Below are 57,397 nucleotides of genomic sequence, written 5' to 3'. Positions count from 1 at the left end.
CAACGGCTTACCCTCTCTTAACAACGCCACCAGCGGCTGCCAGGCATCGTTAACGGCCAGTTGCTGGCGATACAGCGCCACAAACTCATCCCACTGGTCGGTATGCTGATGAAACCACTGGCGTAGCGCCGTATCCGGTGCCACCTGCTTGAGCCAGACGACGCCCTGCAACCTTTCCTTACTGATACCACGCGGCCAAAGCCTATCGGTCAGGTAGCAGTGCTCCGGTGCCGGGGCGCTGAAATCGTAGACACGCTGTAAGATAATTTCTGCCATTTTCGCCTCTTCATGCCAACAGATGACTCCAGAGTAACGCGTTTTACCTGGCGCTGAAAAGCAAAACGCCAGCACTAGGCTGGCGTTTTAACTTGGTGTACTAAAGCCGATTAAGCTTCAGCAACCACAACTACATTCAGCTGTGCGAACACGTCGCTGTGTACCTGGAAGTGCACTTCGTGCTCACCAGTGGTACGCAGAACGCCGTTCGGCAGACGAACTTCGCTCTTGGCAACTTCAACGCCTGCCGCAGTAACTGCGTCAGCGATGTCGCGGGTGCCGATAGAGCCGAACAGTTTACCTTCGTCGCCTGATTTAGACGCGATGGTGACTGAACCCAGTTCGTTGATCTGAGTTGCGCGAGCTTCAGCAGCTGCCAGAACGTCAGCCAGTTTGGCTTCCAGTTCTGCACGGCGTGCTTCGAAGAACTCGACGTTTTTCTTGGTAGCAGGAACAGCTTTGCCCTGTGGTACCAGGAAGTTACGGGCATAACCCGCTTTAACGTTAACTTGATCACCCAGGCTGCCCAGGTTTGCTACTTTATCAAGCAGAATAACTTGCATTACCTTATCCTCTCAAAGTCGTTAATGGACAGTGGCCGATTACTGATGACGATCAGTGTACGGCAACAAAGACAGGTAGCGCGCGCGCTTGATAGCACGGGCCAGCTGGCGCTGATATTTTGCACGAGTACCGGTGATACGGCTCGGGACAATTTTACCACTTTCAGTGATGTAGTTTTTCAGCGTAGCGATGTCTTTATAGTCAATCTCTTGAACGCCTTCCGCTGTGAAACGGCAGAACTTGCGACGACGGAAATAACGTGCCATTTGGCTAGTCTCCAGAATCTATCAATTCAATCTGCTCGGCATGCAGGACCAATTTGTTCAGCCCGTTGCGCCCTTGATGGCAGCTAACGAAGCCTTGAACGGTTACCTGACTGCCGACCGTTAATCTTTGAGTTAAAGCTTGTGACTGTTGTCCGCTGACAACCACGGGCATTCGGCACCATGCTTGCCTGCTGAATCCGGCCTCCATCTGCGTCGATCTGTGCTCTAGCACAAACTGGCAGTGGGGTATGCCGGAAGGACTCACTTTTCGCACCGGCGTCTTGCACACTGTGCCAGACAACACCAGACGATTAGCCGTCACAGCAGCAATTACTCTTCAGAATCCCCAGCATCTGCATCATCTGCGGTTTCGTTAGCGAAGTCTTCGCGGCGATCGCCACGACGTTCGTCTTTCGCTTTAACCATCGGAGATGCTTCAGTTACCGCGTGCTTAACGCGCATAACCATGCTACGGATAACGGCGTCGTTGAAGCGGAAGTTAGTTTCCAGCTCATCGATCGCTTCCTGCGGAGCTTCAACGTTCAGCAGAACGTAGTGGGCTTTGTGCAGTTTGTTGATCGGGTAAGCCAGTTGACGGCGGCCCCAGTCTTCCAGACGGTGAATCTGACCTTGCGCGTTAGTGATGGTAGCACTGTAACGCTCGATCATGCCCGGAACCTGTTCGCTTTGGTCAGGATGGACCATAAAAACGATTTCGTAATGACGCATCGAATTGCTCCTTACGGATTATTCAGCCTCCTGTCAGGGTCAACCGCGGCCCATGGAAGCAAGGAACGTGTGTATGTGTGCGGCTGAAAAATGACGCGTAATCATACCGGCGTAGGGTGGGGAACTCAAGGACTGAGTAGGATTTATTGAGGTTTATGCGCCAAGCCACGAGAAATAGCACGATTTGCTGGCAGAGAAAGCGATGTATGTCGATCCATGGGTTTTAAAAATCCCTCAACAAAATCATCAGCCCACTTGAATCATTATCATTATTATTGAACAAGGCCATCAAAAACTGCCCCTTTTTAATCCTGACCATCGGACTAAAGTTAAGCTATCCGCCGCAGAAAGCGCAGCGATAAAGGGTTTAAGTTGTTCAATACTGATAAATGACTTTTTGCTTAATTGGCAATTTAACGAACGGACCAAGTGGTACGTCGCTGGAGCAAAGAGTTAAGAGAGGCACCTATGAAACGTATTACCATCGCTACCGCTATCGCGTTGCTGCTATCAGCCAACGCCATGGCCGCCACAGAGATCACCTCACACCAGGCCACCGAGCGCCAAAGCATTGGTTTCGTCAGCTTGAATCAAGCAGTGGTTTCCCCGGATGACGCGACGTCCCAAATCAACAAGATTGCCGACCAACGCGGCGCCACCGCCTACCGCATAGTTGCCCTGCATGAGCCAGGCAGCACCGCGTCTATCCACGTCAGCGCCGAGCTGTACCGCTAACCGCATAGGCAGCACCAGGGAAACCAGCCGCTCCAAGAGGCGGCACACAGCCAGGTTTGCCCCCTCCCTCGGGGGCTTTTTACAGCGAATCCCGGAAAAAGGCCGCGGTGGCATTCAAAGCACCAGGAGTAATGCGGTGGCGCACTTGCGGTTCAGTAAGATAGGTCAGCCGCCGATCCAGGCCACGCCCACGTAACTCACCAGCCAGACGCTCACTCTCCACTGCAGGCACCACATCATCGGCTTCACCATGCCATAACAGCAGCGGTCGCTCGGCAAAACTCGCCCAATCATGCTCGACCTCGTAGTCGGCCAGCGGCGCAAGGCGTGCCTTGAACGCAGCTTGTTCCAACGGTTGGCCACGCGCATCCAGTGGTGGATACAGCGTCTGCGCCAGTGAGGTGAAGTAACCCGACCCCATCAGGCTGGCGGCCGCTTTTATCCAAGGATAACGGGTAAAGGCCCCCAACGTGGTCATGCCGCCCATCGAAGCCCCCGCCACGCCGATACGATCTCCGGCGATCAACCCATGCTGCACAAAATGCGTTTTGAGCGCGGGTAATTCATCGACGTTAGTTTTGAGGATTTCCCAGAAATGCGCCAACCGCCGCGCTTCATCACCGTCAAATCGCTCGCCGTGCATCGCACAATCGGGTAAGACCACTCGGAAACCGGCTTTGGCTAACGCATAGGCAAAATAGGCGTACACTTCTTTCGACGAGGTATAACCGTGGTAGAAAAAGATCGTGGGTAACGGCTGCTCATACTGCCGGGCTGGCACCGCATGGATCACCGCAATGTCACCCACCCGCTCATCATAGATCTCGATCATGTATTCCCCCTGTGGCTAATCTTCACTATGATGGCAAAAATCGGCCCGAAACTTTAGTTCAACCTATTCTACTCTATGCGAAATAGTGATGAGGCCTGCCATGAATCTTTCCCGTTCCTTGATTACCCTATTACTGTTTGGCCTGTTGTCTGGTTGCAGCGTATTTAAAACCACGCCAAAACCCCCACCGCCGCCCACAGATCAGGCACAGGAGATCACCCGTGCCCAAACTACCGAACTGGAAAAAATGGCGACGATTAGCGCCGTGGTGCGTGGCAGCCCGATGAACGTGGAAGCCGAGATCCAGCGTAAAGCCAATGCCAGCGGGGCACGCTATTACATGATCATCATGAATAGCGAAACCATCGTGCCGGGCCAGTGGTATTCTCAGGCGATACTTTATCGGTAGCCGTGATATCCCCCTCACCCTAACCCTCTCCCAAAGGAAGAGGGGACCAAACGTGCCACATGTTTGATCACCATTCTACCTAAACTAAATGCGGCTTCTGCACCTGACGACAACACCGAAATAGCTCCCTCTCCTTTTTGGGGAGAGGGTTGGGGTGAGGGGCGGAATTAGGCGCCGATAGCGCGGTTAAGCAAAGCGTCGCACACGCTCTCTGGCAACACCATCTCACCGCGATAATCCAGCGTGAGATGGCACCAGGCATCGCCGATAGACGGGCTGCCATGCTGCAACAACTGAGCGGCACAACACAGATCGAACAACTGCTGGGTTAACAGGCGTCCCATTTCTTCACGCGGTTGGCGCATACGCTGTTGCCATTGCCGCCAGGCGCGATCGAACAACCGATTCTGCCCACGTACCGGCAACAGTTCCTGCTGCAACAGCTCCAAAGCACCGGGCAACTTATGCAGGCTGCGCATCACGTCCAGGCACATGATATTGCCAGACCCTTCCCAAATGCTGTTAACCGGCACTTCGCGGTACAGACGAGGCAACTCACTGTCTTCGCAATAACCAATCCCGCCCAGCACTTCCATCGCTTCACCGATAAATGGTGCCCCCTGACGGCAGATGCTGTATTTCGCCGCCGGTGTCAGTAAACGGCTATAAACCACTTCACCTTCATGCCCCCGGTGCTCCCAGGCCCGTGCCAAACGGAACAGCAAAGCAGTATGCCCTTCCAGCCGTAACGCCATACGTGCCAACACCTGCCGCATCAATGGCTGTTCAATCAACCGCTTGCCAAACGCCTGCCGTTGTAGCGCATGGTACAGCGCCACCGACAGGCCACGGCGCATCAGACCATGACTCCCCAGAGCGCAATCGAAGCGGGTCATTCCGCCCATCTTGAGGATTTGCCTGACACCATCGCCTTCATCGCCCAGCAACCAGGCCATGGCATCCTGAAACTCGGCTTCGCTGCTGGCATTGGACCGGTTGCCCAATTTATCTTTCAGCCGCTCCAGGCGAATAGCGTTGCGCGTACCATCGGGCAACAGCCGCGGCAGGAAGAAGCAGGAAAGTCCCCCGTCCGTCTGAGCTAACACCAGATGAGCGTCGCTTTGCGGCACCGAGAAGAACCATTTATGTCCAACCAAGCGGTACGCTTCCCCATTGCCACGGCTGGCTAGCGGTACGGCGGTGGTGGTATTACTCAGTACGTCCGAACCGCCCTGCTTTTCCGTCATCCCCATGCCGATCAACAGCCCGCGCTTTTGAGCTCCCGGCAACATGTGAGGGTCATAGCGATCTGAAAGTAATGGGGAAAGCCAGGATTGATACTCTTTTGGCAGGGAACGCTGCAGCAGCGGGACGGCACCAAAGGTCATGGTGATGGGGCAAAGCGTGCCGGCCTCCACCTGAGCGTGCAATACAAAGCGGGCGGCACGAGCCACAAACGAACCAATGCGGGCATCTTCCTGCCACGGCAGGTTATGTACCCGATTAGCGACCAGCCCCTGCATCAGGATATGCCAGGCCGGGTGAAAGCGTACGTCGTCCAGGCGTTGCCCGGTGGCGTCATAGCGCAGCAACTCCGGTGGATTAGTGTTGGCTAATCGCCCCAGCTCCAGTGACTCCTGCGTACCTAACTGTTGCCCAAGCGAGGCCAGCACGTCGCTATCCCACCCCGCCAGCTCGCGCTGCAACGCTTCACGCAGCGGCGTATCGGACAGGAAAAGGTTGCTGTTCCCCAAGGGCTTGGGTTGGTTAAAGACGGTGTGCGTAGTCCAGACCATGTGCTTGCTCCCTGATTAACGCTTCAGGGGTAATTATGGCCGTCAGGTGGATTTCTGCCGCAGGTGGGATCACAAGATGGGAAATTCGAGTTAGGGGCGAAGGCTCGCCCCTATTTATCATCAGCTGCGCTGGCGCACCGCTTCAAACAGGCAGACACCGGTAGCAACCGAGACGTTCAGCGAGGAAACCGTACCGGCCATCGGAATGCTGATCAGTTCGTCGCAATGTTCACGGGTCAAACGACGCATACCTTCGCCTTCCGCGCCCATCACCAGCGCCATCGGGCCAGTCATTTTGCTTTGATACAGCGTGTGGTCGGCTTCACCTGCCGTGCCCACGATCCAAACGTTCATCTCTTGCAGCAAACGCAAGGTACGAGCCAGGTTGGTGACGGTGATCAACGGGACGTTCTCTGCCGCACCGCAGGCCACTTTCTTCGCCGTCGCGTTCAGTTGGGCAGAGCGATCGCGTGGGACGATCACCGCATGCACACCGGCAGCATCGGCGCTACGCAGGCAAGCCCCCAGGTTATGGGGATCGGTGACGCCGTCCAGTACCAGCAGGAATGGCGTCTCAACGCTTTCCAGCAGCCCTGGCAGATCGTTTTCCTGATACTTACGCCCTTCACGTACCCGCGCAATAATGCCCTGGTGAACGGCCCCTTCGACCTTCTCGTCCAACCATTGGCGGTTAGCCACCTGGATCACAATACCGGTGGCTTCCAGCTCGGCAATCAAAGGTTGCAAGCGACGATCGTCACGCCCCTTGAGAATAAAGACTTCCAGGAAACGCTGTGGATCGTTGTCTAGCAGGGCTTTGACAGCGTGAATACCGTAGATAATTTCGCTCATGATGCTCTTTTAACTGTGCGGCCGGGGGTCACCCGGCCGGGGATAATAACGTGCGGCAGGTTAACCCTGCTCGGCACCTTTCTTCTTGCTGGCACGCTTGGCTTTGGTCGCCGCCGCGATCTTTTTGGTTTTATCAGACGCTTTCTTGGCTTTCGCCTTCGGGTCTGGTTTCACCTTGTCTGCGGCTTTGGCCTTGGCAGCGGGCTTGGCCTTGGCCCCTTCTTTTTTACGGAAGGCACTGTCTGGCTCAAAGTTGGCTGGCGTTTTGCCACCACGGCGTTTGCGTTGCGCCTGGCTACGGCCTGCGCCAGCACCATCGCGCAGCGTACGCTGGCCACCATTTTTGGCACGATCGCGTTCGGTTTTACCTTCACCACGCGGCTTGCGGGTGCTGGAAACCAGCGCGAAGTCGATCTTGCGTTCGTCCATATGCACGGCTTCAACGCGGATCTCCACCGTGTCCCCCAGGCGATAAACCATGCCGGAAGATTCGCCGATCAGACGCTGGCCGATATTATCGTAACGATAGTAATCGTTATCCAGCGTAGACACGTGTACCAGACCATCGATAAACAGATCGCTCAGGCGGACAAAGAAACCAAAGCCGGTGACGCTGGCAATCACGCCGCTAAACACTTCACCGACGTGGTCCTGCATAAAGTCGCACTTCAGCCAGTCCGCCACGTTACGCGTGGCTTCATCGGCACGGCGCTCGGTCATCGAGCAGTGCATACCCAGTTGCAGCATTTCTTCCAGATCGCTGTGCCAGCCACCGGTTGGCGTCCAACGCTCTTTCTGTTCGCCATGCTCTTTCGCCAACACGTACTTGATGGCACGGTGCAGCGCCAGGTCCGGATAGCGACGGATCGGCGAGGTAAAGTGACCATATGAAGCCAGTGCCAGGCCAAAGTGGCCACGGTTTTCCGGATCGTAGATCGCCTGTTTCATCGAACGCAGCAACATGGTTTGCAGCATTTCACGGTCCGGACGTTCTGACACTTCGTCCATCAAGGTGGCGTAATCTTTCGGCTGCGGCTTCAGGCCACCGCCCAGGGTCAGACCCAGTTCGCTCAACACGCTGCGCAGTGCGGAGATATGATCGTCACTTGGGCGATCGTGCACGCGGAACAACGCGGGTTCGTTATGCTTCTCAACAAAGCGTGCCGCTGCCACGTTCGCCATGATCATGCACTCTTCGATCAGTTTGTGCGCGTCATTACGAACCGTTGGCTCTACGCGCTCAATACGGCGTTCGGCGTTAAAGATAAACTTGGCTTCTTCGGTTTCAAAGGCAATACCACCACGTTCGGCACGGGCCTGATCCAGCACCTTATACAGCGCATGCAGCTCCTGAAGGTGTTTGACCAGCGGATGATACTGCTCACGCAGCTCCTGGTCGCCCTGCAGAATATGCCAGACCTTGGTGTAGGTTAAGCGCGCATGAGAGCTCATCACCGCTTCGTAGAATTTAAACGAAGACAGACGGCCCGATGCGGAGATGGTCATTTCACTCACCATGCACAGGCGATCGACCTGCGGGTTCAATGAGCACAGACCGTTGGAGAGCACTTCTGGCAGCATAGGCACCACTTCCGACGGGAAGTAGACCGAGGTGCCACGGCTACGGGCTTCGTCGTCCAGCGCGGTGCGTGGACGTACATAATAGCTGACGTCGGCAATCGCAACCCACAGACGCCAGCCACCACCGCGTTTCTTCTCGCAGTAGACCGCATCATCGAAATCGCGGGCGTCTTCGCCATCAATAGTGACCAGTGGCAAGTGGCGCAGATCTACGCGTCCTTTCTTGGCAGCTTCCGGCACTTGCTCGCTAAGATCGGCAACCTGTTTCTCCACCTGAGGTGGCCAGGTATGCGGGATCTCATGGGTACGCAGCGCGATATCTACCGCCATGCTGGTGCCCATTTTATCGCCCAGGATCTCGACGATCTTGCCCACGGCTTTAGTGCGGCGGGTCGGGCGTTGAGTCAGTTCAACGACCACCATAAAGCCCATCCGCGCCCCGCTGACCGAGTCAGCCGGGATAAGAATATCGAAGCTCAGGCGACCGTCATCCGGCACCACAAAGCCAGTACCGGCATCGGTGAAGTAGCGGCCGACAATCTGGCTGGTTTTAGGCACCAGTACGCGCACAATGCGCGCTTCACGGCGGCCTTTGCGATCTTCGCCCAGCGGTTGCGCCAGTACCACGTCACCGTGGATAGCCATTTTCATTTGTTCAGCGGAGAGGTAAAGGTCGTCTTTACGCCCTTCAACCCGCAGGAAGCCAAAACCGTCGCGGTGGCCGATCACGGTGCCGCGCAGCAGGTCCAGACGCTCCGGCAGCGCATAGCACTGGCGGCGGGTAAAGACCAACTGGCCATCACGCTCCATCGCACGCAGGCGACGGCGCAGGGCTTCCAGCGCTTCTTCGCCGGATAAGTTCAGTTCATTGCCCAACTCTTCGCGGCTGGCAGGCGTTTCACGCTTCGCCAAATGGGCCAGGATAAATTCGCGGCTAGGAATTGGGGATTCATATTTTTCTGCTTCTCGTTCCAGGAATGGATCTTGTGACATTGAGGTTCCTCCGTTGTCATCAGCAGGGTGTTGCTGAGCCTTGTCTTCTCAGCAACGCTTTATTCGACAAGCAAAAGCTTGTAGAGCGGTGGATTGTCTTCGACCATATCGGCCAGAGTGTGACTATCCAACTCCTCAAGGAAATTCTTTACTGCCTGCTGGAGCACTTGCTTCAAACGGCAGGCAGGGGTGATATGGCAAAAATCGCCGCTACAGTTAACCAACGAGAGCGGCTCCAGCGCCCGCACCACGTCGCCAATACGGATGCTCTCAGCCGGTTTGCCCAGCCGTATCCCGCCGTTTTTACCCCGTACGGCGGTCACGAAGCCTTCGCGGCTTAGCTGATTGATAATTTTTACCATATGGTTACGGGAAACGCCGTACACCTCCGTAACCTCAGAGATGCTGGTCATCTTGTCCGCTGGCAATGACGCCATGTAGATCAATGCCCGCAGGCCATAATCAGTAAAACTTGTTAACTGCACGTCAACCTCTGGGTACTTGGTTACCCGTCTGATATGCCGATTTTCGGCGATTTTTATTACTATCTTATTGGATGATAAACCAGCCGGAGAGTTCGCAGCTAATTATTTAGCGCATAGCCGACTCTCAACCGGAGCAACGAAAGGATTTTGTGAGGTGAAAACGCAATCGAGGAGGATACATGAGACAAACAAACCGGGACTTGGCCCGGTTTGTTTGGTGACGGTAGAGCAGACTGATTATGCGTCGAACGGATCGCGCAGGATCATGGTCTCACTACGATCTGGGCCAGTAGAGATGATATCTACCGGTACTTCAGTCAGCTCTTCGATGCGTTTGATGTAGTCCAGCGCTGCCTGTGGCAGTTTGCTGTAGTCTTTCACACCAAAAGTCGTTTCGCTCCAGCCCGGCATGCTTTCGTAGATTGGCTCGATACCTTCCCAACCTTCTGCTGCCAGCGGCGTGGTGGTCATTTCGCGGCCATCTGGCATGCGATAGCCCACACAGATTTTCACTTCTTTCAGGCCGTCCAGCACGTCCAGCTTGGTCAGGCAGAAGCCAGACAGGGAGTTGATCTGCACGGCGCGACGAACGGCAACCGCATCCAGCCAACCGGTACGGCGGCGGCGGCCAGTGGTGGCACCAAATTCGTTACCCTGTTTGCACAGGTATTCGCCGGTTTCGTCGAACAGTTCGGTAGGGAACGGACCTGCACCGACACGGGTAGAGTAGGCTTTCACGATGCCCAGCACGTAGTCCACGTAACGTGGGCCAATGCCAGAACCGGTTGCCACGCCACCCGCGGTGGTGTTGGAAGAGGTCACGTACGGATAGGTACCGTGATCGATATCCAACAGCGTGCCCTGTGCGCCTTCAAACATGATCAGATCGCCACGCTTGCGCGCACCGTCCAGCAGTTCGGACACGTCTACGACCATCCCGGTCAGGATGTCGGCGATCGACAGTACATAGTCGAGAGTCGTCTGATAATCGACGGCTTCAACTTTGTAGTAGTTAACCAGTTGGAAGTTGTGGTAATCGATGATGTCTTTCAGCTTAACGGCGAAAGTGGCTTTATCGAACAGATCGCCAACGCGCAGGCCGCGACGGGCGACTTTGTCTTCGTAAGCCGGGCCGATACCGCGGCCGGTGGTGCCGATCGCTTTGGCGCCACGCGCTTTCTCACGCGCATTATCCAACGCGACGTGATAAGGCAGGATCAGCGGGCAGGCTTCAGACAGCAACAGACGTTCGCGTACCGGGATGCCGCGCGCTTCGAGTTCACCCATTTCCTTCATCAACGCGTCTGGAGCCAGAACCACACCGTTGCCGATGACGCTGGTCACGTTTTCACGCAGGATACCTGAAGGAATTAAATGAAGAACGGTTTTTTCACCGTTGATAACCAGAGTGTGGCCAGCGTTATGGCCACCTTGGTAGCGCACAACATATTGAGCCCGTTCAGTCAGCAGGTCTACGACCTTACCCTTACCTTCGTCACCCCATTGGGTGCCCAGTACGACGACGTTCTTACCCATTTTAAAATCACCAGGTTGCTTAAAAATGGATTCTACCACCGTAATTCTTCAGTTTCAGCACTTTTAGCATACGATTGCGTACTTTTTCGGCTAAACTTTAAACCCCCGTGCGGGCACGCAACATGTAGTAGATCACACAGCCTGCAACCACTAATCCCCCGCCAAAACGCCGCAGTGTGGAATCGGGTAATTGCGACATCGCCTGGATCATTTTACGCCAGGCCTGTGGGAACAACATCGGCCCCAGTCCTTCCAGCACCAAAACCAACCCGAGCGCCAGCCAGATTGTTGAATTCATCCTTCCCCCCAAAAAAGAAAGGCCCGCGGTTAAACGGGCCTTGATTGCCCAATCGCTTACCAGCCACAGCCGGCAAGCTATTGGGATCGCCATCATGCTGGCATTATCTGTTGCGTGTAGCGACCGGCGACTTCATGTAGCGGAAGAAATCGCTGTCCGGGCTCAGGACCAACACGTCCTGGTTGCCCGGGCCGAAGCTGGTTTCATAAGCTCGCAGGCTACGGATGAAGGCATAGAAATCCGGATCCTGGCTGAAAGCATCGGCAAACAGTTTGGCCGCTTCCGCATCGCCCGCACCGCGGGTGATACGTGCCTGACGCTCGGCTTCCGCGATGGTACGGGTCACTTCGTAGTCGGCGGTGGCTTTGAGCTTCTCGGCCTCTTCTTTACCTTGTGAACGGTGACGACGGGCTACCGCTTCACGCTCTGCACGCATACGCTGGAAGATCGCGTCTGAGACTTCCGCAGGCAGGTTGATCTGCTTGATTCGCACGTCTACCACTTCAATACCCAGGGCCGCCATGCTGTTCGGGTTAACCGCTGGCTGTTTGCCAGTGGTTTCACGCTCAACACGGGCTGCGGCAGAAGCGATAGCATCATCGGCTTCGGTGGTAGCGACTTCTTCTTCGTCACCCACGGTACCGGTGTTCAGCGCATCACGCACGTCTGCCATCAGGCGACCACGGGAGTCGGTAACGATATCACGCACGTCCAAACGGCCAATCTCGGAACGCAGACGGTCATTGAACTTACGTTTCAGCAGCAGTTCTGCCTGAGAAACGTCACCACCACCGGTGGCCAGGTAGTAGCGGCTGAAATCACTGATACGCCATTTCAGGTAAGAGTCGACGATCAGGTCTTTCTTCTCGCTGGTGACGAAGCGATCGGCCTGGTTGTCCATGGTCTGGATACGGGCATCCAGCATTTTCACTGTTTCAATGAACGGGATCTTGAAGTGCAGACCCGGTGCATAGACCAGCGGCTTGTTTTCGCTGTCGCGCAGTACTTTACTGAAGCGCAGCACGATGCCGCGCTCGCCTTCCTGAACCACAAACATGGAGGCGTAAAGGGCTACCAACACCACTGCGAGGATAACTATGAAAGACTTACGCATTGATTATTCTCTCCCTACGCGTGTGTTGTCGCTACGCTGCGCATTAGCCCGGCGTTGGTCCATGATGGAACCACTGCTGGAACTGCTGGTGCTCGCATCCGTTGAAGTCGTGGAGGCTGGCGCAGGGGCGAGAAGGTTCTGACCGGCATCTCTGCTACCTTCGGCTGCTGACTTACCAGCACCGCGCAGCATCTGATCCAGTGGCAGCACCATCAGATTGTTATTGCCTTTGTTGTCTGCCACCAACACCTTACGGGTGTGGCTCAACACTCTTTCCATGGTTTCGATGTACAGACGCTCACGGGTGATTTCCGGGGCAGATTTGTACTCTGGCAACAGCTTGGCGAAACGAGCGACCTCACCCTGGGCTTCCAGAACGGTCTGGGCCTGGTAGGCGCGCGCATTTTCCAGCAGGCGCTGTGCAGCACCGTTGGCACGCGGCTGAACTTCGTTGGCGTAGGCTTCTGCTTCACGAATGGATTGCTGCTCGTTCTCACGTGCGGCGATCGCATCATCAAACGCGGCTTTCACCTCTTCCGGCGGACGTGCAGCCTGGAAGTTGACGTCCAGCAAAGTGATACCCATCTTGTATGGACGAATGGTTTCTTCCAGTACACGCTGAGTGTCGCTACGTACGATAGTACGGCCTTCGGTCAGGATCTTGTCCATGGTGTATTTACCGATAACGCCACGCAATGCGCTGTCTGTCGCCTGTCTCAGGCTGTCGTTGGCATCGGTTACGCTGAACAGGTAGGCTGCCGGGTCGGAAACGCGGTACTGCACGTTCATCTCAACGCGCACCACGTTCTCATCGGAAGTCAGCATCACACCGGACGCAGACAGGTCACGGACCGACTCCACGTTAACCGGGCGAACCTGATCGATAAACGTCGGTTTCCAGTTCAGGCCTGGCTGCACCAGATGGCTGAACTTACCAAAGCGAGTGACGACACCGCGCTCGGCTTCTTTGATGGTGTAGAAGCCGCTGGCGGCCCAGATCACCACCACGGCTACCGCAGCGATACCGACAATTTTGCCACTGAAGCCCGGCCCGATTGAGCCCGTGCCACCGCTGTTATTGCCGTTGGAGCCTTTGCCACCGCCGCCCAGGCTGCTCAATTTCTTGCTCAGCTTGCGGAAGATATCGTCTAAATCCGGAGGCCCTTGATCGCGACCGCCTTTATTGTTACCGCCAGAGTTGCCGCCATTATTATTGCTGCTCCCCCACGGGTCGCGGTCCTGTCCGTTATTACCGGGCTGATTCCACGCCATGTTTTAGCTCCATTATTCTGTGATTGGGTACTTCAGGCTAATGCTTAGCCCACTCTCGTTGAGCGAGCACACAAATGTAACAGGATATGATCATACGATAAAGTTAATCAGTTCCTGTTCCTGCTTGCAGAGGCGACGCCACTCCACGATCGGCATACGCACCACCACGCCGATACTGCCGTCCTCTTCATTCCATTCTTTCTCAATTGCCTGAAGCTGGTAGAAACGGCTACGAAGACGGCCTGCCTGTGGCGGTAAGCGCAGCTCAAAATGCGCGATTTCCCCCGATAAGCGCTCCGTCAACGCCTGAAATAGCAACGGGATACCTTCGCCGCTGGCGGCGGACAGCCACACTCGGATCGGTAGATTTTCCTCGTTGCGATCGATACGCGGGACAAAATCATCCAGCATATCTATTTTGTTCATCACTAACAGTGTAGGGATCTCATCCGACTCAATCTCTGCCAACACGGCGTTCACCGCTTCGATGTTCTCTTCCACCTGGGTATCCGCGGCGTCGATCACATGTAACAACAGGGAGGCCTGGCGCGTCTCTTGCAGCGTCGCTTTAAACGCAGCAACCAGATCGTGCGGCAAGTGCCGGATAAAGCCTACGGTATCCGCCAACACGGTATCACCTACGTCCGCCACTTCAATGCGGCGCAGGGTAGGATCCAGGGTGGCAAATAGCTGGTCCGCCACATACACTCCGGCAGACGTAATTCGGTTAAACAGGGTTGATTTGCCGGCGTTGGTGTAACCCACCAGCGATACGGTTGGCACATCGGCACGGGTACGCGCTCGTCGCCCTTGATCGCGCTGCTTCTCTACGCGTTCAAGACGGCGCAGGATCAGGCTGATACGATCGCGTAGCAGACGGCGGTCGGTTTCTAACTGAGTCTCCCCTGGCCCGCGCAGGCCAATCCCCCCTTTCTGACGCTCAAGGTGAGTCCAACCACGAACCAGACGGGTGGCAATATGACGCAGCTGCGCCAGCTCTACCTGCAGCTTACCTTCATGGGTACGGGCACGCTGGGCAAAGATGTCTAGAATCAACCCGGTGCGATCGATCACCCGGCATTCACACAGGCGCTCAAGATTTCTCTCCTGCGCTGCGGAAAGGGAGTGATCAAACAGGACAACAGACGCGCCGCTGGCTTTCACCGCATCTGCAATTTCTTCGGCCTTTCCTTCACCGACAAAGTATTTAGGGTGAGGTGCTTTGCGGCTACCAGTAACCACTTGCAAAGCCTCGACGCCCGCAGAGGACACCAGTGATTCAAACTCACTGAGATCTTCCGTATTTTTGTCTTGTGAGAAATAGATATGAACCAGTACGGCCTGCTCACCGGCTTCATAACGGTCAAACAAGCGTGCAACCTCTCAAACGGAACAAAACCGCGAGTTTGGGGGACATAAACAGCACTTCGCTGCTTATGCTCCCCGTCATGGTTGACTCGCAACGCGCTTTATTCAGCGTCATCGCTTTCCTGCTGCGGCTGTTGCGGCGCAGACGGGTTGTTACCATGGTGATAATTGCTGGTGCCGCCGCTGCTCGGGGTGTTGCTGTGGTGCGATACCGGGCGCGATGGAACAACGGTAGAGATAGCGTGCTTATAAACCATCTGGCTCACCGTGTTCTTCAACAGGATGACAAACTGGTCAAAAGACTCAATCTGGCCTTGCAGCTTAATACCATTCACCAAATAAATAGAAACCGGAACACGTTCACGACGCAATGCGTTCAGGAACGGATCTTGCAAAGATTGCCCCTTAGCCATTCTATCTTTTCCTTATTTGTTTGTTGTTTTTAACTAAGAACCTATCGGCTCAAAATAAACGACCTAAAAAATTTGCGCGCTGAATACTCATCAATTGTACACAATCACTCAACCTATGCACTAACAACCTGTGTTACCGAGTCCAAAGCCTCTCCCGGCTTTTCACTGTCCAACCACCGAACCGACTCCCAACCCCGTAACCAGGTCATCTGGCGTTTGGCCAACTGACGTGTTGCGCAAATACCTCGAAAAACCATCTCATCGTAACTAATCTCGCCAGAAAAATATGACCACATCTGGCGATAACCGACACAGCGAATGGAAGGCAAATCCGTATGCAAATCACCCCGTGCAAAAAGTGCACGCGCTTCCGCCTCAAAACCCGCCGCCAACATCTGATTGAACCGCAGCTCGATACGTTGATGCAACAACTCCCGGCTAACTGGCGCTATCGCAAATTGGTGAACATGATACGGCAACGATTCACCTGAAATTTTAGTCAGCTCAGTTAAAGTTTTACCCGAAATGAAAAAAACTTCCAGTGCTCTGGAGAGTCTCTGTGGATCATTCGGATGAATACGTAAGGCTGCAACTGGGTCAATCGCCTGCAATTGGCGGTGCAAAGCCTCCCAACCGTGCTCCGCCGCCTGCTGCTCGATCTGCTCACGCACTGCCGGATCGGCAGAAGGTAACGGCGATAAACCTTCCAGCAACGCCTTAAAATAAAGCATTGTGCCCCCTACCAACAGCGGAATACGCCCGGCGGCGGTAATATCGGCCATTTCCTGCAATGCATCGGCACGGAAATCTGCCGCCGAGTACGCTTGCGCAGGATCGCGGATATCAATCAACCGGTGCGGTGCCTGAGCCAACTCTTCCGCCGAGGGTTTGGCAGTGCCGATATCCATACCGCGATAAATCAGGGCGGAGTCGACACTGATCAGTTCGACGGGCAGCCGCTCACGCAGCGCCATCGCCAGGGCAGTTTTGCCAGAGGCCGTTGGCCCCATGATGAAAATAGCTGGGGGACGAGGGTTCATTTCAGTTTCAGTCATGCTTAAGCGCTGCCAATGCAGCCTGCAAATCAACGGGTTGTAAAAGAGCGGCCGGAGGGGATTTGACCAACTGCGGGCAAAGTCGTTCAACTTCTGTCAACAATTGTATCGCTTGCGGGCTGTTCCACACGTCATGTTCGCTGCCTAATTGGCTGGCGATCCAGATGGACAGCACCGTCGGCGACATCTCCTGATGTTCGGCCAGATAGCCTAACAGCTCGGGTATCAACTTTTGTAAATTTTGTTGGCGTAATGGTAAAGGCACTGCGCGCAAGGTCACACGCCCATGGTCGGATTGCAGTTCCAGCCCCATTTTGACCAGCAGCGCCTGGTGTTGCACGCAGGCGGCTGCTTCATGTTTGTTCAGCGTCAGCTTAATCGGGATCAGCAGCGGCTGCGGCCGTAGGCCTTCTACCGGCGGGCAGAGCTGTGCCTGACGCAGCCAGCGTTCGGCCATGGTCAGATTCAGTAATGCCAGTTGCTGACGCTGTTCAACCAGCGCATAGCTTGGCGGGCAAATCATCAGGACGCGGCCAAAACTGTGCTGGCTCCCGGCGAGCGGAGTCTCCTGCACGGTATTAACCGGTGGGAACAGCGGCTGTTTTACCGTCTCGGTGGGTGGCGTAGCCTGCAACAGCTTGCCATACAGCTCGCCTTCACGCTTTTGATAAGCCGCACCGGCCTGATAGGCGGGCTGCGGTGCACGTTCACGGGCCGCAGTGGGTGCAGCAGGCTGACGTTCACGCTGTGGCGCAGGCTGGGAGAAATGGTTACCACCGGCAGCAACGCGGTTCTCCGGCTGCCAGGCCGGAGTTTCCTGCACACTATTTTCTTCTGCTAACGGCAGCTCGGTATTGCCCACCTGCTGCAATACCGTGGTGACGGCCTGGTAGATAAAGTCATGCACCAGCCGAGCCTGATGGAAACGCACCTCGTGCTTGGCCGGATGGACGTTGACATCCACCTGATGCGGGTCCACTTCCAGATACAACACATAGGCAGGCTGCTGATCGTCTTTCAACTGATCCTGATACGCCTGACGGATGGCATGATTGATCAGCCGATCGCGCATCATCCGGCTGTTGACGTAACAATACTGCATTTCGCCAAGCTGGCGCGCCCCTTGCGGATCGGCGACCCAACCGCGGATGTTCAGATCGCCATGCTGCCAGGAAATCGCCAATGCATGCTGCAAGAAGGCCGGGCCACAGATACTGGCCAGACGCCGCTCATGCTGACTTTCTTCTTTGGCTGCGCGATATTGGCGCATCAGCTTGCCGTTATGGCTGAGATTGATCGCCACATCAAAACGGGCCAGCGCAATGCGCCGCACCACTTCGTCGATATGGCCGAATTCGGTTTTTTCCGTGCGCATGAATTTACGCCGCGCAGGGGTGTTGTAAAACAGATCGAGAACTTCCAGCGTACTGCCTACCGGATGAGCTGCCGGTTTGACGGTGACCGCCTGATCGCGCCCCTCGGCGTAGGCTTGCCAGGCTTCGCTCTGTTCCGCCGTACGTGAGGTCAACGTCAGGCGGGAGACCGAACTGATACTGGCCAACGCTTCACCACGGAAGCCCAGGCTGACTATCGCTTCCAGATCATCAAGCGTGCTGATTTTACTGGTGGCGTGGCGTGCCAGCGCCAAGGCCAGGTCGGCTTTGCCAATGCCGCAACCGTTATCACGGATGCGGATCAGTTTGGCTCCGCCGCGTTCAATATCAATATCAATCCGCGTTGCCCCGGCATCCAGGCTGTTTTCTACCAGCTCCTTCACTACCGACGCAGGCCTTTCGACCACTTCTCCGGCGGCAATCTGGTTGGCTAGCTGTGGCGGTAAAACCTGGATAGGCATGCGGCTCCCTCTGTGTTTGGCATCAAGCCTGCGGAATGATCAGCGTCCGATCCAGCGGCGCAACATCCGACTTCAATTTGTTAACCCGCTTAAGCTCGCTGACGCTGACACCATAACGCGCCGCGATGGATGACAGCGTATCACCACGAGTCACTTTATGTTTGCCCGGTTTGGTACTTTTGGCCTTGGTCTGAACCGATGCCGCCGCCTTTTTCCCGGCAGGGACCTTCAGACGCTGGCCGACCCAAACACCATCCTTTTTCAGCTTGTTCAGCTCACGTAACGCCGCCATGCTGGTGCCATAGCGGGTGGCAATACCGGAAAGCGTTTCCGCCCGCTGCACCACGTGGATCTGCGTTTTTCCCGTGCTGGCGCTGCTTCTGGCCGGGATGGTCACCGGCTCAGGCTGTCTGAGATCTTCTGTCGTGGAGTTAACCGCCGCTGCGACGTCCAGCGGACGGTTTTCCACCTTTGGGTCGGCTTGTAGCGGATGCGCCAGGAAATAACTGCGCAGGCCGTTGTGGATCGCCCGTGCAATTTTATCCTGATATGCGCTACTGCCCAGCAGTCGCTCCTCCGTGCTATTACTGATAAACCCGGTTTCCACCAACAAGGATGGAATATCCGGTGAACGCAGCACTCCCAGGCTCGCGTGTTCCGGACGGCGTTTGTGCAATGACCCTACAACCTGTAACTGCTGCAAGACTTTGACGGCTACGTCATAGCCGACACGCTGCGAATGGCCAAACTGCAAGTCCAGCACCGCCTGGCTCAGATAGGGGTCAGACTGGCTGTTAGCCAGCAAATCGCCCGCACCACCCAGCAGTTCGGACTGTTTCTCATGCTGTTCCAGCCAACCGGCCATTTCGCTGTTGGCCCGGCGATTAGACAACACCCACACCGAAGCCCCTTTGGCGCTGCGGTTAGGTGCGGCATCCGCATGAATGGAAACCAATATGTTGGCCCCCTGCTTACGCGCTACGTCAGAGCGGCCCATCACCGAAATAAAGTAATCTCCGTTGCGGGTCATTACCGCTTTGAACATCGGATCAGCATCCAAAAAGGCACGCAGGCGATGGGCAATGGCGATGGTGACGTTTTTCTCTTTCAGGCCATTTGGCCCGATAGCGCCAGGATCTTGCCCACCGTGGCCGGCGTCAATCGCCACCACCACCCTATCGCCAGAACCGGCAGACACCCGGCTGCTACGCGGGGTAATCCCGGTTGCCGTACCTGATACCGCTTCCGACTTGGTAGGGGTGAACGGATTTGAACTGCTCGAGGTTGCCGGCGCTTTACGCACAGGCTCGCTCACCACCGGTACCGGCGCGGGTACTGGAGCCTTGCGAACGGTGTTGGTTTTCGCGCTGGCCTCAGAGGTGATAGTAAACACCACGATGTGAGTATTACCTTGCTGTCGGGTGCTGGTGCGAGTTTTGGCGCGTTGGGTTAAATCAAACACCAAGCGAACGCTTTGCGCATCTTTCGGCTTACTGGAACGAATGCTTTTTAGCAGATTCTGGCCGCTGAAGTTCAACGGCAGACCGCCCACCTTGCCCGTTTGGTTAACATCCAGCACGACCCTATCCGGCCCATGCAGCGTGGCAAAGGAATAGTCAGGCGGACCGGTAAAGCTCACCGTAACTATCGCCTCCCGCTGGGCGTTGGTCACTTTGACATCGGAGAGAGACGACGCCGCCCAGGCACCAAACGGCCCCAGCAACGCCAGCAAGGCAATAACAGCAACTCTTTTTAACCCATACCTCATTGCTGCGTCATCCTTGTTGCCCCTGGATACGATCTAATAGCTGTTCGCCATAGGTAGAAACCGCCCGAAGCTGTGCCTGCCGCCCTTCGTCATGGTAACTGAGATGCAGTTCCAGATCGGGATCGGGCAGTACGCCGGTACCCTGCTGTGGCCATTCCACCAGGCAAATCGAGTCCTGGGCAAAATAGTCGCGGATGCCCATAAATTCGAGTTCTTCCGGGTCGGCCAGGCGATAAAGATCAAAGTGAAACACTGCCAGCGGGTGCAATGCATAAGGTTCTACCAGCGTATAGGTCGGGCTTTTTACATTGCCCTGATGGCCTAACGCCTGCAAAAAGCCGCGGCTGAAGGTGGTTTTACCGGCACCCAAATCGCCATAAAGATAAATCACGCTGGCACGATCGCACGCCTGGGCCAACACGGCACCCAGTGCGACTGTGGCTGCCTCATCCGGCAGCGGTAAAACGAGTTCTTTCATTCGATAATGTCTATTTTGCCAACTGGGGGTTAACGTAATGAGGGATCACCGGCAGCAGATCGGTGGCCAGTAATCCTCTTGTTCCTTGTTTTGCAGCAACATCGTCTGCCGCCGCGCCGTGCACTACACAGCCCGCGCAGGCAGCATCATACAGCGGCAGCTTTTGCGCCAGCAAACCACCAATGATGCCTGACAGCACATCTCCCATGCCACCGGACGCCATGCCCGCATTGCCAACGTCGGCGATCGCCATCTCTCCATGCTCATCGGCGATCAACGTGCCTGCGCCTTTCAGCACCACAACGCCGCCGTATTGCGCCGCTAGCCTGCGGGCTGCAAGTAAGCGATCACTCTCAATTTCAGCCGTGCGGCAGCTCAATAATCGTGCGGCTTCGCCAGGGTGCGGGGTAATGATACGATTCTGACGCTTCTCGGGGTGTAATGCCAGCAAGTTAAGCGCATCCGCATCCCATAAGGTTGGTTTATCACTAGCTTGCAGCTGTTTCAACGCATTATGGCCCCAATCACCCTGGCCAAGCCCCGGGCCAATCACCACCACATCGGCCCAGCACAACGCCTGTTGCAGGGTATCATCACTCAGGCGCTGTACCATCAATTCAGGCCGGGCGGTCAGCAGCGGTCCAATGTTCTCACTGTGAGTAAGTACTCGCACTAATCCGGCCCCGGCACGCAACGACGCTTCCGCTGCCATACGGATTGCTCCGCCAAAACCATGATCGCCGCCAATCAGTAACAAACGCCCATGCTCCCCTTTATGAGAACAAGGACGGCGAGGCTTCAGCCACCGGCCTAAATCGCCAGCCGTAAGCCGCTCAATCTGCGGGGGCTGCAATGCCAGCCAGTCCGTCAATCCTAGCGTACTGTAATGCAATTGCCCCACCCAATCGCGTGCCTGCCCGGTCAGCAACCCAGGCTTGAGAGCAATAAACGTCAGCGTGTGGGTTGCGCGGATAGTGGCTCCCGGCACGGCTCCGCTTCCAGCCAGCAGGCCAGAAGGGATATCCAGAGCAATCACTGGTGCATCGGATCGATTGGCCGCCTCGATCAGGGCATCATAAGGTGCTCTGGGGGCGGCCCCCAATCCGGTGCCTAACAAACCATCGATGATGAGATCAAAGTCCGCTGGCCAACGACTGTCTGAGGGGAGAACTTCACCGCCGCTTTGCAACCAGGCTTGCCGCGCAGTAGCGGCTTCTGACGGTAATGGACGAACTCCCTCGCAGGCAATCAGCGTTACCTTGATGCCCGCCGCACGGGCCAGATAAGCAACCACATAACCATCACCACCGTTATTGCCATGCCCACACAGTACCAGCCAATGCCGACTGGCCGGATACCGATCACACGCCAGTTCATAGGCCGCCGCACCGGCACGCTGCATTAACGAGTACAAAGAGAGGCCCAACGACGCGGCAGCAGCAGGTTCTGCCTGCCGGATCCAGTCTGCAGACCAAACAGAGTGTGGTAAACTGGAACGGTATTGTTTCTCACTATGGCCCGTCATGACACACCCCCTCGATCTCAATCAACTAGCCCAACATATCAAGCAATGGGGGCAATCGCTAGGATTCCAGCAGGTAGGGATCTGCGATACCGATCTCAGCGCGGAAGAACCCAGATTGCAGGCGTGGCTGGATAAGCAATACCACGGCGAGATGGAGTGGATGGCACGCCACGGCATGATGCGCGCACGGCCCCACGAATTATTGCCCGGTACTTTGCGGGTCATCAGCGTGCGCATGAACTACCTGCCTGCTAAAGCCGCGTTCGCCAGTACGTTACAAAATCCGGAGTTGGGCTACGTTAGCCGCTATGCGCTAGGGCGCGATTACCACAAACTGCTGCGCCAACGGCTAAAAAAACTCGGCGATCAAATCCAGGCTTACTGCGGCGAGCTGAATTTCCGCCCCTTTGTGGATTCGGCTCCCATCATGGAGCGGGCGCTGGCCTCGAAGGCGGGTATCGGTTGGGTTGGTAAACACTCACTGATCCTCAACCGTGAAGCGGGTTCCTGGTTCTTTCTTGGCGAGCTATTGATCGACCTGCCCCTGCCGGTGGATAAACCGCAAGCAGAGCAGTGTGGCCGCTGTGTGGCCTGCATCACCACTTGCCCAACCGGAGCCATCGTTGCCCCTTATACCGTTGATGCCCGCCGCTGCATCTCCTATCTGACCATCGAGCTGGAAGGCGCGATCCCAGAAGAGTTCCGGCCCCTGATGGGCAATCGCATCTATGGCTGCGACGATTGCCAACTGATTTGCCCGTGGAATCGCTTTTCGCAGTTGACGGATGAAGACGATTTCAGCCCACGCGCTGCACTGCATGCCCCGCACCTGATCGAACTGTTTGGCTGGAACGAAGAAAAGTTTCTCCGTATCACCGAAGGATCGGCTATCCGACGTATCGGCCATTTGCGTTGGTTGCGCAATATCGCGGTCGCCCTTGGCAATGCCCCTTATCTCGATCAGATCGTCCTCAGTTTACAGACAAGGCAAGGTCAGGATCCGATGTTGGACGAGCACATCAACTGGGCGCTGGCTCAACAACTGGCGCGTCGTGAAGCCTTGACCGTTGAAGTGCAGACTATGCAGAAAAAACGTTTAATTCGGGCAGTCGAGAAAGGATTACCGAGGGATGCTTAAAAAACCACCACAGCTACCCTGTGGATTTGTGCATAAAAATAAAAATGTGTTGTCTTTCAAGCCTCACAAAAAGAGCAAGTGATCGGGATAACGTTTTATAAGAAATAAATATTGATTTTTATCAACAAGATAAAAATTTTAATTGCGCGATGTTGCTTTTTTAAACTACGGGCATTATGTCCGTAAGCTGTGGATAACTCTGTTCACAACATTCGGTCCGGCCAGGTATAACCGAAAAGAAATCCGCGCCTAAAGCAGCGTAGAACTGACTTTATCCGAGGAAAACGAGTATGGGGATTTAACTATAGATGGTGCTTAAAAGGCCAAGGTTATTCATCGGTCCTCAGTCAGCGGGCTGATTCTAGACACATTCGACGCCGTTTTCAAGCTTGTTTTGCCTTACTTACGGCAATAGCTCGGCAGCCTGGCTATAACCTGATTGTCAACGTTAAGTATTCGACTATTCCCCCAGAAACAACTGTAGAACCCGACCATTTTCATGGTAACGAGGTAGCGATAAAACGTTCGAGATGTTTAGCGGACAGGCGTATTCACGTTGCAGAAAACTGAACGTATGAATGCTAATTTATGGGGTTTTGACGTTTTGATAAGAAGAAATTGGAGCGGGAAACGAGACTCGAACTCGCGACCCCGACCTTGGCAAGGTCGTGCTCTACCAACTGAGCTATTCCCGCATTGAGATGCTTGAGCATCCGGCCAACAATCAACAGCATGGCCTTTGAAATTTTTGGAGCGGGAAACGAGACTCGAACTCGCGACCCCGACCTTGGCAAGGTCGTGCTCTACCAACTGAGCTATTCCCGCGTCGCATGGTTACTACTTTAACTACTTTTTCTTCTTCATGCTACATCAGCAGCATTGTAGAATTTGGAGCGGGAAACGAGACTCGAACTCGCGACCCCGACCTTGGCAAGGTCGTGCTCTACCAACTGAGCTATTCCCGCCCGGCGTAACGATGGTGAATAGAATGAAATTCTTCATCGGTACGGGGTGCGCATTATACGAGAAATCCTTTCTGCTGCAAGCCCCTGAAAGCAAAAAAACGCGTTTTTTGTTTGATTGCTGTTTTAAACACCTAAATGATGGATTAAGCGCCAATTAAGGCGCTCAGGGGCACTACATGCATTACAACTGAATAAAATGTTCGCGGTAGTACGCCAGTTCCGCAACGGATTCGCGGATATCGTCCAACGCCTGGTGAGTCCCCTGCTTTTTGAAACCAGGCAAGATCTCCGGCTTCCAGCGGCGTGCCAGTTCTTTCAAGGTACTGACATCCAGATAACGATAATGGAAGTAGGCTTCCAACAGCGGCATATAGCGGAACAGGAAACGGCGATCCTGGCCCACGCTGTTGCCACAGATAGGGGATTTACCCGCAGGAACCCACGCTTGCAGGAAAGCAATGGTGGCCAACTCGGCGGCACGGTCATCATGCTGGCTGGCTTTGACCCGCTCCACCAGCCCGCTGCCGGTATGAGTCCGCACGTTCCAGTCATCCATCAGCGCCAGTTGCTCATCGGATTGATGCACTGCGATCACCGGTCCTTCGGCAAGGATATTCAAGTTGGCATCGGTCACCAACGTCGCAATCTCGATAATGCGATCGCGTTCAGGGTCCAACCCGGTCATCTCCAGATCGATCCAAATCAGGTTGTTTTCGTTTCCTGTCATGATTTTTCCTGCGTAAAAGCCGAAAGAATAAACGAACCACGGGCTTCCCCGTGGCCAATGCCAACGTGCGTGGCGGCTATATGCCCTATGGATTTCAAGCCGCAGCTAGGCGACAAGCTTAGTCATCCCCAGGAGCTTACTTTGGTAAGTGACTGGGGTGAGTAAGCGCAGGTAACAACGCTGCGGCTTGAAAGACGACGGGTATACAACGGTTATTTCATATAAAATAGTGTGTATCATAGCCTTTTTGCTCGCCCCGAGCGATAAATGCCGATTCAAGTGAGGCTCAGTGAGTAAGAACAAACTGTCCAAAGGTCAAGAACGCCGCGTACACGCCAACCATCAGCGTCGCCTGAAGCGCACTGACAAGAAGCCGGAGTTGGATGATTCCCAATTGGGCGAACCGCAAGACGGGATCGTTATCAGCCGCTTTGGCATGCATGCCGACGTTGAGGCCGCAGATGGCACCCAGCATCGCTGCAACATTCGCCGCACCCTACGCTCGCTGGTTACCGGCGATCGCGTGGTCTGGCGCCCCGGCGTAGGCACCCATGCAGGAGTTAAAGGCATCGTTGAGGCAGTGCACGAACGTACCTCGGTGCTGAACCGCCCGGATATCTACGACGGTGTTAAACCTATTGCCGCCAATATCGATCAGATCGTCATCGTTTCGGCCATTTTACCCGAACTTTCCCTCAATATGATCGATCGCTACCTGGTCGCCTGCGAAACGCTGGAAGTCGAGCCGCTGATCGTCCTCAACAAGGTCGATCTGCTGGATGCCGAAGCGCGCAAAACGGTCGACGGCATGATGGATATCTATCGTCATATCGGCTATCGAGTTCTGGAAGTCTCCAGCCAGACCCGTGAAGGGATGGAAGCCTTTGAGCAGGCGCTGGTCGGGCGTATCAGCATCTTTGCCGGGCAGTCCGGCGTGGGCAAGTCCAGCCTGTTGAATGCCCTGCTGCCACAGACAGAAAAGCAAATTCTGGTAAATCAGGTTTCCGACGTCTCCGGCCTGGGGCAACATACCACCACGGCAGCGCGGTTGTATCACTTCCAGCACGGTGGCGATGTGATCGACTCCCCTGGCGTACGTGAATTCGGCCTTTGGCACCTGGATCCTGAGCAGGTCACCCAGGCCTATGTCGAATTCCGTGACTATTTAGGCGGTTGTAAATTCCGCGACTGCCGTCACGACACCGATCCAGGCTGCGCCATTCGCGCCGCAATGGAAAGTGGCGCGATTGCCAAAGAGCGTTTCGACAACTATCACCGCATCCTGGAAAGTATGGCGCAGGTTAAAACCCGCAAAAACTTCCCGGACGCAACTAACTGATCCACCGTGCGGGTGTGCGCTCATCATCACACCCGCTCTGATATCCCCTTTTAAGAGGTTAATGTGCTGGATAGCATCAAAATTAAATTACAGTATTGGCTGCCAAAGCTGGCGTTAACCCGCCTGGCTGGCTGGGGCGCAGATAAACAAGCCGGTTGGCTGACAACGCTGGTGGTAAAAGCGTTCGCCCGCTATTACCGCGTTCAGATGCAGGAAGCACAGAACCCGGATTTGGCCTCCTATACCACGTTCAATGAGTTCTTCGTTCGCCCATTACGTGACGGCGCACGCCCGATCGTGGCGGAACCTCACGTGCTGGCACTGCCAGCAGATGGCGCTATCAGCCAGCTCGGTGCGATCCGCGACGATCAGATTTTCCAGGCCAAAGGCCATAACTACACGCTGGAAGCCCTGTTGGCAGGCAACTATCTGTTGGCGGAACCTTTCCGTAACGGCCTGTTCGCCACCACCTACCTGGCCCCAAGCGACTACCATCGCGTCCATATGCCTTGCGACGGCGTACTGCGCGAAATGATCTACGTACCGGGCGATCTGTTCTCGGTCAACCCGCTGACCGCCGCCAACGTACCAAACCTGTTTGCGCGCAATGAGCGGGTGATTTGCGTATTTGATACCGCCTTTGGGCCTATGGTGCAGATCCTGGTCGGTGCAACCATTGTCGGCAGCATCGAAACCGTCTGGGCCGGTACCGTCACGCCACCACGCGAAGGCATCATCCGCCGCTGGACCTACCCGGCCGCAGGTATGGAAGGTGCTATCCAACTGGTCAAAGGTGAAGAGATGGGCCGCTTCAAACTCGGTTCCACGGTCATCAACCTGTTCACTCCTGGCAGCGTGCAGTTCGCTCCACACCTGAACAACGGTACCGTGACCCGCATGGGCCAGGCTTTTGCCGAAACCGCGGCCGCGCCAGACGCAACCGTCACACCGCAGACCTAAGGGAATTGAAGCTGTGCGCCTGATTATCTCGTTATTGCTCAGCCTGCTACTGATCCAGCCGGTTCTGGCCGCCACGATCCCCAACGAGTCCCAGCTACGGCAAGAACTGAAGCTGGCCGAGGGCAATAAAAACGCGCCTAATCAGGCGGAAACGGTTGAGGCGCTGCAAAGCGCCCTCAACTGGCTCACCGAACGCAAAGAGTCGCAAAACAATTCCCAGCAGTATCAGCGGGTGATCGACGATTTCCCGAAGATGACGCAGGAACTGCGCCGTCAGCTCACCATCGAAGAAGCCAAAATCCTGCCCAACGGTGATAACCTGCCCGCCAGCGATCTGGAGCAGTTGATCCTGCAAACCAGCAGCCAACTGCTGGAACAGGCCCGCCTGCTGCAACAGGAGCAGGACCGAACGCGTGAGATCAGCGATTCTCTCAGCCAACTGCCACAGCAGCAAACCGAAGCCCGCCGCGCGTTAACGGAAGTGCAGCGCCGTTTGCAGGCACAAGGTAATAATCAGACCACGCCATTAGCGTTGGCGCAGCTTGCCGTGTTACAGGCCGAGGCGGCGGCACGTAAAGCGAAAGTGGATGAGCTGGAATTGGCTCAGCTTTCGGCCAATAACCGTCAGGAACTGGCGCGGATGCGCGCCGAAGTTTACAAGAAGCGCCACGAAAAAATTGATGTCCAGCTACAGGCACTGCGTAATAACCTCAATAGCCAACGCCAGCGTGAAGCAGAACTGGCGCTGGAAAAAACCGAGCAATTGGCCGAACAAAATGGCGATTTGCCCGCCAGCCTGCGCAAACAGTTGCAAATCAACCGTGAACTTTCTGCCGCATTGAACGATCAGGCGCAGCAGATGGAACTGATCTCTTCCCAACAACGCCGTGCTGCCGCACAAACGTTGCAGGTACGTCAGGCGTTGAGCACTATTATCGAGCAGTCCCAATGGCTGAGCGCCTCGACCGCTCTGGGGGAAACCCTGCGTGCCCAGGTTGCCATCCTGCCAGAGATGCCAAAGCCTCAGCAGTTGGACAGCGCCATGGCCGATCTGCGGGTACAGCGTCTGCGGTTTGAAAGCCAACTGGAAAGCCTGCCACAGCGAGCCAAAGAGTTTAAACAGGACGATGGTGCGCCACTGACCAATGCCCAACAGCGTATCGTCGATGCCCAGATTCGTACCCAGCGCGAACTACTGAATTCGTTACTGTCCGGCTGCGATACCCAGATCCTTGAGCTGACTAAACTGAAGGTGGCCAACACCCAGTTGGTCGAGGCGCTAAACGAAATACAGGATGCGGCACACCGTTATCTGTTCTGGGTGCCAGACATCAGCCCTATCACCCTGTCATACCCTCTGAACGTGGCGCAGGACCTTACCCGTGTGCTGTCATTGGATACCCTGACCCAGCTCAGCAGTGCCTTCGTAATGATGGTCACCAGCCGGGAAACCGTGATCCCATTGTTTGGTGCAGTGCTGTTGGTGATCTTCAGCATCAGTTCACGCAAGCATTACCATGCGTTCCTGGCACGGGCCAGCAGTAGAGTCGGCAAGGTTACGCAGGATGAGTTCATGCTGACGCTACGTACCGTATTTTGGTCGATCCTCGTGGCCTTGCCGTTGCCGGTATTGTGGGCGGCGCTGGGCTTTGGTTTGCAGAGTGCCTGGCCATATCCGGTGGCCGTCGCGATCGGTGAAGGTGTTACTGCCACGCTGCCGGTGCTGTGGGTCTGTATGATCAGCGCAGCCTTCGCCCATCCGCAAGGGCTGTTCATCGTCCATTTCCGCTGGCCGGCGAAGCAGGTTTCTCGCGCCATGCGTTATTATAAGATGTCGATCTGGCTGATCGTGCCGTTGATCATGGCACTGATCTCCTTCGACAATTTCAACGATCGCGAATTCTCCAATACCCTGGGCCGCCTATGCTTTATTCTGCTGTGTCTGGCGCTGGCGCTGGTCACCAACAGTTTGAAACGAGCCGGTATTCCGCTATATCTGGATAACAAAGGCTCCGGCGAGAATCTGATCAACACCGCGCTGTGGGGGCTGCTGCTTTCCGCACCGCTGATTGCAGCACTGGCTTCTGCCGTCGGCTATCTGACCACCGCACAAAAGCTGCTGGCGCGGCTGGAAACTTCAGTCGCCATCTGGTTCCTGCTGCTGGTGATTTACCACATTATCCGCCGCTGGATGCTGATCCAGCGCCGCCGCATCGCCTTTGACCGTGCCAAACAGCGCCGGGCCGATATCCTGGCGCAGCGTGCCAAAGGCGAAGACGAGTCTTCACATACGCCGAACAGCATCGAAGGCGCACTCGAAGTAGATGACACAGAAATCGATCTTGACGCCATCAGCGCCCAGTCATTGCGGCTGGTGCGCTCGATCCTGACGATGGTGGCCCTGGTCTCGGTGATCGTCCTGTGGTCCGAGATCCATTCAGCCTTCGGCTTCCTGGAAAATATCAAACTGTGGGATGTGACCTCCACGGTGAATGGTATCGATATCGCCCAGCCGATCACCATGGGAGCGGTGCTGATCGCCATCCTGGTGCTGATCGTCACCATGCAGTTGGTGCGTAACCTGCCTGCTTTGCTGGAGCTGGCGGTGTTGCAGCATCTGGATCTGACGCCGGGCACCGGCTATGCCATTACCACCATCACCAAGTATCTGTTGCTGCTATTCGGCGCGATCCTCAGCTTTGCCTGGATCGGTATTGAATGGTCGAAACTGCAATGGGTGGTTACCGCGCTCAGCGTGGGCTTGGGCTTTGGTATGCAGGAGATCTTCTCCAACTTTATCTCTGGCCTGATCATTCTGTTTGAGAAACCGATCCGCATCGGCGATACGGTCACCATCCGTAACCTGACGGGTACCGTCACCAAGATCAATACCCGCGCCACCACCATTTCAGACTGGGATCGTAAAGAGATCATCGTGCCCAACAAGGCATTTATCACCGAACAGTTTATCAACTGGTCGCTGTCGGATACGCTGACCCGTGTGGTGCTGACCGTACCGGCGCCGGCAGAGGCGAATACGGAAGAAGTGACCAAGATCCTGATCAACTCGGCGGAGCGTTGCTCACTGGTGCTCGATAACCCGGCACCGGAAGCTTATCTGGTCGATCTGCAACAGGGTATCCAGATCTTCGAGCTGCGTATCTACGCCGCCGAAATGGGCCACCGCATGCCGTTGCGCCATGAGATCCACCAGCTCATCCTGGCCGGTTACCGAGAGCACGGCATCACGCTGCCATACCCACCGTTCCAGGTGCGTACCGAGACGCTATCGCGCATGACCAGCAATGGCCGCACGCCAGCATCGACACCACCACGCAACACTCGTCGCGAGTCAGGCGGGTTATAAAAGCAAAAAGGGTTCGGCAAGCCGAACCCTTTTTCATTGATGCAACAAAGTTATGCCCGGCTAACCGGAAACGCGATCACTTCGCTCAGGCTATCAGCTCCTAACGCCAACATCACCAGACGATCGACCCCCAGCGCCACGCCAGCACACTCCGGCATACCATGCTTCAACGCATCCAGCAGGTTGTTATCAATCGGGTGCTCTGGCAGACCACGCGCCACACGTTTACGGTTGTCCTGCGTAAAGCGCTGACGTTGCTCATCGCCATCAGTCAATTCACGAAAACCGTTCGCCAGCTCAAGGCCTTTGAAATAAACCTCAAACCGCTCGGCAACACGGTGATCTTCCGTGCTGATTTCTGCCAGCGAGGCCTGTGAGGCCGGGAAGTGGTAAACAAATGCCGGTTTATCACGGCCGATATGCGGCTCAACGCCGACGGTGAACAGCAGTTGCAGCAAGGTATCGCGATCTTCTTCCGTATCAGCAATGTTGCTCAGATCGAGCTTGGCCGCCGCTTCACGCAGTTGCGCTTTTTCCGCCGACAGCGGATCGAGATCCAGATGACGCAGGAACGCCTGCTGATAGGACAGAGTTTCAGCACTATCGCAATCCAGTACCTGTTGCAGCAGATCGTCCACCTCGTTCATCAGGCGGTACATATCATAATGCGGGCGATACCATTCCAGCATGGTGAACTCAGGGTTGTGATGCCGCCCCGCTTCTTCATTACGGAAGCTGCGCCCCAGCTGATAGATCGGGCCGCTACCGGCCGCCAGCAGGCGCTTCATGTGGTATTCCGGGCTGGTCATCATGTACAGCGTCAGGCCATCTGCCGCGCCCGGGCCGACGAAACGCGTCTGGAACGGCACCAGGTGGATATCGGTGACCGTCGCCTGGCTCATGGCCGGGGTCTCAACCTCCAATACCCCACGATCGGCAAAGAAACGCCGGATCTCAGCCAGTATCGCTGCGCGCTTCAACAAATTGGCGATGGGTGCACTTGGCTGCCAGCTTGCCGTTTCGCTCATGGTAATTACTCCGAAATCAAACAGGGGGTGCAGTCTACTCGCATCCTCTCATGCAAACAAATCCTTGGCTATTGTGTGCGCTGGTCTACATTAAAATAATAAAAAACATATAAGCCATATAAACCACCGACAATCACGTTAATCAAAGTCGAAGGCGAGGCAACGCGTTCTTTTTGCAGGAATGCCTCTTGTGTCGCGGTTAAAAGACAAAACAATCGATCACATCAAATTTCTACTACTTAACTTTAGGTATAGTCATAACCCTATATTGAGTAGCAGTTATCTATCCTTAGTTTTTAGTCTAAAAAGTCGCTGAACAAACTTAGCACCCGAAGCATTTTTATAAATATTAAGCATAGATTATTAATTTGTCGTTTTAACAAGAATACTGGAGGAGTGCAGTGCAAACCTTTAACGCCGACCTAGCCATCATTGGTGCCGGGGGAGCTGGTTTACGGGCAGCCATAGCCGCCGCAGAAGCCAACCCCCAACTGAAAATCGCTCTGATATCAAAAGTTTATCCGATGCGTAGCCACACGGTAGCCGCCGAAGGGGGCTCCGCTGCAGTCACTCAGGATCACGACAGCTACGACTATCACTTCCAGGACACCGTAGCCGGTGGCGACTGGCTGTGTGAGCAGGACGTGGTCGATCACTTTGTTCACAGCTGCCCACGTGAAATGGCTCAGTTGGAGCAATGGGGCTGCCCTTGGAGCCGTAAACCGGACGGTTCAATCAACGTGCGCCGCTTTGGTGGCATGAAGATCGAGCGCACCTGGTTCGCCGCCGACAAGACCGGCTTCCACATGCTGCACACCCTGTTCCAGACCTCGCTGAAATACCCGCAAATCCAACGCTTCGACGAGCACTTCGTACTGGACGTGCTGGTAGATGATGGCCAGGCGCGCGGCGTGGTTGCCATGAACATGATGGAAGGCACTCGCGTGCAGATCCGTGCCAACGCGGTCATTATGGCCACCGGTGGTGCAGGCCGCGTTTATCGCTATAACACCAACGGCGGCATCGTCACCGGCGACGGTATGGGGATGGCGTTCCACCACGGCGTGCCACTGCGCGATATGGAGTTCGTGCAATATCACCCAACCGGCCTGCCTGGTTCTGGCATCCTGATGACCGAAGGCTGCCGCGGTGAAGGCGGTATTCTGGTTAACAAAGACGGCTACCGCTACCTGCAAGACTACGGCATGGGCCCGGAAACCCCGCTGGGCGAGCCAAAGAACAAATATATGGAGCTGGGCCCGCGTGACAAAGTATCGCAGGCTTTCTGGCACGAATGGCGTGCTGGCCGCACCATCGCCACACCGCGCGGCGACGTGGTCTATCTGGATCTGCGCCACCTGGGCGAGAAGAAACTGCTGGAACGTCTGCCGTTCATCTGTGAGCTGTCAAAAGCTTACGTGGGCGTCGATCCGGTCAAGGATCCGATCCCGGTACGCCCAACCGCGCACTACACCATGGGCGGTATCGAAACCGATCAGAACTGTGAAACCCGTATCAAAGGGCTGTTCGCCGTCGGCGAATGTTCCTCGGTTGGCCTGCACGGCGCAAACCGCCTGGGTTCCAACTCACTGGCTGAGCTGGTGGTGTTCGGGCGTGTGGCCGGTGAGCATGCAGCCCGCCGCGCACTGGAAAGCGGCCCAGCCAACGGCAGCGCCCTCGAAGCGCAAGGCCGCGACGTGGAAACCCGTCTCAGCAACCTGATGAAACAGGAAGGCAGCGAGAACTGGTCGAAGATCCGCGACGAAATGGGTCTGTCGATGGAAGAAGGCTGCGGTATCTACCGTACGCCGGAGCTGATGCAAAAAACCATCGACAAGTTGGCGGAGCTGAAAGAACGCTTCAAGCGCGTCAAAATCACCGACAACTCCAGCGTATTCAACACCGATCTGCTGTACACCATCGAGCTGGGTTATGGCCTGGACGTGGCCGAATGTATGGCGCACTCGGCCTTCAACCGTAAAGAATCACGTGGTGCCCACCAGCGTCTCGACGAAGGTTGCACCGAGCGTGACGACGTGAACTTCCTGAAACATACGCTGGCGTTCCATAACCCGAACGGTGCACCACGCCTGGAGTACAGCGACGTGAAAATTACCAAACTGCCACCGGCCAAGCGCGTTTACGGCGCAGCAGCCGAAGCGCAGGACAAAGAGAGAAAGGATAAGGAGCAGGCGAATGGCTGAGCTGAAAACCCTGAAAATCGAGGTCATGCGCTATAACCCGGAACGCGACGCCGAGCCGCATTTCGAGACCTTCAGCGTGCCTTACGATGAGCAGACTTCGCTGCTGGACGCACTGGGCTATATCAAAGATAACCTGGCGCCAGACCTGTCCTACCGCTGGTCGTGCCGTATGGCCATCTGTGGCTCTTGCGGCATGATGGTCAACCGCGTGCCGAAGCTGGCCTGTAAAACCTTCCTGCGTGAGTATACCGACGGCATGAAGGTTGAGGCGCTGGGTAACTTCCCGATCGAGCGCGATCTGGTGGTGGATATGACCCACTTCATCGAGAGCCTGGAAGCGATCAAGCCTTACATCATCGGCAACGATCGCAAGCCGGAAGATGGCCCGAACGTGCAAACCCCGGCGCAAATGGCGAAGTATCACCAGTTCTCCGGCTGCATCAACTGCGGCCTGTGCTACGCCGCTTGCCCACAGTTCGGCCTTAATCAGGAATTTATCGGCCCGGCAGCCATTACGCTGGCACACCGCTATAACCTGGATAACCGTGACCACGGCAAGAAACAGCGTATGCCGCTGCTTAACGGCCAGAACGGTGTCTGGTCCTGTACGTTTGTTGGCTACTGCTCTGAAGTCTGTCCAAAACACGTCGACCCGGCCGCTGCGATCCAGCAGGGCAAGGTTGAGAGTGCCAAAGACTTCATGATCGCAATGCTGAAACCGCAATAAGGGAGGGGAGACAGCAATGACAACACAACGTAAGCCCTATGTGCGTACCATGACGCCAACCTGGTGGCAAAAGCTGGGTTTCTACCGTTTCTATATGCTGCGTGAAGGCACCTCGGTGTTGGCGGTATGGTTCAGCATCGTGCTGATCTATGGCGTCTTTGCCCTGAAGAGTGGCCCTGAAAGCTGGACCGGATTTGTCGGCTTCCTGCAAAATCCGGTGGTGCTGTTGATTAACATCATCGCCCTGCTGGCCGCCGCGCTGCATACCAAAACCTGGTTCGATTTGGCACCGAAAGCCGCCAATATCGTAGTAAACAGCGAGAAAATGGGGCCGGAGCCGATCGTTAAGGCGCTGTGGGCAGTGACGATCGTCGTCACCGTGATCATTCTCGCCGTAGCGTTACTGTAATCCGGAGGAAACATGATAAATCAATCACCTAAGCGCTCAGACGAGCCAGTTTTCTGGGGATTATTTGGCGCGGGCGGTATGTGGGGCGCGATCGTTGCTCCGGCTATCGTGCTGCTGGTCGGCATTCTGCTGCCACTTGGCCTGTTCCCCGGCGAAGCTTTAGGTTATGACCGCGTGCTGGCGTTTTGCCAAAGCTGGATCGGCCGCCTGTTCCTGCTGCTGATGATCATTCTGCCATTGTGGTGCGGGCTACACCGTATCCACCATGCCATGCACGACCTGAAAGTCCATGTGCCTGCGGGCAAATGGGTATTCTACGGCCTGGCAGCCATCCTTAGCGTCGTAACCCTGATTGGGGTTGTGACCTTGTAAGACCCTGGCGGCCAGCTCCCGTTGGCCGCCTCCTTCCTCCCTCTTTCGGCTACACTGTTTATCTGAAACTGATAAACAGGAGTTACCCATGCGTTTCTGGTCAAAACTTTGCGTTATGTTATCCGCCCTGGCTTCCGTAGCCTGTAGCGTGACGCCCCCGAAGGACGTCAAGGTCGTCGACAACTTCGACGCCAAACGCTATCTAGGAACCTGGTATGAAATCGCGCGCCTGGATCACCGCTTTGAACGGGGGTTGGAACAGGTCACGGCCAATTACAGCCCGCGTGAAGATGGTGGTCTGAAAGTGATTAACCGGGGTTTTGATAGTAAAAAACAACAGTGGAAGGAAAGCGTAGGTAAGGCGTACTTTATCGGCTCACCGCAGACGGCCTCGCTGAAAGTCTCGTTCTTTGGCCCGTTCTATGGCGGCTATAACGTCATCGATCTCGATCCGCAGTACCGCTATGCCCTGGTGGCAGGCCCAAACAGAAACTATCTGTGGATACTGTCGCGCACGCCGACGATAGAAGCCGCCACGCGCGACAGGTTAGTGCAAATTGCCAAGGGCTACGGGTTTGATACCGCAGCACTGATTTGGGTAAATCAACAGCCCACTCACTGACTGCTGAATTTCAGCCCCAAAATACCCGCCACGATCAGGCACAAGCTAAGAATACGCATGATGTTGGTCGATTCACCGAGCAGGATCATGCCCATTACCGCTGCGCCCACCGCACCAATTCCGGTCCACACGGCGTAAGCCGTGCCCGCTGGCAGCGTTTTCATGGCGTGTGCCAGCAACACCATACTCACCACCATTGCGGCTACGGTAATCAAACTGGGGGTCAAACGGGTAAATCCGTGGGTATATTTCAGGCCAATAGCCCAGACGACCTCTAACAGGCCCGCAAAAAGCAAAATAATCCATGCCATGAAACTGGCTCCAGAACGGTGGGGTCGTCCCCAGACAACAGAAGCGCAGGCGGGTCGTCCCACTTGGCTGATTGAAGGCGAGGATTATATCAAACCAGACGATTAAATGGGTATTCCACGGAAGGGAAATTAAGCGTTGCCGTGGAATACCGTTGAACCCAAATGAAAATTACTGTGCGCTACGCTGGATTGCCTGACCACCAGCCTCAACATCTTTACCCACGCCTTCGGTAGTATTGCAGCCCACCAGCGATGAGAGGATCAACAAAGAGAAAATGGCGAAAATAGTTTTCTTCAGCATAAGATTACCCTTATTCGTTATTAGTGAAAAAGTGTAGCTCTCTAAGCGTAGTAAAAATCAGGAGGGTTGCCGGAATAAACGGATTTTTCTGCATCATCCGATTAATGGCGCTAATCGATATCAGCTGGCACCGCGGGAAATTGCGCCACCAAGGTGTTGCACGTCTTCGCCAAAACCACGGAAGGTATTGCAGCCGCTGAGGGACATCAGCAACAACAGAGAGATCACGACCAACAGCGTTTTCTTCATCATGCGGATCTGCCAACGTGTGACGGGAAAGGATAAAACAGAGGAACCACGGGGGTTCCTCTGTCTTGAAACTTATTTAACGCGGGAGACGTATTCGCCAGAGCGGGTGTCAACCTTGATCACTTCACCAATCTGCACGAACAATGGCACTTTAACCACTGCGCCAGTGCTCAGGGTAGCAGGTTTACCGCCGGTACCTGCGGTGTCACCTTTCAGGCCTGGATCGGTATCGGTGATTTCTGCTTCGATAAAGTTCGGTGGCAGCACAGCGATAGGACGGCCATCCCACAGGGTGACGATACATTCCGCATTGTCTTGCAGCCATTTAGCGACGTCAGAAACGGTTTTCTCTTCAACCTGATGCTGTTCAAAAGTCTCAGGGTGCATGAAGTGGTAGAACTCACCGTCGTTGTACAGGTAGTTCATGTTGGTATCTACCACGTCCGCGCCTTCGCAAGAGTCGGTAGATTTGAAGGTTTTCTCAACGCGGGTGCCGGTCAGCAGGCGACGCATTTTAACGCGAGCAAAAGCCTGGCCTTTGCCTGGTTTTACGAACTCGCTGGATTCGATAGCGTAAGGTTCGCCTTCGAACATGATTTTAAGACCCGGACGGAAATCGTTGCTAGAATAAGTCGCCATGATGGCCCTCTGAAAATTTAAACTGGTAGCTTAGCCAAAAAAATGGCACACATTATAACCCAAAACACGGCGCATAGAGAAGATTGGTTGCATCAACTCGCCGATGTTATTACCGACCCCGATGAATTACTGCAGCTTCTGTCACTAAACACGCACCCGGAACTGCCGCAGGGGCGCGATGCACGCCGCCTGTTTGCGCTACGCGTGCCGCGAGCCTTTGCCGCGCGTATGCAACCCGGTGATGCCAATGATCCGCTGCTGCGCCAGGTACTCACTGCCAGCGCAGAATTCATCAATGCCCCAGGCTTCACGACCGATCCGCTGGATGAACAGCGCAGCGTGGTGCCGGGGTTGCTGCATAAATATCGCAATCGTGCCCTGCTGCTGGTCAAAGGCGGCTGTGCGGTTAACTGCCGCTACTGTTTCCGCCGTCATTTCCCCTATCAGGAGAACCAGGGCAACAAGGCAAACTGGCTTCAAGCGGTGGAGTATATCCGTCAACACCCGGAACTGGATGAAATTATTTTCTCCGGTGGCGATCCGCTGATGGCCAAAGACCATGAACTGGATTGGCTGATCGGGGAACTGGAAGCTATCCCACATCTTAAACGCCTGCGTATTCATACCCGTTTACCGGTAGTAATACCAGCCCGTATCACCGCCACGCTGTGCCAACGCTTCTCGGCATCGCGCCTGCAGGTGCTGATGGTCACCCATATCAATCATGCCAACGAGATTGACCCGCCGCTGCGCGCCAGTATGGCCCAGCTGCGTAATGCAGGAGTGACGCTGCTGAACCAGAGCGTGCTGCTGCGGGGGATCAATGATGAGGCCGATACGCTGGCGGCGCTGAGCAACGCATTGTTTGATGCAGGGATCCTGCCCTATTACATCCATGTGTTGGATAAAGTGCAGGGGGCGGCGCATTTCATGGTCAGCGACGACGAGGCCCGGACAATCATGAAAAGCTTGCTCAGCAAGGTTTCCGGCTATCTGGTACCGCGCCTGACCCGAGAGGTCGGCGGTGAGCCAGGCAAAACCCCGTTGGATCTGCGCCTGACACAAAGTTGAGTCGCTGGCATAAATGCAAAAAGAGGAATGCCCAGGCATTCCTCTTTTGTCTTATACGGCTGCTTATGCCTGCGTTACGGGCACTTATACACCTGGCCGATCATTTTGCTGTCCAGCGGTGCAAAACTTGAAAGCAAGTTCTGGCTTGGGCTCGTCGCACCGTAAATTACGTTGCCACCCATTGCCGCGGCCTTGTTGCGCAGATCGTTGGCCGCGCCACGCATGGAACTGCCTTCACCACCGCTTCCGGACAACCAGTTGCTCTGAGTGCCGGTCACTTCGCCGACCAATTGGCATTCTGCCGCGGGCTTGGTATCGGTGAATTTGACCTGTTGACCTGCGGAGGTCAGTTCATTGGTGCTGCTGCACCCTGCCAGCAGCACCGCTGCCGAGAGACCCAGTAAGGCTTTAATCCGCATCTTGTTCCCCATATGATGTTGAGAATTACGCAAAAGCTTATCAGAAAGCGTTGCTATCTCTTAAGCATCCGTTGCCACCGGCCACTGGTGCCTGGTCAACGTCTTGAGCGACAGCTGATGAGCTATCAGTTTACACGCTTCACAGAAACGGTCTGCAAAAATATCTTCAAAATCAGCCCCCCTAGGTTCACTACTTGCATAACACGCCAGAAGCCGCCACTTTTCTGATAAAAAACCCGGCCAAAGCCTCAGGATGTCAGAAATCTTCGCTGGTATTAAGGGAGCAGATTCTGAAGGTTATCGCGATCTTTACATTTGGAAACATAAAGCACGCGGTAAATTAAGCAAAACAAAAAACGCTAGTGGGCCTCTCAACCATACTTTAATTTCTCTTTACCCTTTAGGCGTAGGTTGTCATGGTTGATTCAACTGATTTTGGCGAGAATGAGCATCATTTTTCCCGTGAGGGCTTGATAGCTATTTTCAACAAAAATGTGTCTGTTTATCCAGATCACCCAGCAATTATCACGTCGCAAAACGTCATTACTTATCATGAACTCGCTCGACAAGCAGAGGCTTTAGCTGGGTATCTTCAGCAAAAAGGGGTTCGTGAAGAAATGCCTGTGGGCATACTGATGGAACCGGGTATTGAGCAGATAATCTGCCAACTGGCGATAATGGGTGCCGGTGGAAGTTGCGTTCCACTGGACCCGGCGATGCCGGATGACAGAATCAATTTTATGCTCGAAGATGTCCACGCCACCCTGACTATCTCCAACGAAGCATCTCGGCGTCGTGCGCTTTACTCACCCGTGCTTGTTCTTGAACCGGCACTTTTACAGCCTTCTGACATTACAGGCTCAGTCGCCAGCGCTACGGGGAACACCCATCGTAGCCATATACTTTTCACTTCAGGAACAACGGGTCGCCCTAAAGCCGTTGAAATTGAAGCAAAGGGGATTATCCGTTTGACGGCCAATCCGCACTATATTCAGTTACGGCAGACCGACAGAATCAGTAGCAGTTCTAATCCGACATTTGATGCATCCCTGTTTGAAATATGGGCAGCCCTGCTAAATGGAGCCACTCTGGTAATTCTTGCTAAAAAGACGATTGTTGACCCCTATGAGCTGGAAGAGGCGATCGAGCATTTTTCGATTGATGTCATGTTTTTGACTACGGCTCTGTTCCATCTTGTGGCCAGCATCCGTCCTCACGCTTTTCATGCCTTGCGCTATTTAGTGGTCGGCGGCGAAACTCTGAACCCTTTTTTCCTGCGTCAGGTGTTGGACGCAGGAGGACCACAACGTTTTATTAATGCTTATGGTCCGACCGAGGGCACGACATTGACGTTGACACATGTGCTCAGCCATCTGGATGTCATGGGGGACAATATCCCGTTAGGCAAACCTATCGATCAGACACAAGCATTTATTCTCGATGACAAATTTCAACGAGTTCCGGCTGGCAAAATGGGCCGGATTTACATTAGCGGAGAAGGATTGGCGCGGGGCTACTGGCAGCGACCGGAATTAAACCGTGAGCGTTTCATCACGATCGATGTTTTTAATGATAATCAGCCAATACGTTTGTACGATACGGGGGATTCTGGTTGGCAACGGGATGATGGCGCTTTCATGTTTGCTGGCCGAACGGATAATCAGATTAAAATACGTGGTCATCGGATCGAGACCGAAGAGATCGAAGCGCAACTGCTGGAAAGCCAGTTACTGCATGCCGCAGCGGTTTGTGTGATCAGAAAGGATAATACAGAGCCGTACCTGGTCGCTTTTGTGGTGCCGAACCAGCCCGGCGATAGCGTTCTGGCAGAGGTCAAAACCTGGTTGGCAAAAAAATTACCCGAATATATGCGCCCTCGCTTGTCATTGGTCGAAAGTCTGCCGTTCACGTTTAACGGAAAAATTGATCGGGCAAAGCTCCTCGCTGATTTCGCCAGATCCTCCATTCAGCCACTTTCATCTCCACTCATCGTAGGAGATGTTAATCCTGAAATGATGGTTTTAGAGACCTGGCGACGAGTGCTTGACGATCCGACGGTCACCATAGACGATGATTTCTTTCAGTCTGGAGGTAATTCCCTTCAGGCCGCCAGACTGATTGTTGAGATCGGGCGGCAAACAGGTCAGCGTCTCTCGGTCCAGAATTTGTATGATGCGCCGACGCCGCAAAGCCTGATTAAGTTACTTGAACGCAGCGATCAGAAGCAGGAAGATATTACGTCAGTGCTGCTTAATGATGGCAAGCTGCCCGATGATATCTGGCCATTGCCTTCATCATCACCGGCAGAAATCGCTGTTGCCCCACAGGCAGGAAATGTCTTGCTGACCGGTGCGACAGGTTTTCTCGGCGCCTTTTTATTGCGCGATCTGTTAATGAAACCTGATGTTCGCCGTGTCATTTGTTTGGTTCGTGCAAGTGATAATCAACATGCTTTGCTGCGGGTGCAGAGCAACCTGCAGCAGTATGGTTTGTGGCAGGACGATTTTTATCCTCGTCTAGAAGCCTTTGCCAGCGATTTGGCAAAACCCTTGCTGGCACTTGACGGGCCGCTATACGAACAGATGGCGAGAGAATGTGACATCATTTTCCATCTGGCTGCACATGTTAATTACATCCAGCCCTATTGCGCCCACTATTCGGGGAATATTACCGCCACCGAAAATATTTTGCGTTTTGCCGTCAGTGAGAAAGCCAAGCCTCTTCATTATGTTTCCACCATTGCCATCTTTGGCCCAGCAGGATTACTGTCGCATCGTACGCGTATTTATGAAAATGACGATATTTTTCCTTATCTGGCAGGGCTGAAATATGACTCGGGCTACTCACAAAGCCAGTGGGTCGTGGAGCGAATTATATGGCAGGCCAGAGACAGAGGGATCCCACTGGCTGTCTATCGCCCCGGCTTTATTATGGGGGACAGCGCTAGCGGGGCGGGTAATCCTAAAGATTTCGTTGCGCGTTTGATCAAAGGGTGCGTACAAGTTGGAGCTTATCCGCAGTTACCCAATCAGCGTAAAGAATTTATTCCCGTCGATTATGTCAGCCGGGCCTTACTTAATCTCGCTTTGGGTGAGAATAATTTAGGCAAGGCCTTTCACCTGGTGCCACCTGACAGCACCCAGTCCACCGATCTAGATTCATTTTTTGAGCTGATAAACCTCAATGGTTTTAACCTGCAACCGGTCAGTTATCCGGAGTGGATTTCTCGCCTGGAAAATGATGAAAATCTTGCCAGTAATCCGCTAATGCCGCTCGTGCCCATGTTGTCTGAGGCCGTATATGGGGAGCTCACACGCTGGCAAGTGTATGAAAACATGCCAACTTATGACGCGCAAAATGCGCAGAACGGGCAGATGAAGAGCCAGCACCCACTCTCTTTTTCAGTTATGGAGGTTAGCCTGTTGGGTCGCTACCTTGACTACTGGCGACGTACAGGTTACCTGACGTAATGGGGGCGTTCTATGGCTCTGTCGCATTAGAGGCATGCAGTTGTTTAAAGTTGTGTTGCCGGTTATTGAGCCAGCCAGAAAATAAAATTGTTCCGCGGGTGATAACCACTCACTTTGCAGGTGTTAATGGGGGTTTATTCAATGATAAAAAAACCCGGCCGAAGCCGGGTTTGTGGTTAGCTCACAGAGGTGAGGGGAATTACATCATTCCGCCCATACCACCCATGCCGCCCATACCACCAGCGCCACCCATGTCTAACTTGTCTTCTTTCGGCAAGTCAGTGATCATGCACTCGGTGGTGATCATCAGACCAGCAATAGAGGCCGCGAACTGCAGAGCAGAACGGGTCACTTTCGTTGGATCCAGGATACCCATCGCGATCATGTCGCCGTATTCTTCGGTGTAAGCGTTGTAGCCGAAGCTGCCTTCGCCTGCTTTCACTTTGTTGGCAATGACAGAGGCTTCTTCACCGGCGTTGATCACGATCTGACGCAGTGGAGATTCCATGGCACGAATAGCAACCTTGATACCGACGTTCTGGTCTTCGTTGTCGCCTTTCAGGCCAGCAATTTTGCCTGCTACACGGATCAGCGCTACGCCACCGCCAGCAACCACGCCTTCTTCTACTGCAGCACGGGTTGCGTGCAGAGCATCTTCAACGCGGGCTTTCTTCTCTTTCATTTCAACTTCAGTTGCGGCGCCAACTTTGATAACGGCAACGCCGCCAGCCAGTTTAGCAACACGCTCTTGCAGTTTTTCACGATCGTAGTCAGAGGTCGCTTCTTCGATCTGCTGACGGATCTGGGAAACACGGCCCTGAATGGTGGCTTCGTCACCCACGCCATCGATGATGATGGTGGTGTCTTTGTTGATCACCACGCGTTTTGCCTGACCCAGATCTTCCAGGGTAGCTTTTTCCAGCTCCAGACCGATCTCTTCAGAGATTACGGTACCGGCAGTCAGGGTTGCGATGTCTTGCAGCATGGCTTTACGACGATCGCCGAAGCCAGGAGCTTTAACCGCAGCCACTTTCACGATGCCACGCATGGTGTTAACCACCAGGGTCGCCAACGCTTCGCCTTCAACATCTTCGGCAATGATCAGCAGTGGTTTGCCTGCTTTCGCAACGGCTTCCAGCACTGGCAGCATTTCACGGATGTTGGAGATTTTCTTGTCAGCCAGCAGGATGAACGGGCTTTCCAGTTCGATAGAACCGGTTTCTGGCTTGTTGATGAAGTAAGGAGACAGGTAGCCGCGATCGAACTGCATACCTTCAACTACGTCCAGCTCGTCTTGCAGGCCGGTGCCTTCTTCAACGGTGATCACGCCTTCTTTGCCCACTTTCTCCATCGCTTCTGCAATCAGTTTACCCACGGTTTCGTCGGAGTTTGCAGAGATAGTGCCTACCTGAGCGATAGCTTTAGAGTCAGAGCAAGGTACGGACAGTTTTTTAAGCTCTTCAACCGCAGCGATGACCGCTTTGTCGATGCCGCGCTTCAGATCCATCGGGTTCATGCCGGCAGCTACAGCTTTCAGGCCTTCGGTGATGATGGATTGAGCCAGTACGGTTGCAGTGGTGGTACCGTCGCCCGCAGCGTCGTTCGCTTTAGAGGCAACTTCTTTCACCATTTGTGCACCCATGTTCTCGAACTTGTCTTCCAGTTCGATTTCACGAGCAACAGATACGCCATCTTTGGTGATGGTAGGAGCGCCGAAGGATTTATCCAGCACTACGTTACGGCCTTTCGGGCCCAAAGTGACTTTTACTGCATCAGCGAGAACATTCACGCCGCGGAGCATCTTCACGCGTGCGTCATTGCCGAATTTTACGTCTTTAGCTGCCATTGGTATTTCCCTTCAACTCGTTTCAGTTCAGAAGATTTATAAAGCGTTATTACGCTTCAACAATTGCCAGAATGTCGCTTTCGGACATGATCAACACTTCTTCATTGTCGATCTTCTCTGCTTTTACGCCGTAACCGTCGTTGAAAATCACGATGTCGCCTACTTTCACATCCAGCGGCTGAATGTTGCCGCTTTCCAGAACACGTCCTTTACCAACGGCTACCACTTCACCACGAGTAGATTTACCCGCTGCAGAGCCAGTCAGAACGATGCCGCCAGCAGATTTTGATTCAACTTCTTTGCGCTTGACGATAACGCGGTCATGCAATGGACGAATACTCATTGAACGCTCTCCTGTAAGAAGGTTTCTATCAGATTTAGGGTTGTCCGCCGGATTATTGATACCGGCTCCGTGGCATTTGAAATGGGGGCGTTCCATCCCCCTTCAAGGGGCAGGAGCAAAAAAATTTTCGATTCTTACCGACCGCCCCTCACCCCAACCCCCTCCCGAGGTCAAACCCAGTGATCTAATTGGCACCGTGATAGGGAGAGGGAGCGGATCCGGAGTCGCAGGCGAGCACGGATGACAGTTGTGGCACGTTCAGTCCCCTCTCCCTCTGGGAGAGGGTTAGGGTGAGGGGAAAATATCAGCGATCGTCACGCTTGTCGCGATCGTCGGGTTGATGATCCAACGTGTAGCGGTCGTCTTGCTTGCGCTGGAATTCGCCGTCGAAGGTATTACCGTTGGCTGCCCCGCCGTTCTGGCCCCAACCGCCTGGGCGATACACGTTCAGATGCGGCATCAGCTTCAGCGTCAACGATTTCTGCACCGGCGGCAACAGCAGTAACAGGCCAAGGAAGTCGGTGAAAAAGCCTGGTATCACCAGCAGGAACCCCGCCAGCACCAGCGAAACGCTTTTCACCATCTCCGCAGCCGGGCTTTCGCCCGCCGCCAGCTTCTGTTGCATCTGCACAAAGGTCTTCATACCCTGATTGCGTACCAGGGAAACGCCGACGCAAGAGGTAAACACCACCAGCAGCAGCGTCATTGCCACGCCCAACACGGCAGCAACTTTAATAAACAGGGATATTTCTATGTAAGCCAGTAGAAATATCAGCAATAACGGTAACCAGCGCACCTGGTTCTCTCCTCTAGGTAGAGTCGGCGTACCCGCCAGATGGCGCATACGGGATAAATGGGGCCGCCAATCGGCCAACCTTCATACAATGGGGGCTTGCCGCCGCCATTTCAACCAGCCGATCTTTTTTATTCCAGGTTTGGTAAACGTGAAGCCCTTCACAGAAACCAAAAGCTGTCATTTATTGAAGCACCATATAGTGATCTACGTTCATTCATTTATTACTAACCAGCATATGATCTGGGCAGCGACAACTGCTGCGGTCAATACTTCCGCAGTTGACCCGCTCGGCAACATAATTTTGTTATCCTGCATATAATTATATTCGGCAGCAACATATAGAGAAGGTTCTCATGTCAAACAACATTCGTATCGAAGAAGACCTATTAGGAACACGTGAAGTCCCTGCAGAAGCCTACTACGGTGTTCATACTCTGCGTGCGATTGAAAACTTCTATATCAGCAACAGTAAAATCAGTGACGTTCCCGAGTTCGTGCGCGGCATGGTAATGGTGAAAAAAGCCGCCGCCATGGCCAACAAAGAACTGCATACCATTCCACGTAAAATCGCCGATATCATCATCCAGGCCTGTGATGAAGTGCTGGATAAAGGCAAATGCATGGACCAATTCCCGGTGGATGTGTTCCAGGGGGGTGCTGGCACCTCGCTGAACATGAACACCAACGAAGTGCTGGCCAACATCGGCCTGGAGCTGATGGGTCACCAGAAGGGTGAATACCAATACCTGAACCCTAACGATCACCTCAACAAGTGCCAGTCCACCAACGACGCTTACCCAACCGGGTTCCGCATCGCGGTTTACGCCTCCAACCAGAAACTGATCGACGCGATCAACCAGCTGCGTGAAGGGTTCGACCGTAAAGCCAAAGAGTTCGAAACCATCCTGAAAATGGGCCGTACCCAGTTGCAGGATGCGGTACCAATGACGTTGGGCCAAGAGTTCCACGCCTTCAGCGTATTGCTGAAAGAAGAAACCCGTAACCTGCACCGTACCGCAGAACTGCTGCTGGAAGTGAACCTGGGCGCGACGGCGATCGGTACCGCGCTGAACACCCCGGAAGGCTACCCACAGCTGGCAGTACAGAAACTGGCGGAAGTCAGCAACCTGCCGGTAGTACCTGCCGAAGACCTGATCGAAGCCACCTCCGACTGCGGTGCCTACGTGATGATGCACAGTGCGCACAAACGCCTGGCGGTGAAACTGTCCAAAATCTGTAATGACCTGCGTCTGCTGTCTTCCGGCCCACGCGCTGGCCTGAACGAAATCAACCTGCCAGAACTGCAGGCGGGTTCTTCCATCATGCCAGCCAAAGTGAACCCGGTGATCCCGGAAGTGGTTAACCAGGTTTGCTTTAAGGTGATCGGCAACGACACTTGCGTTACCATGGCCGCCGAAGCGGGCCAGCTGCAGTTGAACGTGATGGAACCGGTGATTGGCCAGGCGATGTTTGAATCGATTCACATCCTGACCAATGCCTGCTATAACCTGCTGGAAAAATGCATTAACGGTATTACCGCCAACAAAGAAGTGTGCGAGTACTACGTATTTAACTCTATCGGTATCGTCACCTATCTGAACCCGTTCATTGGTCACCACAACGGTGATATTGTCGGCAAGATCTGTGCTGAAACCGGCAAGAGCGTACGTGAAGTCGTGCTGGAACGCGGTTTACTGACCGAAGCTGAGCTGGATGACATCTTCTCCGTAGAGAACCTGATGCACCCGGCCTATAAGGCGAAACGCTATACAGATGAAAATGAACAATAATAGACTCATCCGGTAGCCCGAAAGGCACGCTAATCCTCTGGATAGCGTGCCTTTTTTCTTTCTGTGAATACAAGCTCGTAACGTTTGGTTTTCATAAAAATCCATTTTAAGGGGTAAACACTATGCTAGTAGTAGAATTGGTGATCGTTCTACTGGCCATCTTTTTGGGGGCCAGGCTGGGCGGTATCGGAATAGGCTTTGCAGGCGGTCTTGGGGTGTTGGTGCTGGCGATGATCGGCGTCAAGCCAGGCAGTATTCCCTTCGACGTTATTTCAATCATCATGGCGGTTATCGCTGCCATTTCCGCTATGCAGGTCGCTGGCGGGATGGACTATCTGGTGCAGCAAACCGAAAAGCTGCTGCGTAAGAATCCAAAATACATCACCATTCTGGCCCCCATCGTTACCTACTTCCTGACCATCTTCGCCGGTACCGGTAATATCTCCCTTTCGGCTCTGCCGGTGATTGCAGAAGTGGCCAAAGAACAAGGCATCAAACCTTGCCGTCCACTGTCTACTGCCGTGGTTTCCGCGCAGATTGCCATTACCGCTTCGCCAATCTCGGCAGCGGTGGTGTACATGTCTTCCGTTATGGAAGGCCACGGCGTCAGTTACCTGCACTTGCTGATGGTGGTAATCCCTTCCACTTTCCTCTCCGTGCTGCTGATGTCAGTGCTGGTCACCTGGCTGTTTGATTCCAAACTGTCTGACGACCCGGTGTATCAAAAACGCTTTGAGGAAGGCCTGGTTGCGCTGCGCGGCGAGAACGTGGTCGTGATTAAGTCCGGTGCCAAAAAGTCCGTGCTGCTGTTCCTGGCTGGCGTGCTGTGCGTGGTAGCCTATGCCATCGTCAACAGCCCAAGTTTGGGCCTGGTGACCACACCGCTGATGAACACTACCAATGCTATCCTGATCATCATGCTGAGCGTGGCGACCCTGACCACCATCATGTGCCGCATAGAAACCGACCTGATTTTGAACTCCAGCACCTTTAAGGCCGGGATGAGCGCCTGTATCTGTATTCTGGGTGTCGCCTGGTTGGGTGATACCTTTGTGCAGGCTAACCTCGAGTGGATCAAAGAGACTGCAGGCACCGTGATCCAATCCCACCCTTGGTTACTGGCGGTGATCTTCTTCTTCTGTTCGGCGCTGCTGTACTCTCAGGCCGCCACTGCCAAGGCTCTTATGCCAATGGCGCTGGCGCTGAACGTGACTCCGCTGACGGCGATCGCTTCCTTTGCCGCCGTTTCTGGCCTGTTCATTCTACCAACCTACCCTACCCTGGTAGCGGCGGTACAGATGGACGATACCGGCACGACGCGCATCGGGCGTTTTGTGTTTAACCACCCGTTCCTGATCCCAGGCACCATGGGCGTGGCGTTTGCGGTCATCTTCGGCTTCCTGATCGGCAGCGTTATTCTGTAATTTTCAAGCGGGGTTTCGGCCCCGCTTTCCCCTTCTCATTCCCCCACTGTTGATAATCTAGCCTTCTAGCCAACTGCGCTTCAGGGTATAGTGCCCTGTTACCAAACCTGGTTGAGAGGGCCGAAGATGTCTGATTGCGAAGCTATCGTCATACTCTGTACCGCACCCGATGAAGCCTCCGCGCAAGAGCTGGCGGCACGCGTTCTGGGGGAAAAGCTCGCGGCCTGCGCCACGCTGCTACCCGGTGCAACATCGCTGTATTACTGGGAAGGAAAACTGCAACAGGAATACGAAGTTCAGATGCTGTTTAAAAGCGATCGCCAGCATCAACAAGCGCTACTCACCTACCTGAAACACCATCACCCATACCAGACACCCGAACTGTTGGTGCTGCCGGTGATGGCCGGAGATAAAGATTACCTGTCATGGATCAACGCCTCATTAAACTGATATTGCTGCTGTGCAGCCTGTTCTTTCTGCCCACTGCGGCCCAGGCTTCACTGTTCGGCCAAAACGCGGGCAACCAGTTCGTGCCCGTCGATCAGGCATTTGCCTTCGATTTTAAGCAGCAACACGACAAGCTGACGCTAAGCTGGCAGATTCGCCCTGGTTACTACCTGTATCGCCAGCAAATCAAACTGGTGCCACAGCAGGCAACGCTGGGCCAATTCGAGCTGCCCGCCGGGCTAACGCATAAAGACGAATTCTTTGGTGAAGTGGCGATCTTCAAGGAGCCATTGGCCTTGACCATTCCGCTGTTAAACGCGGGTGACAATGCCAGCCTGAGCGTCACCTACCAAGGGTGCGCTGAGGCCGGTTTCTGCTACCCACCGGAAACCCGCGTTATTCCGCTGAGCGCAGTAGCCGCCGCCGCAGAGCCTGCATCACCGGCCACGGCGGCTGCAACTGAAACGGCTCCGGCCAATCTGCCCTTCTCGCCACTATGGGCCTTGCTGATTGGCATCGGCATTGCGTTTACCCCTTGTGTGTTGCCGATGTATCCACTGATTTCCGGCATTATCCTGGGCCGAGAGCGCCCACATAGCAGCGGGCGAATTCTGGTGCTGGCCGTGGTGTACGTACAAGGCATGGCGCTGACCTACACCCTGCTCGGCCTGGTGGTTGCCGCCGCCGGGTTGCAGTTCCAGGCAGCGCTGCAACACCCTTACGTGCTGATCGGCCTGTCGGTGCTGTTTGTCGCCCTGGCGCTGTCCATGTTCGGCTGCTACTCCTTACAGCTTCCTTCTTCGCTGCAAACGCGGCTGGCCAACTGGAGCAACACCCAGCAGGGTGGCTCGCTGGTCGGCGTATTTGTGATGGGTGCGCTGGCAGGCCTGATCTGCTCGCCATGTACCACCGCCCCGCTCAGCGCCATCCTGCTGTATATCGCCCAAAGCGGCAATATGTGGGCCGGTGGCGGCACGCTGTATCTGTATGCGCTAGGGATGGGTATTCCACTGGTGATCGTCACGCTGTTTGGCAACCGTCTGCTGCCACGTAGCGGCCCTTGGATGCAGTACGTCAAGGAAGCCTTTGGCTTTGTGATCCTGGCACTGCCGGTGTTCCTGCTTGAGCGCGTGATTGGCGATGTCTGGGGACTGCGCCTGTGGAGCCTGCTCGGCCTGGCGTTCTTCGGCTGGGCTTTCGTGCTGAGCCTGAAGTCTTCCCGTGGCTGGACACGAGCCCTTCAAGTGCTGTTGTTAGCTGCACTAGTGATCTCTGCGCGTCCATTGCAGGACTGGGCATTCGGTAACACCGCCTCTGAGCAGGCAGCCCTACCGCATCTCAATTTCACTCGCATCAATAACGTGGAACAGCTTAACCTAGCGCTACAACAGGCGCAGGGCAAACCGGTGATGCTGGATCTGTATGCGGACTGGTGCGTCGCCTGTAAAGAGTTTGAGAAATACACCTTCAGTGACCCGGCGGTGCAGGCCCAATTGGCCGATACGGTGTTGCTACAGGCCGATGTGACGGCCAACGATGCCGAGCATGCTGCTTTGCTCAAGCACTTGCAGGTGCTTGGACTGCCGACCATTCTGTTCTTTGACCAGGCGGGGCAAGAGTTACCCGCGGCCCGTGTGACGGGCTTTATGAACGCAGAGGCATTCGACGCACATTTGCAGAAAACCACTCGGTAAACGACACTGAGTTTCAGAACATTTTTTGGAGGGAGCACTAGTGCAACGTGAACAGGTTTTAAATACAGCCTTGGCGCTGTTGGAAAAACAGGGCCTGGCGACCACCACCTTGGAAATGCTGGCAGAGAAACTGGGTGTGCCACACAGCGATTTCAAACCGTTCTGGCCAGACCGTGAGGCACTGCTGTATGACTGCCTGCGCTACCATGGCCAGCAGATTGATACCTGGCGCCGCCAGTTGCAGTTGGATGAAACGCTAAGCCCGCAGCAAAAGCTACTGGCCCGTTATGACGTACTGGCAGAGCACGTGCAGAATGAGCGCTACCCTGGCTGCCTGTTTATTGCGGCCTGTAGCTTCTTCCCAGAGAGCGACCACCCGATCCATCAACTGGCCGAGCAGCAGAAGCTCACCTCGTTGGACTTTACCCGCGATTTGTTGCGTGAGATGGACGCCGACGATGCCGACTCGGTTGCCCAGCAAATGGAGCTGGTACAGGAAGGCTGCCTGAGCAAGCTGCTGATAAAACGCCAGTTACAGGACGTCTCCGTCGCCAAGCGGCTAGCCGAGGATATCTTGCAGATTGCCCAGTGCCGTAAGTTCGGTGCGTTAAGCTAAAACCGCCCTTACCGGGCTTAGCATATAGGGGCGCGGCATGCTGCGCCCGCTGATAACCGATGGAACAGAGACCGTATTCTGCGCGCTTTGCCTGAAAAGCCAGCAATCGGCGCTGTTTTCACGTTTTTTGTCACAAATCCGTTGACGCCGCACGGCCAATACGGTTTAATGCGCCCCGTTGCCCGGATAGCTCAGTCGGTAGAGCAGGGGATTGAAAATCCCCGTGTCCTTGGTTCGATTCCGAGTCCGGGCACCATGCATCAAAGCACGTTGGTTAAGGGATGAGATCCTTAACGGGCGGTTAATACGGAACCGGTAGATAGATGTCAAAGTGGTTTTCTAGGTATTTACACTCTGGCGTTGATATTAGGTTCCTCTAGAAAGGATACCTGTGTGTCAGCACAGGCGTCCTTCTCTCGATCACTGGTGATTTTTACAGCTTGTTAAAGTTATGTCAAGGCGTGTCTGGCCTCTTCTTCACGTGTAGGGGTCAAATCCATATACAATGACAGTTCGTCTTCTAACGCCTGCCCCGTGATCTTCAAATCCAGTTCCACGTATTCCAGGGTTGTGCTGACACTTCGATGGCCCAGCAACCCCTTTACCATTGCCAGGTTTCGATCCGGTGATTTCATCATTTCAGTCGCCAGAGTATGTCTGAACCGATGGGGACTTACCTTAAAACCACACTCTTTCGTTAGTCGGGTAAAGAACGAGCGAACAGGTTGTATCGCAGGTTCTGGACCAACCTCACCCAATGGGTTCAGGAAACGTTTCACATCAAAAAGGTAATCTTCCGGTTTGGCTCCTTGCGCGATGGCGCGATCAACAAGTATTCGCATACGGTCACTCAGGAAGTTGACTATCGGCACCAACCATTCCCTGTGTGTTTTGCTTCCCTTTTTACACAATAAAATAGAATTGGTTTTAAGATCGACGTCTTTTAAACGCACGTGTAACAGCTGATTCTGTCGCATACCAGTCGAACGCAACACATCAAACACCGTACGCCAATACCATATGGGATAGAGCGCGCAAGGCCTGCATTGTCCTGGCCAGTGATTTTCGCGCTCTTCAAATTGCCCCAGCACCAAATTTACCCTAACCAACTGATCTCGGCTGAGGATCTTTTTCCTTTTGCTTCCCGGTGGTACTTGCGTTTCGTTAAGCGGATTTTCCTTGAGAGTGAGCCACTTTTTCTTTATCCCCTGGTTGTAGATCGCACGTAAATGGCGAACTTTATTATTCCACGTACTTGTTGTTAGTCCCCTTCCCAGCATGTCCCGACGCCACAAAATCAACTCTCGGTTCATGACTTCATCAGGTAACATGTCATTCCCAATAAATTTCCTGAAAACTGCGACCACCCGGCGATAACTCATTTCAGTTTCAGGACGTAACGCCTTCGAGAAAAAATACTCTTCGAGCAAAGTTTCCCAGTCCATAACGCGCGTTTTTTGCATGATCTCTCCCTAGCTTAAATAGAAGCCTTGCGAACATAAGTTAGTCGAAAGACACAATTAATCCCTGTCAAGGGATCACCAGTACCGGACTGTCGTCAGGTAAGTTTGTCCCCCGATAGAGCAGACTTGCCTTAACGAGGTAACCTTTGGTTCGTTTAAACGCCCCCTTGCGCTCTGATGTTTCATACAGGTGAGCAAAATAAAATCGTTTACCCTTGACCCGACGATGTTTCTCCAAACGTTCAAAATCCTCCTGAAGGGCTTCTCGTTGAGAACCATCCAGACCAACCTGTTTCAGGTACAAATAAAAAATCCCGGGTACGGTTATAAAAATAAAACCAGAAACAAGATGAACCCGCGCACCGACGGAATTGATGGGGATCTCATTAGAACTGAGTCCATCAGCTAACCAACGCCAAAAGACCTCTCCGGGAGTTATTCCCCCATCGCCTTCATTGCCCTGTTTTTGTAATAGTGAAGGAGCGAGGTCAGTCGTTTGAGGGGCACAAAAGTCGGATGTTGAAAATGCCGCTTCGGGAGCGATATCATCGATGGCGTCTGACTCCTGGTTTATTTCGGCAACCTGAACTACCTGAGCCACTTCAGCAGTAAGTACAGGATTATCGGCAGGCACAGGGCCTTCATCTTCGTGAGGGTCGTCCCCGAACGCCTGTTCTGTCTGGTTCACCGGAGCAGACACCTCAACCGCCATTAATGACAACAGGGCCTGCATATCTTCTTCCACACCAACCACCGTTTCAGGCGCCAGGACCATCTCAGCCAAAGGCTTATCGTTGACCGGCACATCCAGGGCAGAGCTTAGTAACACCTCCGTTGCTGACGCTGCATTTTCTTTGGGCTGATTTAATGTCTCTGCCGGCAGTTGCTCCTCAACGAGCGGAGAGTTGGTGCTGCTGACTGCACTTTGCAAATCAACAACGGGTACTGAAGAGGTGATATTTTCTGTAGTCGGCGCCACCGACGGTAAAGCTACTGTCAATGTGTCGGAGATGGATGCCGGTGAGGACGATACGGACAGGCTATCGCCGCGCGCCAGTTTAGTCGCTTCCTGAATAATGTCGTCTATTACAGATAATGCGCCGGGTTGTCGGGAAGCAATCGTCATCAACGAGTGTGTAGCCGCTGGCAGTGTTGATAGCCAGTCGAGGACCTCTGCAGGCAGTAGCCGTGCCGCAATCATTGCACTTTGGCTTGTTGCCAGGGGCGGGGCTGGCGAGGTCGACCTGAAACGAAAACGGTAGGGTTCACCCGGTACCGTCAAACCTGGTAACCAGGCGCGACCACTCCGGAACTCCCCCTGCAACTGGCTCAACAACGGCAGGTAGTGCCAAAGCGCAGCGTAAAACACCACGACATTCCATTGTACATTCTGGGCCGATTGTTCTTCCGGTGCCGCCCCAGGAGGCAGCATGTGCCCTTTGGCCAGGCGCACCGCATATGTCGTCGTCTGCAATGTGACATCAATCAAGCCCCCTTCCCTGGCATACTCACCCTGCAGCGTTGCCGGCAATACCTGCATCAACGTCATGAGCTGCTTCAATGGCTGAAGATAGAATTGTTCATAGAGGTCTTTGGGAAGCGCACAATTTTCCCATAACTGCTGTAAGCATTGCTTACGCGGTGCCGTGCTCAAAAGCTGCTCTGCGGACGCGGGCATATAGTAACCAGCAAGCCCTCTTGAGCCTGAAGTGCTTGTTGTTGGCTTTGCCGGCATATCCCGGGTACCAACAAGCAGCTCTTTGATGGCCTTCAGCATGCCAGGCCTCCAGCGATATCTCCTTCGCTGTCCATCAACACCTGCAGTAAATCATTCAGTACCAGCGTTTGCTGGGCCCGGGTTACAGCGACATACAGCAGATTGGTTTCATCGGTACGTTCGCTGTCGGCCATCAGGGGATCCGTAATATCCGCAAAGTCATGGTTCAATACCACCACAGGCCACTCCAGTCCTTTGCTGCGATGTGCAGTCGAAACGGTTACCTGAGCCTGACTTTCCTCAATGACTGCATGCTCACGCATAACCTGCAGCTTTTGTGGTAGTGGGAAGTACTGATCAAGTAACCGAAGCCCTTGGTTCATTTCGACATCTTTGGTCGCTCTGGCAACCGACTCAAACTCCTCAAAGTTACGGTATTCTCGTGCCAGCAATGGGGATTGCATACGCTCAGGCATATCAGCCGAGAACCAGTACAGATCCTCCAGTTCTTCTGTTTTGTAGCCAGCGATACCGCCAACCCAATACACCTTTTTTCCCGCCAGGCTGGCTTCAAGCGCTACTCCAATCACGCCTGCAATCGTCCGACTAAGTACGGCCGCGTGTTGTGACCTGTCCTCTTCCGATAAACTCGCCACTACGTTATCTTCTCCACCGTTACCGACCACGGACAGCGTTTCTCCTTGCCGTTTAAGCAGCATATTCGCAACCCTGGCCACTGCTGGACCAAACCGAAAGCTGTGCGTCAGACAAAGTTGATCTGCGTCAACCAGTTGCTCAGCGTCGAGCGCATTTTCAGCCCCCCTGAATCGGTAAATTTGCTGATGGCGGTCGCCGACCATTACTACGTTACAGTGCTGTGTCAGCACCAGAGCTTGTGTCACAGGATTAGCGTCCTGTCCCTCATCAAACAAGAGCGTTTGCCAGCGTCTGGAGAGGTCAGGCTGCGAGAGCTGATACAGCTTGAGGTAAACGTCATGGGTGACAGGAGAAGCGCCATCCTGTCGGACCGACTCGCGCCAGAGGAGCTGCGCCGCCGTCAGGATTTTGTCAGGGGACAGGCCGCTACGTGCCTCTTCATCAGGAAGATGCTGAAGCCCGAACTGGCTATCACCACTGCAGAGGAAAGCATTGAAGGTCGTAATGGCCACGCGAGCTAGCGGCCAATAGCGCGTATTGAGTTGACGGGCAACATCAGTGATCCGCAGATTGGCCGTCAACCGCCGTTGATAATGGCGCCCAAAATTGGGCCAGGCCAGTTGATGAGATGTCTTGCATTCAACGTTAAATGGGAATTTTTGTTCTGCTTCATCTCTCACCGCCCGGTTATAGGCAAGGTAAAGCATCCTGCAGTCCGGGTTTGCCTGCGCAAATCGCACCAGAGTGGATGTTTTGCCAGTACCGGCGAACGCCCTGACCACAAGGCGATGGCCAGACCAGCCGATGATGGCGGCCTGTTCAGGTGTATCAGAATAAGACATCAGCAGCACTCCGTAATCACATAACCGGCACTATCCTGCTCAGATCAAGACGATATCCACCACAAGAAAACCTTTTCTCAAAAAGAAAAGATTTCTATGGGTGGGTAGCCTTACGTTGCATTACTCTTGCTGTAGCCTTAAAAAAACGCTGAATACCATGGTGTACGCACCATTAATATTCAGCGCCTAATAACATTGCAGATGTATAATTAATACACTTGCCCGACATACGGCTTTTTCGCCTTCTTATATCTTATATTTCCCTGGTATTGCGATTACTTCGATGCAGAAAAATCACTGACCTCAGTTCTTCAATATGCGTAGGATAAAGTTAACAGACGAGAGAATCAAAGACCTAAAATTGAAAACCTATGATTTCTCATAGGTCATAAAATTTAACATGTCACATAACCATTTGAAAAGGAAAGTTTTCATGATAACCTCGCTCAATGCAAATCTCTATTAGATTTACTATTGAGTTAGTATGAAATTTAAATTTAATGTTCCTCAAATAATAATCATAGTTCGTAAGTGACATATTCATCACATCTGCAATTCTTTTCCTTTTCATACCTTTAAGTATAAAAAAAAGAACCTTAGCCTCATTCGCGGTAAGGTTCACCCCTTGGTAAGGGGCTACTTTCATAAATTTTGATATTCCAGCAATGTTAGAAAAATCAAAAGCACCGTTCATAATAATAGCTGTAGCAAGCGTTCCAGCAGGATGCCCATTTTTATCATAAATAATTTCTTTGGATGTGTGCAAAAAGGCCTTAATCACCCCAGGCAACGGTTCAAGGACATTATAATTTTCGCCAGACAGAATAGCATTCTCATGATTGGTATAAATATCCCTTCTTTCAGCCCAGGGCATATCAAAGTCATTAAGACCCTGTAGCTTATATGGGTGCACGCCTGAGAAACGACTAAATACCGTGTTAGATGCCACAAAGCGGTGGTTCAAATCCTTCACAAGTATAATACCGCCGCCAGCATGAATTAATGGTTTGTCCACATAGGATTCAATCGTTGGCTCACAAACTTGATCTTCTCCTGTGAAAGACCGTTTCCCCTTTTCCATAGAAAGCCCCCTTGCTCTGTCACCTTAGATGGTGTCGTCATAAGATGGCAGCCCAAAGAGCGATGCATCTGATCTGGACGGCGGCGAGAAACGAGGCCGTATTCTTTGCGTAGCGCGTTGCAATACCCCGCCAGCGCTTTAGGTGCAGGAAGGCATTTTCGAT

Annotated in this window: 53 protein-coding genes, 4 tRNA genes and 1 pseudogene (1 of these 58 cut by a window edge); 19 read left to right on the top strand and 39 right to left on the bottom strand. The window is 54.2% G+C overall.

Annotated elements, in window-relative coordinates:
- From ACRDCA_RS09295 to rpsF, 5 genes are all read right to left on the bottom strand, one after another.
- Window positions 1-276: the 5' portion of a DUF488 domain-containing protein gene (locus ACRDCA_RS09295; protein ID WP_438689264.1), read on the bottom strand. 84 nt of this gene lie to the left of the window's left edge; only the first 276 of its 360 coding nucleotides appear in the window; the start codon lies at window positions 274-276; its stop codon lies beyond the left edge, outside the window.
- A gap of 110 nt (window positions 277-386) precedes the next feature.
- Window positions 387-839, bottom strand: a complete 453-nt coding sequence (gene rplI / locus ACRDCA_RS09290; protein WP_025122296.1) for a 50S ribosomal protein L9 — start codon at window positions 837-839, stop codon at window positions 387-389.
- 39 nt (window positions 840-878) lie between these two features.
- Window positions 879-1,106 (bottom strand): 30S ribosomal protein S18, encoded by a 228-nt coding sequence (gene rpsR, locus ACRDCA_RS09285; protein WP_000135199.1) that lies wholly within the window; start codon window positions 1,104-1,106, stop codon window positions 879-881.
- A 4-nt stretch (window positions 1,107-1,110) separates the two neighbouring features.
- Window positions 1,111-1,428 (bottom strand): primosomal replication protein N, encoded by a 318-nt coding sequence (gene priB, locus ACRDCA_RS09280; protein WP_071998244.1) that lies wholly within the window; start codon window positions 1,426-1,428, stop codon window positions 1,111-1,113.
- An 8-nt stretch (window positions 1,429-1,436) separates the two neighbouring features.
- The gene (gene rpsF, locus ACRDCA_RS09275; RefSeq protein ID WP_004933634.1) at window positions 1,437-1,835 is read right to left on the bottom strand and encodes a 30S ribosomal protein S6; all 399 of its coding nucleotides are present in this window, start codon (window positions 1,833-1,835) and stop codon (window positions 1,437-1,439) included.
- Window positions 1,836-2,303: 468 nt separating this feature from the next.
- Here rpsF and ACRDCA_RS09270 point away from each other — a divergent pair, with 468 nt between their 5' ends.
- Entirely contained in the window at window positions 2,304-2,570 is a 267-nt protein-coding gene (locus tag ACRDCA_RS09270) for a DUF1471 domain-containing protein (RefSeq protein WP_438689263.1), read from the top strand.
- Window positions 2,571-2,649: 79 nt separating this feature from the next.
- Here the strand turns inward: ACRDCA_RS09270 and yjfP are convergent, their stop codons facing one another.
- Window positions 2,650-3,402: an esterase gene (gene yjfP / locus ACRDCA_RS09265; RefSeq protein WP_438689262.1), complete on the bottom strand. Its 753-nt coding sequence runs from the start codon at window positions 3,400-3,402 to the stop codon at window positions 2,650-2,652.
- 100 nt (window positions 3,403-3,502) lie between these two features.
- Here yjfP and bsmA point away from each other — a divergent pair, with 100 nt between their 5' ends.
- Window positions 3,503-3,811, top strand: a complete 309-nt coding sequence (bsmA, locus tag ACRDCA_RS09260) for a biofilm peroxide resistance protein BsmA (protein WP_021179011.1) — start codon at window positions 3,503-3,505, stop codon at window positions 3,809-3,811.
- 167 nt (window positions 3,812-3,978) lie between these two features.
- On the opposite strand, the gene ACRDCA_RS09255 is transcribed toward bsmA, so the two are convergent.
- From ACRDCA_RS09255 to nnr, 15 genes are all read right to left on the bottom strand, one after another.
- Window positions 3,979-5,607, bottom strand: a complete 1,629-nt coding sequence (locus ACRDCA_RS09255) for an isovaleryl-CoA dehydrogenase (protein WP_438689261.1) — start codon at window positions 5,605-5,607, stop codon at window positions 3,979-3,981.
- Between the two features lie 120 nt (window positions 5,608-5,727).
- Window positions 5,728-6,459, bottom strand: a complete 732-nt coding sequence (gene rlmB, locus ACRDCA_RS09250; RefSeq protein WP_025122301.1) for a 23S rRNA (guanosine(2251)-2'-O)-methyltransferase RlmB — start codon at window positions 6,457-6,459, stop codon at window positions 5,728-5,730.
- A gap of 60 nt (window positions 6,460-6,519) precedes the next feature.
- On the bottom strand, window positions 6,520-9,033 hold the full coding sequence (gene rnr, locus ACRDCA_RS09245; RefSeq protein ID WP_438689260.1) for a ribonuclease R: 2,514 nt from the start codon (window positions 9,031-9,033) through the stop codon (window positions 6,520-6,522).
- A gap of 59 nt (window positions 9,034-9,092) precedes the next feature.
- Complete coding sequence (nsrR, locus tag ACRDCA_RS09240) at window positions 9,093-9,518, bottom strand: nitric oxide-sensing transcriptional repressor NsrR (protein ID WP_025122303.1); 426 nt, start codon at window positions 9,516-9,518, stop codon at window positions 9,093-9,095.
- 237 nt (window positions 9,519-9,755) lie between these two features.
- The gene (locus ACRDCA_RS09235) at window positions 9,756-11,054 is read right to left on the bottom strand and encodes an adenylosuccinate synthase (protein ID WP_438689259.1); all 1,299 of its coding nucleotides are present in this window, start codon (window positions 11,052-11,054) and stop codon (window positions 9,756-9,758) included.
- A 97-nt stretch (window positions 11,055-11,151) separates the two neighbouring features.
- A complete protein-coding gene (locus ACRDCA_RS09230; RefSeq protein WP_025122305.1) occupies window positions 11,152-11,352 on the bottom strand; it encodes a DUF2065 domain-containing protein in 201 nt (66 codons plus the stop codon).
- 103 nt (window positions 11,353-11,455) lie between these two features.
- On the bottom strand, window positions 11,456-12,466 hold the full coding sequence (gene hflC / locus ACRDCA_RS09225; protein ID WP_438689258.1) for a protease modulator HflC: 1,011 nt from the start codon (window positions 12,464-12,466) through the stop codon (window positions 11,456-11,458).
- A gap of 3 nt (window positions 12,467-12,469) precedes the next feature.
- Window positions 12,470-13,738 (bottom strand): FtsH protease activity modulator HflK, encoded by a 1,269-nt coding sequence (gene hflK / locus ACRDCA_RS09220; protein WP_438689257.1) that lies wholly within the window; start codon window positions 13,736-13,738, stop codon window positions 12,470-12,472.
- A 90-nt stretch (window positions 13,739-13,828) separates the two neighbouring features.
- A complete protein-coding gene (hflX, locus tag ACRDCA_RS09215; protein WP_438689256.1) occupies window positions 13,829-15,109 on the bottom strand; it encodes a ribosome rescue GTPase HflX in 1,281 nt (426 codons plus the stop codon).
- A gap of 98 nt (window positions 15,110-15,207) precedes the next feature.
- A complete protein-coding gene (gene hfq, locus ACRDCA_RS09210) occupies window positions 15,208-15,519 on the bottom strand; it encodes an RNA chaperone Hfq (protein ID WP_021179001.1) in 312 nt (103 codons plus the stop codon).
- A 113-nt stretch (window positions 15,520-15,632) separates the two neighbouring features.
- Complete coding sequence (gene miaA / locus ACRDCA_RS09205; protein ID WP_438689255.1) at window positions 15,633-16,574, bottom strand: tRNA (adenosine(37)-N6)-dimethylallyltransferase MiaA; 942 nt, start codon at window positions 16,572-16,574, stop codon at window positions 15,633-15,635.
- The gene (mutL, locus tag ACRDCA_RS09200; protein ID WP_438689254.1) at window positions 16,567-18,429 is read right to left on the bottom strand and encodes a DNA mismatch repair endonuclease MutL; all 1,863 of its coding nucleotides are present in this window, start codon (window positions 18,427-18,429) and stop codon (window positions 16,567-16,569) included. Before mutL ends, miaA begins: the two co-directional genes overlap by 8 nt.
- Before the next feature lie 22 nt (window positions 18,430-18,451).
- Window positions 18,452-20,197 carry an N-acetylmuramoyl-L-alanine amidase AmiB gene (amiB, locus tag ACRDCA_RS09195; protein ID WP_438689253.1) on the bottom strand — a complete coding sequence of 582 codons (1,746 nt, stop codon included), beginning with the start codon at window positions 20,195-20,197 and terminating at the stop codon, window positions 18,452-18,454.
- Window positions 20,198-20,204: 7 nt separating this feature from the next.
- On the bottom strand, window positions 20,205-20,675 hold the full coding sequence (tsaE, locus tag ACRDCA_RS09190; RefSeq protein WP_438689252.1) for a tRNA (adenosine(37)-N6)-threonylcarbamoyltransferase complex ATPase subunit type 1 TsaE: 471 nt from the start codon (window positions 20,673-20,675) through the stop codon (window positions 20,205-20,207).
- A gap of 10 nt (window positions 20,676-20,685) precedes the next feature.
- Window positions 20,686-22,200 (bottom strand): bifunctional ADP-dependent NAD(P)H-hydrate dehydratase/NAD(P)H-hydrate epimerase, encoded by a 1,515-nt coding sequence (gene nnr / locus ACRDCA_RS09185; protein WP_438689251.1) that lies wholly within the window; start codon window positions 22,198-22,200, stop codon window positions 20,686-20,688.
- On the opposite strand from nnr, the gene queG reads away from it, so the two are divergent.
- Window positions 22,199-23,338 (top strand): tRNA epoxyqueuosine(34) reductase QueG, encoded by a 1,140-nt coding sequence (queG, locus tag ACRDCA_RS09180; protein WP_438689250.1) that lies wholly within the window; start codon window positions 22,199-22,201, stop codon window positions 23,336-23,338. The genes nnr and queG overlap by 2 nt on opposite strands.
- A gap of 619 nt (window positions 23,339-23,957) precedes the next feature.
- Here the strand turns inward: queG and ACRDCA_RS09175 are convergent.
- The 4 genes from ACRDCA_RS09175 to orn form a co-directional block, all read right to left on the bottom strand.
- Window positions 23,958-24,033 (bottom strand) — tRNA-Gly (locus ACRDCA_RS09175).
- A 54-nt stretch (window positions 24,034-24,087) separates the two neighbouring features.
- Window positions 24,088-24,163 (bottom strand) — tRNA-Gly (locus tag ACRDCA_RS09170).
- 64 nt (window positions 24,164-24,227) lie between these two features.
- Window positions 24,228-24,303 (bottom strand) — tRNA-Gly (locus ACRDCA_RS09165).
- Window positions 24,304-24,484: 181 nt separating this feature from the next.
- Window positions 24,485-25,030 carry an oligoribonuclease gene (orn, locus tag ACRDCA_RS09160; protein WP_024530195.1) on the bottom strand — a complete coding sequence of 182 codons (546 nt, stop codon included), beginning with the start codon at window positions 25,028-25,030 and terminating at the stop codon, window positions 24,485-24,487.
- A 289-nt stretch (window positions 25,031-25,319) separates the two neighbouring features.
- Between orn and rsgA the strand changes: the two genes are divergently transcribed.
- The 3 genes from rsgA (at window position 25,320) to mscM (ending at window position 30,696) form a co-directional block, all read left to right on the top strand.
- A complete protein-coding gene (rsgA, locus tag ACRDCA_RS09155) occupies window positions 25,320-26,369 on the top strand; it encodes a small ribosomal subunit biogenesis GTPase RsgA (RefSeq protein ID WP_438689249.1) in 1,050 nt (349 codons plus the stop codon).
- A gap of 63 nt (window positions 26,370-26,432) precedes the next feature.
- Entirely contained in the window at window positions 26,433-27,329 is an 897-nt protein-coding gene (gene asd / locus ACRDCA_RS09150) for an archaetidylserine decarboxylase (protein ID WP_438689248.1), read from the top strand.
- Window positions 27,330-27,342: 13 nt separating this feature from the next.
- A complete protein-coding gene (gene mscM, locus ACRDCA_RS09145; protein ID WP_438689247.1) occupies window positions 27,343-30,696 on the top strand; it encodes a miniconductance mechanosensitive channel MscM in 3,354 nt (1,117 codons plus the stop codon).
- A gap of 50 nt (window positions 30,697-30,746) precedes the next feature.
- Here mscM and epmA read toward each other — a convergent pair whose 3' ends face one another.
- Window positions 30,747-31,724 carry an elongation factor P--(R)-beta-lysine ligase gene (gene epmA, locus ACRDCA_RS09140; RefSeq protein WP_438689246.1) on the bottom strand — a complete coding sequence of 326 codons (978 nt, stop codon included), beginning with the start codon at window positions 31,722-31,724 and terminating at the stop codon, window positions 30,747-30,749.
- Between the two features lie 401 nt (window positions 31,725-32,125).
- Here epmA and frdA point away from each other — a divergent pair, with 401 nt between their 5' ends.
- The 5 genes from frdA to blc all read left to right on the top strand — a co-directional run bounded on the left by frdA (window position 32,126) and on the right by blc (window position 36,058).
- Window positions 32,126-33,928 (top strand): fumarate reductase (quinol) flavoprotein subunit, encoded by a 1,803-nt coding sequence (frdA, locus tag ACRDCA_RS09135; RefSeq protein ID WP_025122319.1) that lies wholly within the window; start codon window positions 32,126-32,128, stop codon window positions 33,926-33,928.
- Window positions 33,921-34,655 (top strand): succinate dehydrogenase/fumarate reductase iron-sulfur subunit, encoded by a 735-nt coding sequence (locus ACRDCA_RS09130; protein ID WP_024484774.1) that lies wholly within the window; start codon window positions 33,921-33,923, stop codon window positions 34,653-34,655. Before frdA ends, ACRDCA_RS09130 begins: the two co-directional genes overlap by 8 nt.
- 16 nt (window positions 34,656-34,671) lie before the next feature.
- Window positions 34,672-35,064, top strand: coding sequence for a fumarate reductase subunit FrdC (gene frdC / locus ACRDCA_RS09125; RefSeq protein WP_438689245.1), 393 nt, complete (start codon window positions 34,672-34,674; stop codon window positions 35,062-35,064).
- Window positions 35,065-35,076: 12 nt separating this feature from the next.
- Window positions 35,077-35,436 (top strand): fumarate reductase subunit FrdD, encoded by a 360-nt coding sequence (gene frdD / locus ACRDCA_RS09120; protein WP_025122321.1) that lies wholly within the window; start codon window positions 35,077-35,079, stop codon window positions 35,434-35,436.
- Window positions 35,437-35,524: 88 nt separating this feature from the next.
- A complete protein-coding gene (blc, locus tag ACRDCA_RS09115; RefSeq protein ID WP_438689244.1) occupies window positions 35,525-36,058 on the top strand; it encodes an outer membrane lipoprotein Blc in 534 nt (177 codons plus the stop codon).
- On the opposite strand, the gene sugE is transcribed toward blc, so the two are convergent.
- The 4 genes from sugE to efp form a co-directional block, all read right to left on the bottom strand.
- Window positions 36,052-36,369, bottom strand: coding sequence for a quaternary ammonium compound efflux SMR transporter SugE (gene sugE, locus ACRDCA_RS09110; protein ID WP_025122323.1), 318 nt, complete (start codon window positions 36,367-36,369; stop codon window positions 36,052-36,054). The two genes, blc and sugE, sit on opposite strands and share 7 nt — an antisense overlap.
- Window positions 36,370-36,538: 169 nt before the next feature.
- Window positions 36,539-36,670, bottom strand: a complete 132-nt coding sequence (locus tag ACRDCA_RS09105) for an entericidin A/B family lipoprotein (protein WP_021807577.1) — start codon at window positions 36,668-36,670, stop codon at window positions 36,539-36,541.
- A gap of 120 nt (window positions 36,671-36,790) precedes the next feature.
- Window positions 36,791-36,922, bottom strand: a complete 132-nt coding sequence (locus ACRDCA_RS09100; protein WP_438689243.1) for an entericidin A/B family lipoprotein — start codon at window positions 36,920-36,922, stop codon at window positions 36,791-36,793.
- A 69-nt stretch (window positions 36,923-36,991) separates the two neighbouring features.
- The gene (gene efp, locus ACRDCA_RS09095) at window positions 36,992-37,558 is read right to left on the bottom strand and encodes an elongation factor P (RefSeq protein ID WP_025122325.1); all 567 of its coding nucleotides are present in this window, start codon (window positions 37,556-37,558) and stop codon (window positions 36,992-36,994) included.
- A 42-nt stretch (window positions 37,559-37,600) separates the two neighbouring features.
- On the opposite strand from efp, the gene epmB reads away from it, so the two are divergent.
- Window positions 37,601-38,629: an EF-P beta-lysylation protein EpmB gene (gene epmB, locus ACRDCA_RS09090; RefSeq protein WP_438689242.1), complete on the top strand. Its 1,029-nt coding sequence runs from the start codon at window positions 37,601-37,603 to the stop codon at window positions 38,627-38,629.
- 74 nt (window positions 38,630-38,703) lie between these two features.
- Here the strand turns inward: epmB and ACRDCA_RS09085 are convergent, their stop codons facing one another.
- On the bottom strand, window positions 38,704-39,048 hold the full coding sequence (locus tag ACRDCA_RS09085; RefSeq protein ID WP_025122327.1) for a DUF4156 domain-containing protein: 345 nt from the start codon (window positions 39,046-39,048) through the stop codon (window positions 38,704-38,706).
- A gap of 416 nt (window positions 39,049-39,464) precedes the next feature.
- On the opposite strand from ACRDCA_RS09085, the gene ACRDCA_RS09080 reads away from it, so the two are divergent.
- Window positions 39,465-42,518 carry an amino acid adenylation domain-containing protein gene (locus ACRDCA_RS09080; protein ID WP_438689241.1) on the top strand — a complete coding sequence of 1,018 codons (3,054 nt, stop codon included), beginning with the start codon at window positions 39,465-39,467 and terminating at the stop codon, window positions 42,516-42,518.
- 199 nt (window positions 42,519-42,717) lie between these two features.
- Here the strand turns inward: ACRDCA_RS09080 and groL are convergent, their stop codons facing one another.
- The 3 genes from groL to ACRDCA_RS09065 all read right to left on the bottom strand — a co-directional run bounded on the left by groL (window position 42,718) and on the right by ACRDCA_RS09065 (window position 45,503).
- Window positions 42,718-44,364, bottom strand: a complete 1,647-nt coding sequence (groL, locus tag ACRDCA_RS09075; RefSeq protein WP_438689240.1) for a chaperonin GroEL — start codon at window positions 44,362-44,364, stop codon at window positions 42,718-42,720.
- A gap of 49 nt (window positions 44,365-44,413) precedes the next feature.
- Window positions 44,414-44,707, bottom strand: a complete 294-nt coding sequence (locus tag ACRDCA_RS09070) for a co-chaperone GroES (RefSeq protein ID WP_004952634.1) — start codon at window positions 44,705-44,707, stop codon at window positions 44,414-44,416.
- A 304-nt stretch (window positions 44,708-45,011) separates the two neighbouring features.
- Window positions 45,012-45,503: an FxsA family protein gene (locus ACRDCA_RS09065; protein ID WP_438689239.1), complete on the bottom strand. Its 492-nt coding sequence runs from the start codon at window positions 45,501-45,503 to the stop codon at window positions 45,012-45,014.
- A 353-nt stretch (window positions 45,504-45,856) separates the two neighbouring features.
- On the opposite strand from ACRDCA_RS09065, the gene aspA reads away from it, so the two are divergent.
- From aspA to ACRDCA_RS09035, 6 genes are all read left to right on the top strand, one after another.
- Window positions 45,857-47,293, top strand: a complete 1,437-nt coding sequence (gene aspA, locus ACRDCA_RS09060; protein WP_438689238.1) for an aspartate ammonia-lyase — start codon at window positions 45,857-45,859, stop codon at window positions 47,291-47,293.
- 122 nt (window positions 47,294-47,415) lie between these two features.
- A complete protein-coding gene (locus tag ACRDCA_RS09055; protein ID WP_438689237.1) occupies window positions 47,416-48,717 on the top strand; it encodes an anaerobic C4-dicarboxylate transporter in 1,302 nt (433 codons plus the stop codon).
- A gap of 126 nt (window positions 48,718-48,843) precedes the next feature.
- Window positions 48,844-49,167 carry a divalent cation tolerance protein CutA gene (gene cutA, locus ACRDCA_RS09050; protein ID WP_438689236.1) on the top strand — a complete coding sequence of 108 codons (324 nt, stop codon included), beginning with the start codon at window positions 48,844-48,846 and terminating at the stop codon, window positions 49,165-49,167.
- Window positions 49,143-50,858, top strand: coding sequence for a protein-disulfide reductase DsbD (locus tag ACRDCA_RS09045; protein ID WP_438689235.1), 1,716 nt, complete (start codon window positions 49,143-49,145; stop codon window positions 50,856-50,858). The genes cutA and ACRDCA_RS09045 overlap by 25 nt, the downstream gene beginning before the upstream one ends.
- A gap of 40 nt (window positions 50,859-50,898) precedes the next feature.
- The gene (locus ACRDCA_RS09040) at window positions 50,899-51,474 is read left to right on the top strand and encodes a transcriptional regulator (RefSeq protein WP_438689234.1); all 576 of its coding nucleotides are present in this window, start codon (window positions 50,899-50,901) and stop codon (window positions 51,472-51,474) included.
- Between the two features lie 180 nt (window positions 51,475-51,654).
- Window positions 51,655-51,730, top strand: a tRNA-Phe gene (locus ACRDCA_RS09035).
- 193 nt (window positions 51,731-51,923) lie between these two features.
- Here ACRDCA_RS09035 and ACRDCA_RS09030 read toward each other — a convergent pair.
- The 5 genes and pseudogenes from ACRDCA_RS09030 to ACRDCA_RS09010 all read right to left on the bottom strand — a co-directional run.
- Complete coding sequence (locus ACRDCA_RS09030) at window positions 51,924-52,937, bottom strand: tyrosine-type recombinase/integrase (RefSeq protein ID WP_438689233.1); 1,014 nt, start codon at window positions 52,935-52,937, stop codon at window positions 51,924-51,926.
- A gap of 67 nt (window positions 52,938-53,004) precedes the next feature.
- The gene (locus ACRDCA_RS09025) at window positions 53,005-54,714 is read right to left on the bottom strand and encodes a TraI domain-containing protein (protein ID WP_438689232.1); all 1,710 of its coding nucleotides are present in this window, start codon (window positions 54,712-54,714) and stop codon (window positions 53,005-53,007) included.
- Complete coding sequence (locus ACRDCA_RS09020; protein WP_438689231.1) at window positions 54,708-56,153, bottom strand: UvrD-helicase domain-containing protein; 1,446 nt, start codon at window positions 56,151-56,153, stop codon at window positions 54,708-54,710. Before ACRDCA_RS09020 ends, ACRDCA_RS09025 begins: the two co-directional genes overlap by 7 nt.
- Before the next feature lie 403 nt (window positions 56,154-56,556).
- Window positions 56,557-57,234 carry a helix-turn-helix transcriptional regulator gene (locus ACRDCA_RS09015; RefSeq protein ID WP_438689230.1) on the bottom strand — a complete coding sequence of 226 codons (678 nt, stop codon included), beginning with the start codon at window positions 57,232-57,234 and terminating at the stop codon, window positions 56,557-56,559.
- A 37-nt stretch (window positions 57,235-57,271) separates the two neighbouring features.
- Window positions 57,272-57,397: pseudogene (locus ACRDCA_RS09010) on the bottom strand (IS5/IS1182 family transposase); the annotation flags it as partial.

Source organism: Serratia sp. (in: enterobacteria) (assembly GCF_051654945.1).
Lineage (GTDB): Bacteria > Pseudomonadota > Gammaproteobacteria > Enterobacterales > Enterobacteriaceae > Chania.
The sequence above is the reverse complement of the archived record's forward strand: the minus strand, read 5'-3'. Positions and strand labels throughout refer to the sequence as shown.

What these genes read in the sequence shown, in the direction of transcription:
- ACRDCA_RS09235 (WP_438689259.1), bottom strand. Translation starts at nt 11,054, where the DNA reads ATGGGTAAGAACGTCGTCGTACTGGGCACCCAATGGGGTGACGAAGGT.
- ACRDCA_RS09045 (WP_438689235.1), top strand. Translation starts at nt 49,143, where the DNA reads ATGGATCAACGCCTCATTAAACTGATATTGCTGCTGTGCAGCCTGTTC.
- ACRDCA_RS09030 (WP_438689233.1), bottom strand. Translation starts at nt 52,937, where the DNA reads ATGCAAAAAACGCGCGTTATGGACTGGGAAACTTTGCTCGAAGAGTAT.
- hfq (WP_021179001.1), bottom strand. Translation starts at nt 15,519, where the DNA reads ATGGCTAAGGGGCAATCTTTGCAAGATCCGTTCCTGAACGCATTGCGT.
- ACRDCA_RS09255 (WP_438689261.1), bottom strand. Translation starts at nt 5,607, where the DNA reads ATGGTCTGGACTACGCACACCGTCTTTAACCAACCCAAGCCCTTGGGG.
- miaA (WP_438689255.1), bottom strand. Translation starts at nt 16,574, where the DNA reads ATGACTGAAACTGAAATGAACCCTCGTCCCCCAGCTATTTTCATCATG.
- epmB (WP_438689242.1), top strand. Translation starts at nt 37,601, where the DNA reads ATGGCACACATTATAACCCAAAACACGGCGCATAGAGAAGATTGGTTG.
- ACRDCA_RS09070 (WP_004952634.1), bottom strand. Translation starts at nt 44,707, where the DNA reads ATGAGTATTCGTCCATTGCATGACCGCGTTATCGTCAAGCGCAAAGAA.
- nnr (WP_438689251.1), bottom strand. Translation starts at nt 22,200, where the DNA reads ATGACGGGCCATAGTGAGAAACAATACCGTTCCAGTTTACCACACTCT.
- mutL (WP_438689254.1), bottom strand. Translation starts at nt 18,429, where the DNA reads ATGCCTATCCAGGTTTTACCGCCACAGCTAGCCAACCAGATTGCCGCC.
- rnr (WP_438689260.1), bottom strand. Translation starts at nt 9,033, where the DNA reads ATGTCACAAGATCCATTCCTGGAACGAGAAGCAGAAAAATATGAATCC.
- efp (WP_025122325.1), bottom strand. Translation starts at nt 37,558, where the DNA reads ATGGCGACTTATTCTAGCAACGATTTCCGTCCGGGTCTTAAAATCATG.
- ACRDCA_RS09085 (WP_025122327.1), bottom strand. Translation starts at nt 39,048, where the DNA reads ATGCGGATTAAAGCCTTACTGGGTCTCTCGGCAGCGGTGCTGCTGGCA.
- groL (WP_438689240.1), bottom strand. Translation starts at nt 44,364, where the DNA reads ATGGCAGCTAAAGACGTAAAATTCGGCAATGACGCACGCGTGAAGATG.
- ACRDCA_RS09130 (WP_024484774.1), top strand. Translation starts at nt 33,921, where the DNA reads ATGGCTGAGCTGAAAACCCTGAAAATCGAGGTCATGCGCTATAACCCG.
- hflC (WP_438689258.1), bottom strand. Translation starts at nt 12,466, where the DNA reads ATGCGTAAGTCTTTCATAGTTATCCTCGCAGTGGTGTTGGTAGCCCTT.
- sugE (WP_025122323.1), bottom strand. Translation starts at nt 36,369, where the DNA reads ATGGCATGGATTATTTTGCTTTTTGCGGGCCTGTTAGAGGTCGTCTGG.
- ACRDCA_RS09230 (WP_025122305.1), bottom strand. Translation starts at nt 11,352, where the DNA reads ATGAATTCAACAATCTGGCTGGCGCTCGGGTTGGTTTTGGTGCTGGAA.
- tsaE (WP_438689252.1), bottom strand. Translation starts at nt 20,675, where the DNA reads ATGAAAGAACTCGTTTTACCGCTGCCGGATGAGGCAGCCACAGTCGCA.
- cutA (WP_438689236.1), top strand. Translation starts at nt 48,844, where the DNA reads ATGTCTGATTGCGAAGCTATCGTCATACTCTGTACCGCACCCGATGAA.
- ACRDCA_RS09100 (WP_438689243.1), bottom strand. Translation starts at nt 36,922, where the DNA reads ATGATGAAGAAAACGCTGTTGGTCGTGATCTCTCTGTTGTTGCTGATG.
- frdD (WP_025122321.1), top strand. Translation starts at nt 35,077, where the DNA reads ATGATAAATCAATCACCTAAGCGCTCAGACGAGCCAGTTTTCTGGGGA.
- aspA (WP_438689238.1), top strand. Translation starts at nt 45,857, where the DNA reads ATGTCAAACAACATTCGTATCGAAGAAGACCTATTAGGAACACGTGAA.
- rlmB (WP_025122301.1), bottom strand. Translation starts at nt 6,459, where the DNA reads ATGAGCGAAATTATCTACGGTATTCACGCTGTCAAAGCCCTGCTAGAC.
- bsmA (WP_021179011.1), top strand. Translation starts at nt 3,503, where the DNA reads ATGAATCTTTCCCGTTCCTTGATTACCCTATTACTGTTTGGCCTGTTG.
- orn (WP_024530195.1), bottom strand. Translation starts at nt 25,030, where the DNA reads ATGACAGGAAACGAAAACAACCTGATTTGGATCGATCTGGAGATGACC.
- rpsR (WP_000135199.1), bottom strand. Translation starts at nt 1,106, where the DNA reads ATGGCACGTTATTTCCGTCGTCGCAAGTTCTGCCGTTTCACAGCGGAA.
- ACRDCA_RS09025 (WP_438689232.1), bottom strand. Translation starts at nt 54,714, where the DNA reads ATGCTGAAGGCCATCAAAGAGCTGCTTGTTGGTACCCGGGATATGCCG.
- ACRDCA_RS09080 (WP_438689241.1), top strand. Translation starts at nt 39,465, where the DNA reads ATGGTTGATTCAACTGATTTTGGCGAGAATGAGCATCATTTTTCCCGT.
- epmA (WP_438689246.1), bottom strand. Translation starts at nt 31,724, where the DNA reads ATGAGCGAAACGGCAAGCTGGCAGCCAAGTGCACCCATCGCCAATTTG.
- ACRDCA_RS09015 (WP_438689230.1), bottom strand. Translation starts at nt 57,234, where the DNA reads ATGGAAAAGGGGAAACGGTCTTTCACAGGAGAAGATCAAGTTTGTGAG.
- queG (WP_438689250.1), top strand. Translation starts at nt 22,199, where the DNA reads ATGACACACCCCCTCGATCTCAATCAACTAGCCCAACATATCAAGCAA.
- hflK (WP_438689257.1), bottom strand. Translation starts at nt 13,738, where the DNA reads ATGGCGTGGAATCAGCCCGGTAATAACGGACAGGACCGCGACCCGTGG.
- blc (WP_438689244.1), top strand. Translation starts at nt 35,525, where the DNA reads ATGCGTTTCTGGTCAAAACTTTGCGTTATGTTATCCGCCCTGGCTTCC.
- yjfP (WP_438689262.1), bottom strand. Translation starts at nt 3,402, where the DNA reads ATGATCGAGATCTATGATGAGCGGGTGGGTGACATTGCGGTGATCCAT.
- rpsF (WP_004933634.1), bottom strand. Translation starts at nt 1,835, where the DNA reads ATGCGTCATTACGAAATCGTTTTTATGGTCCATCCTGACCAAAGCGAA.
- ACRDCA_RS09055 (WP_438689237.1), top strand. Translation starts at nt 47,416, where the DNA reads ATGCTAGTAGTAGAATTGGTGATCGTTCTACTGGCCATCTTTTTGGGG.
- ACRDCA_RS09105 (WP_021807577.1), bottom strand. Translation starts at nt 36,670, where the DNA reads ATGCTGAAGAAAACTATTTTCGCCATTTTCTCTTTGTTGATCCTCTCA.
- amiB (WP_438689253.1), bottom strand. Translation starts at nt 20,197, where the DNA reads ATGAGGTATGGGTTAAAAAGAGTTGCTGTTATTGCCTTGCTGGCGTTG.
- frdC (WP_438689245.1), top strand. Translation starts at nt 34,672, where the DNA reads ATGACAACACAACGTAAGCCCTATGTGCGTACCATGACGCCAACCTGG.
- ACRDCA_RS09020 (WP_438689231.1), bottom strand. Translation starts at nt 56,153, where the DNA reads ATGTCTTATTCTGATACACCTGAACAGGCCGCCATCATCGGCTGGTCT.
- rplI (WP_025122296.1), bottom strand. Translation starts at nt 839, where the DNA reads ATGCAAGTTATTCTGCTTGATAAAGTAGCAAACCTGGGCAGCCTGGGT.
- ACRDCA_RS09270 (WP_438689263.1), top strand. Translation starts at nt 2,304, where the DNA reads ATGAAACGTATTACCATCGCTACCGCTATCGCGTTGCTGCTATCAGCC.